At 62.3% G+C, this 55,911-nt stretch carries 55 protein-coding genes (2 of these 55 cut by a window edge); 24 read left to right on the plus strand and 31 right to left on the minus strand.

Annotated features, from left to right (window positions below):
• Positions 1 to 884 carry the 5' portion of an IclR family transcriptional regulator gene (locus FA94_RS34820; protein ID WP_035560473.1) on the minus strand. The gene continues 91 nt to the left of window position 1, outside the view, so only the first 884 of its 975 coding nucleotides appear in the window; it begins with the start codon at positions 882 to 884; its stop codon lies beyond the left edge, outside the window.
• 176 nt (positions 885 to 1,060) lie between these two features.
• Here FA94_RS34820 and FA94_RS34825 point away from each other — a divergent pair, with 176 nt between their 5' ends.
• On the plus strand, positions 1,061 to 1,348 hold the full coding sequence (locus tag FA94_RS34825; protein WP_035560477.1) for a hypothetical protein: 288 nt from the start codon (positions 1,061 to 1,063) through the stop codon (positions 1,346 to 1,348).
• Between the two features lie 102 nt (positions 1,349 to 1,450).
• The gene (locus FA94_RS34830; RefSeq protein ID WP_035560482.1) at positions 1,451 to 3,154 is read left to right on the plus strand and encodes an acid phosphatase; all 1,704 of its coding nucleotides are present in this window, start codon (positions 1,451 to 1,453) and stop codon (positions 3,152 to 3,154) included.
• Between the two features lie 126 nt (positions 3,155 to 3,280).
• Here FA94_RS34830 and FA94_RS34835 read toward each other — a convergent pair whose 3' ends face one another.
• Positions 3,281 to 3,955 carry a DUF4410 domain-containing protein gene (locus FA94_RS34835; protein WP_035560484.1) on the minus strand — a complete coding sequence of 225 codons (675 nt, stop codon included), beginning with the start codon at positions 3,953 to 3,955 and terminating at the stop codon, positions 3,281 to 3,283.
• Positions 3,956 to 4,115: 160 nt separating this feature from the next.
• Between FA94_RS34835 and FA94_RS34840 the strand changes: the two genes are divergently transcribed.
• From FA94_RS34840 to FA94_RS34850, 3 genes are all read left to right on the plus strand, one after another.
• On the plus strand, positions 4,116 to 4,475 hold the full coding sequence (locus FA94_RS34840) for a DUF3564 domain-containing protein (protein ID WP_035560487.1): 360 nt from the start codon (positions 4,116 to 4,118) through the stop codon (positions 4,473 to 4,475).
• A gap of 382 nt (positions 4,476 to 4,857) precedes the next feature.
• The gene (locus FA94_RS34845) at positions 4,858 to 5,607 is read left to right on the plus strand and encodes a DNA/RNA non-specific endonuclease (RefSeq protein ID WP_035560489.1); all 750 of its coding nucleotides are present in this window, start codon (positions 4,858 to 4,860) and stop codon (positions 5,605 to 5,607) included.
• Positions 5,600 to 5,860 (plus strand): hypothetical protein, encoded by a 261-nt coding sequence (locus tag FA94_RS34850; RefSeq protein ID WP_035560492.1) that lies wholly within the window; start codon positions 5,600 to 5,602, stop codon positions 5,858 to 5,860. Before FA94_RS34845 ends, FA94_RS34850 begins: the two co-directional genes overlap by 8 nt.
• Positions 5,861 to 5,875: 15 nt before the next feature.
• Here the strand turns inward: FA94_RS34850 and FA94_RS34855 are convergent, their stop codons facing one another.
• A complete protein-coding gene (locus tag FA94_RS34855) occupies positions 5,876 to 7,099 on the minus strand; it encodes a type II toxin-antitoxin system HipA family toxin (RefSeq protein ID WP_035560494.1) in 1,224 nt (407 codons plus the stop codon).
• A complete protein-coding gene (locus tag FA94_RS34860) occupies positions 7,096 to 7,398 on the minus strand; it encodes a helix-turn-helix domain-containing protein (RefSeq protein WP_035560498.1) in 303 nt (100 codons plus the stop codon). The genes FA94_RS34855 and FA94_RS34860 overlap by 4 nt, the downstream gene beginning before the upstream one ends.
• 523 nt (positions 7,399 to 7,921) lie before the next feature.
• Here FA94_RS34860 and FA94_RS34865 point away from each other — a divergent pair.
• The 3 genes from FA94_RS34865 (at position 7,922) to FA94_RS34875 (ending at position 9,783) form a co-directional block, all read left to right on the plus strand.
• Positions 7,922 to 8,302 (plus strand): hypothetical protein, encoded by a 381-nt coding sequence (locus tag FA94_RS34865; RefSeq protein ID WP_035560501.1) that lies wholly within the window; start codon positions 7,922 to 7,924, stop codon positions 8,300 to 8,302.
• Between the two features lie 249 nt (positions 8,303 to 8,551).
• Complete coding sequence (locus tag FA94_RS34870; protein ID WP_035560503.1) at positions 8,552 to 8,896, plus strand: hypothetical protein; 345 nt, start codon at positions 8,552 to 8,554, stop codon at positions 8,894 to 8,896.
• 2 nt (positions 8,897 to 8,898) lie between these two features.
• The gene (locus FA94_RS34875) at positions 8,899 to 9,783 is read left to right on the plus strand and encodes a 4-hydroxy-tetrahydrodipicolinate synthase family protein (protein WP_035560505.1); all 885 of its coding nucleotides are present in this window, start codon (positions 8,899 to 8,901) and stop codon (positions 9,781 to 9,783) included.
• A gap of 62 nt (positions 9,784 to 9,845) precedes the next feature.
• Here FA94_RS34875 and FA94_RS34880 read toward each other — a convergent pair whose 3' ends face one another.
• Both FA94_RS34880 and FA94_RS34885 read right to left on the minus strand, forming a co-directional pair.
• Positions 9,846 to 10,412 (minus strand): lytic transglycosylase domain-containing protein, encoded by a 567-nt coding sequence (locus FA94_RS34880; protein WP_035563990.1) that lies wholly within the window; start codon positions 10,410 to 10,412, stop codon positions 9,846 to 9,848.
• A 208-nt stretch (positions 10,413 to 10,620) separates the two neighbouring features.
• Positions 10,621 to 11,340, minus strand: a complete 720-nt coding sequence (locus FA94_RS34885; RefSeq protein ID WP_035560508.1) for a Crp/Fnr family transcriptional regulator — start codon at positions 11,338 to 11,340, stop codon at positions 10,621 to 10,623.
• Positions 11,341 to 11,431: 91 nt separating this feature from the next.
• Between FA94_RS34885 and FA94_RS34890 the strand changes: the two genes are divergently transcribed.
• Positions 11,432 to 11,971, plus strand: coding sequence for an Mpo1 family 2-hydroxy fatty acid dioxygenase (locus tag FA94_RS34890; protein WP_035560511.1), 540 nt, complete (start codon positions 11,432 to 11,434; stop codon positions 11,969 to 11,971).
• Positions 11,972 to 12,010: 39 nt separating this feature from the next.
• Here FA94_RS34890 and rarD read toward each other — a convergent pair whose 3' ends face one another.
• The gene (gene rarD / locus FA94_RS34895; RefSeq protein WP_035560513.1) at positions 12,011 to 12,907 is read right to left on the minus strand and encodes an EamA family transporter RarD; all 897 of its coding nucleotides are present in this window, start codon (positions 12,905 to 12,907) and stop codon (positions 12,011 to 12,013) included.
• A 615-nt stretch (positions 12,908 to 13,522) separates the two neighbouring features.
• On the opposite strand from rarD, the gene egtD reads away from it, so the two are divergent.
• A complete protein-coding gene (gene egtD, locus FA94_RS34905; protein ID WP_035560517.1) occupies positions 13,523 to 14,503 on the plus strand; it encodes an L-histidine N(alpha)-methyltransferase in 981 nt (326 codons plus the stop codon).
• Positions 14,504 to 14,633: 130 nt separating this feature from the next.
• On the opposite strand, the gene FA94_RS34910 is transcribed toward egtD, so the two are convergent.
• Positions 14,634 to 14,927 (minus strand): acylphosphatase, encoded by a 294-nt coding sequence (locus FA94_RS34910; protein ID WP_012428825.1) that lies wholly within the window; start codon positions 14,925 to 14,927, stop codon positions 14,634 to 14,636.
• A 169-nt stretch (positions 14,928 to 15,096) separates the two neighbouring features.
• Here FA94_RS34910 and hpnA point away from each other — a divergent pair, with 169 nt between their 5' ends.
• Complete coding sequence (gene hpnA / locus FA94_RS34915; protein WP_035560518.1) at positions 15,097 to 16,119, plus strand: hopanoid-associated sugar epimerase; 1,023 nt, start codon at positions 15,097 to 15,099, stop codon at positions 16,117 to 16,119.
• Positions 16,120 to 16,256: 137 nt separating this feature from the next.
• The gene (locus FA94_RS34920) at positions 16,257 to 16,814 is read left to right on the plus strand and encodes a hypothetical protein (RefSeq protein WP_035560519.1); all 558 of its coding nucleotides are present in this window, start codon (positions 16,257 to 16,259) and stop codon (positions 16,812 to 16,814) included.
• Positions 16,815 to 16,870: 56 nt separating this feature from the next.
• Here FA94_RS34920 and FA94_RS34925 read toward each other — a convergent pair whose 3' ends face one another.
• Complete coding sequence (locus FA94_RS34925) at positions 16,871 to 18,043, minus strand: glycosyltransferase (RefSeq protein WP_035560521.1); 1,173 nt, start codon at positions 18,041 to 18,043, stop codon at positions 16,871 to 16,873.
• On the minus strand, positions 18,043 to 18,909 hold the full coding sequence (gene hpnC / locus FA94_RS34930; RefSeq protein ID WP_035560542.1) for a squalene synthase HpnC: 867 nt from the start codon (positions 18,907 to 18,909) through the stop codon (positions 18,043 to 18,045). Before hpnC ends, FA94_RS34925 begins: the two co-directional genes overlap by 1 nt.
• A gap of 329 nt (positions 18,910 to 19,238) precedes the next feature.
• Here hpnC and ispH point away from each other — a divergent pair, with 329 nt between their 5' ends.
• A complete protein-coding gene (ispH, locus tag FA94_RS34935; RefSeq protein ID WP_035560544.1) occupies positions 19,239 to 20,183 on the plus strand; it encodes a 4-hydroxy-3-methylbut-2-enyl diphosphate reductase in 945 nt (314 codons plus the stop codon).
• A 244-nt stretch (positions 20,184 to 20,427) separates the two neighbouring features.
• On the opposite strand, the gene FA94_RS34940 is transcribed toward ispH, so the two are convergent.
• Entirely contained in the window at positions 20,428 to 21,033 is a 606-nt protein-coding gene (locus FA94_RS34940) for an MlaC/ttg2D family ABC transporter substrate-binding protein (RefSeq protein WP_035560547.1), read from the minus strand.
• A gap of 213 nt (positions 21,034 to 21,246) precedes the next feature.
• Between FA94_RS34940 and hpnN the strand changes: the two genes are divergently transcribed.
• Entirely contained in the window at positions 21,247 to 23,862 is a 2,616-nt protein-coding gene (gene hpnN / locus FA94_RS34945) for a hopanoid transporter HpnN (protein WP_035560550.1), read from the plus strand.
• Between the two features lie 2 nt (positions 23,863 to 23,864).
• Positions 23,865 to 24,857 carry an MlaA family lipoprotein gene (locus FA94_RS34950; RefSeq protein ID WP_035560554.1) on the plus strand — a complete coding sequence of 331 codons (993 nt, stop codon included), beginning with the start codon at positions 23,865 to 23,867 and terminating at the stop codon, positions 24,855 to 24,857.
• A gap of 518 nt (positions 24,858 to 25,375) precedes the next feature.
• Here the strand turns inward: FA94_RS34950 and FA94_RS34960 are convergent.
• The 8 genes from FA94_RS34960 to FA94_RS34995 form a co-directional block, all read right to left on the minus strand.
• Positions 25,376 to 25,840, minus strand: a complete 465-nt coding sequence (locus FA94_RS34960) for an acyl-CoA thioesterase (RefSeq protein WP_035560557.1) — start codon at positions 25,838 to 25,840, stop codon at positions 25,376 to 25,378.
• A 161-nt stretch (positions 25,841 to 26,001) separates the two neighbouring features.
• The gene (locus FA94_RS34965) at positions 26,002 to 26,736 is read right to left on the minus strand and encodes a phosphorylase (protein WP_035560560.1); all 735 of its coding nucleotides are present in this window, start codon (positions 26,734 to 26,736) and stop codon (positions 26,002 to 26,004) included.
• 3 nt (positions 26,737 to 26,739) lie between these two features.
• Complete coding sequence (shc, locus tag FA94_RS34970) at positions 26,740 to 28,785, minus strand: squalene--hopene cyclase (RefSeq protein WP_035560562.1); 2,046 nt, start codon at positions 28,783 to 28,785, stop codon at positions 26,740 to 26,742.
• On the minus strand, positions 28,782 to 30,050 hold the full coding sequence (gene hpnE, locus FA94_RS34975) for a hydroxysqualene dehydroxylase HpnE (RefSeq protein ID WP_035563998.1): 1,269 nt from the start codon (positions 30,048 to 30,050) through the stop codon (positions 28,782 to 28,784). Before hpnE ends, shc begins: the two co-directional genes overlap by 4 nt.
• Positions 30,051 to 30,054: 4 nt before the next feature.
• Positions 30,055 to 30,903, minus strand: a complete 849-nt coding sequence (hpnD, locus tag FA94_RS34980; RefSeq protein WP_035560566.1) for a presqualene diphosphate synthase HpnD — start codon at positions 30,901 to 30,903, stop codon at positions 30,055 to 30,057.
• Positions 30,904 to 31,177: 274 nt separating this feature from the next.
• On the minus strand, positions 31,178 to 32,116 hold the full coding sequence (locus tag FA94_RS34985) for a GGDEF domain-containing protein (RefSeq protein ID WP_035560569.1): 939 nt from the start codon (positions 32,114 to 32,116) through the stop codon (positions 31,178 to 31,180).
• Positions 32,113 to 32,736, minus strand: coding sequence for a chemotaxis protein CheC (locus FA94_RS34990; RefSeq protein ID WP_035560572.1), 624 nt, complete (start codon positions 32,734 to 32,736; stop codon positions 32,113 to 32,115). The genes FA94_RS34985 and FA94_RS34990 overlap by 4 nt, the downstream gene beginning before the upstream one ends.
• Positions 32,729 to 33,097 (minus strand): response regulator, encoded by a 369-nt coding sequence (locus FA94_RS34995; protein ID WP_028195969.1) that lies wholly within the window; start codon positions 33,095 to 33,097, stop codon positions 32,729 to 32,731. The genes FA94_RS34990 and FA94_RS34995 overlap by 8 nt, the downstream gene beginning before the upstream one ends.
• 689 nt (positions 33,098 to 33,786) lie before the next feature.
• Between FA94_RS34995 and FA94_RS35000 the strand changes: the two genes are divergently transcribed.
• The gene (locus FA94_RS35000; protein ID WP_035560576.1) at positions 33,787 to 36,078 is read left to right on the plus strand and encodes a hybrid sensor histidine kinase/response regulator family protein; all 2,292 of its coding nucleotides are present in this window, start codon (positions 33,787 to 33,789) and stop codon (positions 36,076 to 36,078) included.
• 270 nt (positions 36,079 to 36,348) lie between these two features.
• The gene (locus FA94_RS35005) at positions 36,349 to 37,389 is read left to right on the plus strand and encodes a hypothetical protein (protein ID WP_035560580.1); all 1,041 of its coding nucleotides are present in this window, start codon (positions 36,349 to 36,351) and stop codon (positions 37,387 to 37,389) included.
• Positions 37,390 to 37,529: 140 nt separating this feature from the next.
• Here the strand turns inward: FA94_RS35005 and FA94_RS35010 are convergent, their stop codons facing one another.
• The 4 genes from FA94_RS35010 to FA94_RS39835 form a co-directional block, all read right to left on the minus strand.
• Positions 37,530 to 38,081, minus strand: a complete 552-nt coding sequence (locus FA94_RS35010) for an NADPH-dependent FMN reductase (RefSeq protein WP_035560583.1) — start codon at positions 38,079 to 38,081, stop codon at positions 37,530 to 37,532.
• Between the two features lie 377 nt (positions 38,082 to 38,458).
• Positions 38,459 to 38,728, minus strand: coding sequence for a DUF6723 family protein (locus FA94_RS35015; protein ID WP_035560586.1), 270 nt, complete (start codon positions 38,726 to 38,728; stop codon positions 38,459 to 38,461).
• Positions 38,729 to 38,739: 11 nt separating this feature from the next.
• Positions 38,740 to 39,024: a hypothetical protein gene (locus FA94_RS35020; protein WP_035560589.1), complete on the minus strand. Its 285-nt coding sequence runs from the start codon at positions 39,022 to 39,024 to the stop codon at positions 38,740 to 38,742.
• 494 nt (positions 39,025 to 39,518) lie between these two features.
• Positions 39,519 to 39,650 (minus strand): hypothetical protein, encoded by a 132-nt coding sequence (locus FA94_RS39835; protein ID WP_257030615.1) that lies wholly within the window; start codon positions 39,648 to 39,650, stop codon positions 39,519 to 39,521.
• Positions 39,651 to 40,099: 449 nt separating this feature from the next.
• Between FA94_RS39835 and FA94_RS35025 the strand changes: the two genes are divergently transcribed.
• On the plus strand, positions 40,100 to 40,708 hold the full coding sequence (locus tag FA94_RS35025) for an RNA polymerase factor sigma-70 (protein ID WP_035560592.1): 609 nt from the start codon (positions 40,100 to 40,102) through the stop codon (positions 40,706 to 40,708).
• Positions 40,695 to 40,898 carry a zf-HC2 domain-containing protein gene (locus FA94_RS35030; RefSeq protein WP_035560596.1) on the plus strand — a complete coding sequence of 68 codons (204 nt, stop codon included), beginning with the start codon at positions 40,695 to 40,697 and terminating at the stop codon, positions 40,896 to 40,898. Before FA94_RS35025 ends, FA94_RS35030 begins: the two co-directional genes overlap by 14 nt.
• Before the next feature lie 72 nt (positions 40,899 to 40,970).
• Here the strand turns inward: FA94_RS35030 and FA94_RS35035 are convergent, their stop codons facing one another.
• From FA94_RS35035 to FA94_RS39300, 4 genes are all read right to left on the minus strand, one after another.
• Positions 40,971 to 41,261 carry a DUF1272 domain-containing protein gene (locus FA94_RS35035; protein WP_035560599.1) on the minus strand — a complete coding sequence of 97 codons (291 nt, stop codon included), beginning with the start codon at positions 41,259 to 41,261 and terminating at the stop codon, positions 40,971 to 40,973.
• Between the two features lie 131 nt (positions 41,262 to 41,392).
• Positions 41,393 to 42,769, minus strand: coding sequence for a GntT/GntP/DsdX family permease (locus tag FA94_RS35040; RefSeq protein ID WP_081936394.1), 1,377 nt, complete (start codon positions 42,767 to 42,769; stop codon positions 41,393 to 41,395).
• A 503-nt stretch (positions 42,770 to 43,272) separates the two neighbouring features.
• On the minus strand, positions 43,273 to 43,632 hold the full coding sequence (gene arsC, locus FA94_RS35050; RefSeq protein WP_035560605.1) for an arsenate reductase (glutaredoxin): 360 nt from the start codon (positions 43,630 to 43,632) through the stop codon (positions 43,273 to 43,275).
• 793 nt (positions 43,633 to 44,425) lie between these two features.
• Positions 44,426 to 44,731: a hypothetical protein gene (locus tag FA94_RS39300; RefSeq protein ID WP_035560607.1), complete on the minus strand. Its 306-nt coding sequence runs from the start codon at positions 44,729 to 44,731 to the stop codon at positions 44,426 to 44,428.
• Positions 44,732 to 44,953: 222 nt separating this feature from the next.
• Between FA94_RS39300 and parA the strand changes: the two genes are divergently transcribed.
• Both parA and FA94_RS35065 read left to right on the plus strand, forming a co-directional pair.
• Positions 44,954 to 45,616 carry a ParA family partition ATPase gene (gene parA / locus FA94_RS35060; RefSeq protein WP_012428795.1) on the plus strand — a complete coding sequence of 221 codons (663 nt, stop codon included), beginning with the start codon at positions 44,954 to 44,956 and terminating at the stop codon, positions 45,614 to 45,616.
• A gap of 25 nt (positions 45,617 to 45,641) precedes the next feature.
• Positions 45,642 to 46,697, plus strand: coding sequence for a ParB/RepB/Spo0J family partition protein (locus FA94_RS35065; RefSeq protein WP_035560611.1), 1,056 nt, complete (start codon positions 45,642 to 45,644; stop codon positions 46,695 to 46,697).
• Positions 46,698 to 46,800: 103 nt separating this feature from the next.
• On the opposite strand, the gene FA94_RS35070 is transcribed toward FA94_RS35065, so the two are convergent.
• Positions 46,801 to 48,147 (minus strand): replication initiation protein, encoded by a 1,347-nt coding sequence (locus tag FA94_RS35070; protein ID WP_035560614.1) that lies wholly within the window; start codon positions 48,145 to 48,147, stop codon positions 46,801 to 46,803.
• 2,140 nt (positions 48,148 to 50,287) lie between these two features.
• On the opposite strand from FA94_RS35070, the gene FA94_RS35075 reads away from it, so the two are divergent.
• The gene (locus FA94_RS35075; protein WP_035560617.1) at positions 50,288 to 51,493 is read left to right on the plus strand and encodes a DNA-binding protein; all 1,206 of its coding nucleotides are present in this window, start codon (positions 50,288 to 50,290) and stop codon (positions 51,491 to 51,493) included.
• 72 nt (positions 51,494 to 51,565) lie between these two features.
• Here the strand turns inward: FA94_RS35075 and FA94_RS35080 are convergent, their stop codons facing one another.
• From FA94_RS35080 to FA94_RS35090, 3 genes are all read right to left on the minus strand, one after another.
• A complete protein-coding gene (locus FA94_RS35080) occupies positions 51,566 to 52,648 on the minus strand; it encodes a tyrosine-type recombinase/integrase (RefSeq protein WP_035560620.1) in 1,083 nt (360 codons plus the stop codon).
• A gap of 62 nt (positions 52,649 to 52,710) precedes the next feature.
• Positions 52,711 to 53,109 (minus strand): DUF2471 family protein, encoded by a 399-nt coding sequence (locus FA94_RS35085; protein ID WP_035560623.1) that lies wholly within the window; start codon positions 53,107 to 53,109, stop codon positions 52,711 to 52,713.
• A 108-nt stretch (positions 53,110 to 53,217) separates the two neighbouring features.
• Positions 53,218 to 53,865 (minus strand): helix-turn-helix domain-containing protein, encoded by a 648-nt coding sequence (locus tag FA94_RS35090; protein ID WP_035560628.1) that lies wholly within the window; start codon positions 53,863 to 53,865, stop codon positions 53,218 to 53,220.
• Between the two features lie 149 nt (positions 53,866 to 54,014).
• On the opposite strand from FA94_RS35090, the gene FA94_RS35095 reads away from it, so the two are divergent.
• Positions 54,015 to 55,214 (plus strand): glycine C-acetyltransferase, encoded by a 1,200-nt coding sequence (locus FA94_RS35095; protein WP_035560630.1) that lies wholly within the window; start codon positions 54,015 to 54,017, stop codon positions 55,212 to 55,214.
• A 13-nt stretch (positions 55,215 to 55,227) separates the two neighbouring features.
• Positions 55,228 to 55,911 carry the 5' portion of an L-threonine 3-dehydrogenase gene (gene tdh / locus FA94_RS35100; protein WP_035560633.1) on the plus strand. Its footprint extends 348 nt past the window's final position, so only the first 684 of its 1,032 coding nucleotides appear in the window; its start codon is at positions 55,228 to 55,230; its stop codon lies beyond the right edge, outside the window.

Raw genomic sequence — 55,911 nt, forward strand, 5'->3', positions numbered from 1 at the left:
GCCGCCTGGCAGACCGAGATGATGAGCGGCTCGCGCTCCTCGGCCTCGCCGATATCCGAACGCGGAATCGTGACGGTCAATGCGGCGGCGATCTTGCCGCTTTGATCGCGCACCGGCGCGCTCACCACGGAAATACCCCGCTCGAACGACGCTTCGCTCAACGCATAACCCAGCGCCGCACTTTCGCGCACCCGTCCGTACAGTTCTTCAACGGTATTCGGCGTGCGTTCGGTGAAGCGTTCGAGTTGCGGCTCGGGGTACAACTGGCGCAATTCCTCGAAACTCAGATCGCCCATCAGCACCTGGCCATGCACGGTGGCATGCGCCGGCAGACGCGTGCCGACATGCACCTTGACGGAGCTGAACATCGGCTCGTGGGTTTGCGCCTTGGCGACGAACACCACGTCGCGCTGATCGCGAATCAGCAGATGCGTGCTCAGGCCGGTGGCGTCGCGCAAACGTTCGAGAATCGGCGTGCCGACGTCGGTCAGTTCGAGCGAACTCAGATACTCGAAGCCGAGCCGCAACACCGCGACGCTCAGCCGGAAATAACGATCGCCATTCACGCGTTCGAGAAAACCGAGCGCTTCGAGCGTCTGTAACAAGCGGAACGTGGTGGTGCGCGGAATGCCGATGCGTTTCGACAATTCGGGCGCACCGAGTACCGGTTCGCGCGCGCTGAACTCAGCGAGAATCCGCAGCCCGCGTTCGAGGCCCGGCACGAGATAAGTCGATCCGCCGGCGCTCTCTTCGTCGGTGGAATCGTGGGACTCGGCGCCTTCCATCTGGACCGACGACAACGCATCGTCCGGCGAAATCGCGGCCGCCTCGCCACGTGGCTTTGCCTGCTTGCGTCCCACTCCTGTTTGCTCTTGTTTTGCCATCTTGGCTGCCGTTTCTGCGGTTCATCGTAGTCAGATCAGCATCATAGCGCGAAGCACCCGGCGGTCATTTATCGACGCCGCAGCCCATTCGCGCGGTGCTATCCTTTGATGCGGTCCACTGCGCGCCGCCTCACTGCCGCGCTTTCGCTCCGCTCAAGCGTCCGGAGGCCACGCTCATGTCCGATTCCATCCAGATTCAGGTTGCCGACTCGCATCTTTATCCGGGCTGCGCGGTACGCATTCCGCATTTACCCGAGTCGGCCCGCGAGGCGGCCGCCGTCGTCGAATTCGCGGATGGCTCCGGCGCGAAGGCAACCTGTCACCGCCGCGCGCTCGACGAACTCGAATTGGCCGTGGACCGCTATGCGACCCAAAAGCGTCACCCTGTTGATAGTCGACAATGGCTGCTGCTCGCCGTCGATGCAACGCACAATAGTTGGCGCGTCAAGCGCCGATTGCCTTAGGCCGCGTCTTGCGGCTCGCCCGGATCTGCCACCGTTGGCGCACGCGCACGTTCTCACCGTGCGCGGCCCCAGCGCCCGTCACGCCCACTCTGGAAACGACCGATGACCGACCACGACTCCACCCTGCCGCCCAACGCCAACAACGCTGACCACACCGACAACGCCCCCGACGATCCCGAACGCCGCCGCGTTCTCACCGGGCTCGCGGCGGTCGGCCTCGGCATCGCGCTAGCGGGCTGCAAGACCGAGCAAAGCCTGTCGGGCGACGGCGCACCGCGCAGCGCAGCCGACTTGCGCCTCGATGCCGCGCTGCACGATCAGGTCAAGCACATCGTGGTGATCTATGCGGAAAACCGCAGCTTCGCGAATCTGTACGGCAACTTCCCCGGCGTGCAGCATCCGCTCGACGCCGTCAGCGCCGAGCGCTATCTGCAATTCGACCGCGATGGCAAAACGCCGCTGCCGCGTTTGCCGGCCATTTGGGGCGGCCTCGTGCCGCAAGCGCAGGAAGTGGACGGCAAGCGTTACATGATCGCGCAGAAGGACCTCGGCAATCTGCGCAACCAGCCGTTCCATATCACCGACGCGCAAGGCGCGCCGCTGCCCAACGGCGTGATCACACGCGACCTGGTGCACCGTTTCTATCAGAACCAGATGCAGATCAACGCCGGCCGCAACAATCAGTTTGCCGCGTGGGGCGATTCCGGCGGCCTCGTGATGGGGCACTACCGCAATTCCGCCGACACGCTGCGTCTGTGGAATCTGGCGCAGCAATACACGCTGTGCGACAACTTCTTCATGGCGGCTTTCGGCGGTTCGTGGATGAACCACATCTTTCTGATTTCGGCGCAGCCGCCGTTCTATCCGGACATTCACAATAGTCCGGCGAAAAAGCTGGCTTCGGTGGTGGAAGGCGACGATCCGACCGGCACGCGGCTGAAGCTCGCGGCAGACTCGCCCGCGTCCGCGCTCGACGGTCCGCCGAAATTCGTCAACGACGGCGCATTCACCGCCGACGGCTACGCCGTCAACACGATGGCGCCGCCGTATCAGCCAAGCAATGTGCGGCCGGCCGAAGGCGGCAATCCCGCGTTCGCGGATCTGTCGAATCCGCGTGTGCTGCCGCCGCAAAACTACGCGACGATCGGCGACCGGCTGACGGACAAAGGGGTCGACTGGGCGTGGTACAGCGGCGCGTGGCAATACGCGCTGGACCACCAGGATACGGGCGCGGTGCCTGACTTTCAGTATCACCATCAGCCGTTCAACTACTTCGCCAATTACGCGCCGGGCACGGCCGCGCGCCGCCAACATCTGCGCGATGCCGGACTCGGCAACGACGCCACGAGCAATCGTCTGATCGCGGATATCGACGCGGGCCGTTTGCCCGCGGTCACGTTCTACAAGCCGCAAGGCGATCTGAACATGCACGCGGGTTACGCCGACGTCGAATCGGGCGACCGCCACATCGCTGCGGTGATCGACCATATCCAGCGCGGACCGCAGTGGGCGAACACGGTCGTGATCGTCACCGTCGACGAAAACGGCGGCTGGTGGGATCCGGTGTCGCCGCCGAAGGGCGATCGCTGGGGTCCGGGCTCGCGAATTCCGGCGCTGGTGGTGTCGCCGCTCGCGAAGAAGGGCTACGTCGATCACACGGTGTACGACACCAATTCGATTCTTCGGCTGATCACGCGCGTGCATGGGCTGGCGCCGCTGGACGGCGTGATGGCGCGCGACCGCGCGTTCGCGAGTAATGGGCTCGCGCCGTTGGGCGATTTGACGGGGACGTTGGATCTGGCTTGAGCGAGGGGGCGACGCGGTTTTTGGTTTTTTCGCGCGCTGTGCGTTGCCCGCGCTCTGCGTGAACCGTGCGTTGCGCTTGCGGCTAAGTGCCGCCGCTGGCGCTGCGCCTAGCCGCTTTATGTCGCCTTACTGCGCCGCGCCGTGCAGTTTGGCGAGCACCGCGTCCGAGATCTCCTGAGCAGTTTTCTCGATCGTCTTTTTCTCGTCGCCTCTCGACATCACGAACTTTGCGGCAATCACGTAGGGATTCAGCTTGATGACCGCGCCCGGCTTGTTCTTGCTGTCGGCCTCTTCAACGGCCTGATATAGCGGCGGCAGATCGGCCGCCCCCAGGCTATCGCACGACACCGCCACCTGAATAGTGTTCTGGCCGGCGCCGAAGCCGACCATCGCACGGCGCAGGCGATTACCGTCGTCGACGTTCAGAAACACGCCGCGCACTTGCCAGCCCGCTGGCGGCAACGGTTGGCCGGATGCGCTGCGACGCGCATCCACGCCGCCCTTTTTCAAATCGTCGGTCAGCGCGTCCGCCATCTCGTCGACGATGTGTTTCGCGTGGTCCTGCGGATTTTTATCCTGCCCCAACGGGCCCGGCCCGCTCGGCAGCAAACCGCGCAGACGGCGCACGCGCTGCCCTGGGCCACTGTCCGGCGTTACGTTCGCGACATCGAGGTCGAAGTCGGCCACATAGACAATCGGCGCCGGTGCGGCGAACGGCGCGTTGTCCGCCGCGACGCCGGACATCGCTGCCGTAGTCAGGCATCCCGTCACCACCGTGTACCGCAGCAATCGATGCAGCATGGCGCGCCTCCGCGGACGTCATCACGACGCGGCTATCGTACCGCCGCGTGCGTGGCGCGTTCGTTTTTTTCGTGTCGGAACCTGATACTTCTAGACTTGAATAACGCACGTCGCCGCCTAGACTGGTATAGCCAAACTTCGCAATCTGTACGGAACTGCCATGCGCCTAACCATTCTCATCAACGGTTCGGATCCCACCGTCAGCCACGACTACGCCGTGCTATGGCTCGACACCGAAGAACATCGGTGGTCGAGAGAGGCGCACCAAGGGATCGATCTTCCACCATGGGGCGAGCTGCACGACGAGGACGGCGTGACGACCCTCTGTGCGCCCAGCACGGATGCGCCGCTGTGCACGTTGCGTGGCTTGCATGTGGATCGCAAGCAGCGCGTGAGCGCGGCGCAAGGCGCTGCGGCCTGGACGGCTCTGCCGACGCGCGCGCCGACAAGCGGATTCTGGCGGTTGCAGGCGGTGGATCGTCAGACGGTCCGTGCCGAGAATAGCGTGTTCGGTAATTGAGTTCTGGCGCTTTCTTTTGTGTCGGTCGGAATGGCTTTGTGTCAGTGCGAGCGCAGTCTTGCTGAAGAGAAATTCGCACGTGCGTTCGCGTCTTCCTTGCCGAACTTCTCTCGTTGAATTTCGTCGTTTATGCCTTTAAGCCCGTCTTAAGTTTCCATCCGTAGAGTTGGAACTCCACGCATTAGGGTCGCTGCAAAGCGGCCCGTTTTTTTTGGTGCGACGCGATTGCGACCACGCCGCGCACACCACATTCACGTCTCTTCTTCAACGCGGCACACCGTAGCACTCCGCTTTCTTCTTCCGGTTTTTCGCAGTGTTTCGCATCGCTCGAATTGCGCTCGCGACGCTATACTTGCGGCCCCATCCCTCGACCGACCGACACATGAAGAAGTGGTTTGCCTGTCTGTTATTCGCTGTTGCCGCACACGCAAGCGCAGCGCCCTCCTGCACCGAGTTCACTCCAAACGCGCAATGGCCGGTTCTGACCAATCAGAAGATGGCGCCGAAAACGCGCATGCTTTGCTATAGCGATTTCGCGGTGCTGCATTCCGGTCTCACGCACGGTCCGTTGTGGTCCGCTGAGCATCTGACGCCCGACCATATCGAAGCCGCCAAAGACATGGTGCGCACCAACAAGTTCTTCGAAGACGCGCGCTTGCCGGACGGCGAAGGCGCGACGCTCGCGGACTATAAGCGCAGCGGTTTCGATCGCGGTCATATGAGTCCGGCGGGTAATCGCTGGAATCAGGAGGCGATGGCGCAGTCGTTCTCGCTCGCCAATGTCGTGCCGCAGAATCGCGAGAACAATCAGCGGCTGTGGGCGCGTATCGAAACCTCCGTGCGCAAGATCGCGGTGTCGTACGGCGATACGTATGTGGTTACGGGTCCGCTCTTCAACGGTCAGCAGTTGCAGACCATCGGACCGACGCGCGTGTTCGTGCCGACGCAGTTGTTCAAGGTCGTCTACGTGCCGTCGCGCAAACTGGCCTTCGCAGTGATGGTGGACAATGTCTCGACCAACCGTTACGACATCAAGACGATTCACGAACTCGAAGCCGCATCGGGCATCCGTTTTCCGGGCATTCCGGAGAACCTCAAAGATCAGCGACCGGGAGGACTAAAAGGTGTTTAAACCCTATTCGAACGATGACGACGTGCTCAACATTGAGGGCGACGCGTTCACGCTGAGCAACGGCACGACGCGCGTCGTGCTGAACGGCACGCTGGAATTGACGCAGGATCAAGCCGGGCTGAAAGCAGCGCTTGCGCTTAAGGCAGCGGTGGATGCCGTCGTCGCCGCGTTGCAGGCGCAAGCGAATCTGCCTGCGAAGGTGAAAGACGAACCGGATCTGAAACCGGGCGTGGTGCGGAATCCGTTTCAGTGACGTGTCGGTGAGGAATCAGACCATCCGCGACTGATTCTCTTTGACGGCACGCTCCATCACGTCCAGCGTTTCACTCGTGATAGGCAAGCCGTCGGCAAATTCCCGGAACGTTGACGCAAGCGTAGCAATACGTTCGATGGCAAGCGACGCCATGCGCGGTTCGACACCGGTCATGCTTGCAAGCTTCATCAGATGCTCGCGGCCAGGGGCCCTTGCCTCGCCGCAGATGTCCATCTGATGCTCACCGCCGGGGCCACCGTTGAACGTCAGATCGTACGCGGGCGAGAAGCGCCAACGGTCGTCCGATGCCAGCACGAAAGAAAAGTTTTTGGCATGGTCATCGCGATTGTTGAATACGACGTTGAACACGCACCGCTCAAACGCTTGCTGAACTTCGCGCGCGTCGCGCGTCATGAACTGCGTCAACCGCAAAAGCGTGACGTAGTCCATCTGCGGCACACGGAAATCGGCGTGGGCCACGCCTGCTGCCGTGTGCATCGGCACTCGCTTGCCTTCGGTGCGGTCGAACCGCTCTATGCCGAACGCCGATAGCGAGGGCCCAAGGTCAAAGTAGCGAGTAACGGGCATTCGAAGATCACACGCCGCAGCGATCACACCGTACATTGCCTCGACGGCGCAGACCTCCTTGTCGTCGTGCTGCGCCGGGAATTTCACCAGCCACGGTGTCCCGGCACCCTGCTCGGTATTAGACATCCGGTTGGAGTTCGGGTCGAAGTTGACCAGAACTTTCGGGCGGGCGCCGTGCGGCGAGCCACCCATCAAAGCCAGCTCGCGCAGGAGTGGCTCGCTTCCGTCAACCATGACCTGCCGGACGTCTTGAGCAAGCGTGATGAGTTCGACATCCTGAGGATCGAGCGCTTCACCGGCGTTCGGCTCAAAGGCGAGCGCACCCATCGCTTTTTCGCCGATGAACGCAAGGCGGTCGAGCGGAGACAGGCGGCGTGTGTCCCAGCCCTGCTTGCGGAACAGCCGGTCCATCAGGAGCATGCCCCAGCCATCCGGCAACGCGTCGCTCACGAGTCCCGGCAACCCCAGCTGATACGCCGGAAAGTTTCCGTAGGTGGTGGGTGCAAGCGGCATCTTGAACGGAGACAGGCTGAGGCCTCGCTGTAGTGCAGCCGCTGAGTATTCGAACAGAAGATCGGTGCCGTCGTCAGCGAGCTGACCGAGTTCGAAACGCTCGCCCCAGCCCGCGTAAATGACGCTGAGTTTCTTCATGACGATCCCCGGGAAGCACGCTGACGCCTGACGTTGGCAGCCTCCATGGCCTGAATCGATCTCGGCTTCGTATTGAACACGTTGCCCAACTCGCCCGCCAGACCCAGAGCCATGACCGCGCGAAGGAAGTTGTCGAGCGTTGCCTGGCCATTCAGCTCGATATTGCGAAGGGCCCGTTCCGATATGCCCGCGCGGCTCGCGAGCTCTTCCTGCTGAAGGTTTTGGGCAAGGCGATGCTCGCGAAGCCGCTGGCCCAGTTCGCGAGCAACCTCTTGAGAACTTGCAAGCTCAAAGTTCATTTTTGCGCCGGTTAGGTGGCTGAATGACGGTTTATCGGCAATATTCTACCGATTAGCCGACGCACGGTCAAATTTTTATCGAAAATTAACCGGCGTGAATTTGCCGTTTAAAGCCAAAAAATGGCTTTAAACGGCATGTATTTACCGATTAAATACCGATAGCACCTCAATTTTCGAGGCGGAGTTCGCAGCTAACGTTCATGCCCCGATGACGATCCGAATGGCACGGCTTTCCCCCACCTTTTCAACTCCTGAACTTCGCTCTCTCCACTCAGTTCGTCCTCACGCCGTCCGACAATACGAAAGACAAAATACTCGCCGATTTTCGTCCTCACCTTCGCCGAGCTAGCACCATGTTGCCGCACGCAATGCCCCCCTGATTCAGTACCCCGACATGTTTCAGCCGTTACGTTTTGTCACCAGAGCGTCGTCAACTCCTGTCTTCCGGCCAACGTTAAACCGGCAGCGCTGAACACATTCAGCCGCGATACAAGAAACCACCGGTTTAACCAGGAGTAACACCATGAAGACGCTTTTCGCCGCTCTCGCTTCCGCTCTCGTCGTGTCGACCGCATTTGCTCAAACGGCCGCACCGTCCGCCGCGCAACCGACACAACCTGCGCAAACGCAGGCCGCCGGTCAAGCGAACCTAAAGGCCAGCACCGCCGTGCAAACCGGTGCAACGGACGAAGGCGCCGCGACGACGAAAGCGCCGACCAAGGCCGCGAGCAAGTCGCATGTGAAGAAGGTTGCCGCTCACCACACGGCCAAGCCGCATAAGGTCACCAAGAAGGCCGCAGTCGAAACAAGCGCCGCGAAGAGCAAGACGGAGAACGCGAAAGAGGCCAGCAATGCCCCGGCGAAAGTCGACGGCGCAAAGACCGACACGACCAAGACGCAATAACACGTGATCGGTTTCGGCACGCATCGGCCATGCATGGGTAGTTAGTCGAAGCCGCACTGTGCCGTTCAGGGAGGGCGAGTTTACGGACTCGCCTTTTTTTTGCGCGTCTCGTGAGAGAGCATGCGTCCACCGTCAAAAAGTCCGCATGATTTTTTCAATCGGCACGCGAATTTTTGCACTGCGTTTACCCGCGGAAGTCTAATCTCGAACTGTCTTGATCAACCCTGGCGTCGACGAACGCCGGATTAAATGGCACTCACACAAACCATCGATAGCTTCGCTCCGCAACCGCTCAACGCACCGCCGGCCCCGTCACGTAACAACGTTTTTCCCTTCCCCTCGGCGCGCGTGCGCCTGCAAGTCGCTCTGCCGCATCTCCCGCACGACCTTCCCGGCACCCAGTTGCGCGCACTGCTTCACTCGCCGCTCGGCGTGTATGTGGTCAGTACCGAAGCCGATCGTGACGAAGTGCGTGTGCAACTCAACATTGCGCGCGACGATCTCGACTTCACCCTGCACACCCTGATCTCGACCCTCCCCGCCGCGTTGATCAGCCCCGTGAAACGCGGCAGTACGACCGCAAAGGTGCGTTGATCATGTTCTCCGGTATCTGGTTGCCCATCGTTACGCCACTGCGTAACGGCGAAGTCGATATCGACGCGCTGCAGCGTCTCGCCGATTACTATCTGCGCACGGAAATCAGCGGTTTCGTTGCGCTGTCCACGACAGGCGAAGCCGCTTTGTTACAGGAAGCCGAACGTCTCACCGTGCTGCAAGCGCTCACGGAAGTGGTCGGCCAGCGATTGCCGATGCTGATCGGCGTCGGCGGCTCGAACACGCGTGATGTCCTGCACGATATTCAGCGCTACGAGCGCTGGGATTGCGCCGGCTATCTGGTGTCCGCGCCGTCGTATGTGTGTCCGGATCAGGCTGGCGTGCAGTGGCATTTCGACCAGGTGGCGCTCGCCACCGAACGCCCGATCGTGCTGTACAACGTGCCGCACCGAACCGGCGTGACAATCGCGCCGGAGACGGTCGCGCGGCTCGTCGAACACGCGAATATCGTCGCGATCAAGGAGTGCGTGAGGGAACACTTCGAGAAGCTGAGCGCACTGCCCGTCAACGTACTGTGCGGCACCGACGAAGCCTTCGACGACTGCCTGCATCACGGCGGCGCAGGCGGCATTCTCGCCAGCGCACATGTTTGCGCGGATCTGCTGATCGCGGTGCAGGAACTGATCCATGCCGATCGCGCGATGGACGCGCGTACGCTATTCGCCAGTTTGCTGCCGGTGTTGCGTCTGCTGTTCGCGGCGCCGAATCCGTCGGCCATCAAGGCCATGCTCGCCTTCGATCATTCGCTCAGCGACGAGACCCGCATGCCGATTTCGCGTGCGTCGGCGCAACTCGTCGAGCGCTTGAGCACGGCGCGCGACCGCTTGCAGGATCTGCGCGCCGAGTTTGCCGGCGCGACGAACTGAGCGGTTCGCCTTCCACGTCGCCGTACCCATCGCGAACTAAAAACGCGCCGCGAATGGCTTCTTCATTCGCGGCGCAGACTCGCGTCGAAACTTTGCATGCGCAACACAACGCGCCGCGCGTAGCCACGACCGCCGCCGCTATAGCGAAGCAACGCAGCTTCGAGATCGCCGCCGCTCGCGTCGAGGTAGTCGCGCAAAATCGTCGTACCGATACGCACGTTGATCGCCGGATCGGACAGATCGGTCGTCCCGGCGATCAATTGCGGATGTGCCGCGGGCAGCACCTGCATCAAGCCGCGCGCGCCGGCCACACTCACCGCGTGGCGATCGAAGCTCGACTCGACCGACATCACCGCGAGCAGCAATACCGGCGAGATCGCATGGCGGTCCGCTTCGGTCAACACGGCACGTGCGATCTTCATCGATTCCATCGGCGCGACGCGGAATTGCGCGCGTAGCATCGCGGTGATGTCGCTGAGCGATGGGAGCGTGGACCCGGGCGTCGAGTCGCTCATTGAAGCGCTGATCGAATTACCTGCGACCGCAACCGTAGTCGGTATGGCCACCGCCGACTGCGCATCGGCCGCCTGCGCGGCAACGCCGAACGAAATCGCGATCGCCGCGAGCATCGTCGTCAGGCGAGATGCCGGGCAAGTTCGCCCGGCTTGTCGTTGTCTCTGCACACCATCCAGAACGCTATTTCCATGCATGTTTTCGCTTCCTGACCCGGAGTGTCTCGACCTTACCGGGCTTGGTATAGCGAATCGCCAAAGAAACAGGGGCGCGCCGTAAAATGCTTATAAAGATGCCGTGCGATCCGGCGGGGCAGTGCGTGTTTCACTCCGCGGCAGGATCGAGTTCCGCTAGTGCGCCGAGTTTTTTTGCATCGATAATTTCGATCTCGGCGTAGCCGAGCTTCAACGCCCCTTGCGTTTCGAACTGCTTCAGCACCTGGTTGATGGTCTGCCGCGACAACGCCAGCATCATCGCCAGATCTTCCTGCGGCACCTTCAGCACGCGCCGCAGTGCGCCAGGTTCACCATAACCCCCCGCCATGAGCAGTAACCGGCGCGCCACGCGCTGCGCGGCAGGCAGTAACGCGGCTTCTTCGATTGCGTCGAACGCGAGGCGCAGCTTTTGCGTCAGCAGCAAACCGAACACATGCCAATACGCGGGCGACCGTTCGAGCATTGCGGCAAGCACGGCGCGCGTCACATGAAACAGCACCGAATCGCGTTCGGCATACGCGTTATGGGTTCGCGGCCGATTGTCGAACAGCGCGATCTCGCCGAACCAGTTCACCGGTTCGATCACGGCAAGCAAGGCCTCCTTGCCGGCCGAACTGGCCGCGCCAATTCTCACCAGACCGTCGAGCACGCAATAGAGGCCGTCGTCGGGGTCGCCCCGTGTGAAAAGCCGCTGCCCGGCAACGAGGCGCTCCACGCGCCCCGCTTCGATCAACTGCGCCTGCATGTCGGCCGGCGCCGAGCGGAACCACGCGCTGCGCGCCAGCAGCGCGCTCAATTCATTCTCGTTCGATGAAAAACTCGCAGTCATAGGACGGCATCCGTGCCCGATTGTCGGCTACCCGATGGTTTCAAATTCCGTTGCCCGCGATTATGCTGACTTTGACGGACGAGGGGCATCCATGAGAACGCTGACGCAACAACTGACGCAATACGCGGCTTACCATCGCGACCGGCGCAATATCGCCACGCATTTCATCGGCATTCCGATGATCGTGGTGGCGCTTGCGGTTCTGATGAGCCGTCCCGCTTTCGCGGTCGGCGCGTTGCCGTTTATGGTGTCGCCAGCGTGGCTGTTATTCGGCGCGGCGACTGTTTATTACCTCGTGCTCGACGTGCCGCTCGGCGTGATGATGGCGGTCGTGTCGGTCGTGTGTGTCGCGTTCGGGCAGTGGATCGCCGCGCAATCCACGTTGATCTGGATTGCGACCGGCGTTGGTTTGTTTGTGATCGGCTGGGTGTTTCAGTTCATTGGCCATGTGGCTTATGAACATCGCAAGCCGGCTTTCGTCGACGACGTCATCGGACTGATGATCGGCCCGCTGTTCGTTCTCGCGGAAGCGTTGTTCGGCTTCGGCTGGCGTCCCGCGCTGCGCGAGGCGATCGAAGCGCAAGTCGGGCCGACGCGTATCAATGCGGAGCGGGCGGCGGCGCATCACTGAGCCGCATGGCATGGCATAGCGCGACACGTCGTAAGCGCTTCAATTCGGCGCCAATCGAACCAGTCGCACACTATGCAACGCGGTCAACGCGACCGCGATCCAGATCGGGATATACGTGGCCAGTTGCGCGGCGTTCAGCGTTTCGCCGAGCAGCATGATCGAAACCAGCACGAGCAAGACCGGCTCGACATAACCGAGAATGCCGAACAGCGCGATCGGCAACAAGCGACTCGCCTTCAGATACGAAGCGAGCGCGAGCGTGCTCAATGCGCCGAGGCCTGGCAGCAATAAAAACCACATGTCCAGACGGCCGCCAATCGCCGCCAGCGACCCGCCGCTGATCGCGAAGACAATCGCTGCCGGCAGTAGCAACGCCATTTCGACGGTGAACATGGCGAGCGAATCCTGATTGATTTTGCGGCGCAATATGAAATACGGCGGATAGCCGAGCGCAACGAGCAAGGTCGGCCACGAGAAGGCACCGGTCGCCCACAGTTCATGGGCGACGCCTGCCGCGGCGCAGATCACCGCGAGCCACTGCAAGCCGTCGAGATGTTCGTGATAGTAGAAGCGGCCGACCAGCACCATCACCAGCGGCAACAGAAAATAGCCGAGCGAGACTTCAAGCATGCGGCCATGCAGCGGCGCCCACAGAAATACCCATAGTTGCGCGCCCAGCAGAACGGCGCTGACGATCATCGCCACACCGAGTGTCGGCTCGGTCACCATGCGGTAAAGAAGCTGCCGGAGAATCGGCAGGCGCTTACGCAACGCGACCAGCAGAAGCGCGCCGGGCACGGTCCAGATGATCCGCCACGCGAAGATATCGAGGCCACTGAGCGGCGCGAGCAGCGTTGCGTAAGCGGACAGTAATGCAAACAGCGCGGACGCGCCGACAGACAACGCGATGCCGCGCTTTGGGTCATACTGATTCATTGCACGGTCCGCGGCGCGATCGCGGTAATGGGCGATGCAGTTGCAAATCCCGTTGCAAGCGATGTTGTTTGCAGCGCAGCATCCGGCAGCGCGGCGTGGCGGGTCGTCATTAGCGGCGTGTCTCTTAAGCAGGCGGTGCAGTATGGCGAGCTGTTTCCAGGAGCTCACTGCGTTCCAGTTTTTCAGTCGGTTCATCAGGCAGCGCAAGCCGGCATTCTAGACGGGTTGGTCATACACGGCTTTGCGTTTTCCCGTCATCAAGCTGCAAATTATTCCGTGCGCATCACGTATCGATGCACTAGAACTTAACTTCACGCGCGACCAGCCAGGCGCGGGCCTTTCAAACGGCAGCGTCTCTCGCAGCCACCCAAGCCGGCTCAAGCGCGAATCTTGCTACGAAGTCTTGCGACGCTGTACGCCTTGTCGTTCGCAACGCCCCGCTGAAATTTCTCATGGGCGATACAGCTTGTGCAGCATCCCCGAGCCGGGCCGGCACAACACGTCCAACGGACGAGCCCGCCCGACTCTTCCGCGGCATGCCTCGACAGCGTTTCAACATGCCTGTCACCGCACTGCCGGCAACTCCGCTCACCGAATGTGACTACTGGAGCCACCATGACCCAGCCAGCCCTCTCGCACGATGCCTCACCCGACTTCCGCTCCACTTTCGCCGCCGAAGTCCGCGCCGGACTCACGCACACGCCGCAAAAGGAACTGCCGTCGAAGTATCTGTACGACGAAGTCGGCTCCGCGTTGTTCGAAGTCATCACCGTGCTGCCCGAATACGGCGTGACGCGCGCCGAAGAGCGGCTGCTCGCGAAGCATGCGGCGGACATCGTCGCGCATTTGCCGCATGACGTGACCGTCGCCGAACTCGGCAGCGGCAGTGGACGTAAAACGCGGCGCATTCTTGAAGCGCTGTGTAAAAAACGCCCTACTTCTTACTGCCCGATTGAAATTTCGCGCAGCGCGTTGCAGTTGTGCCGGCGCGAACTCGGCGACATCGAGCGGATTTCGATTGTCGGTTACGAACGCGACTATCTCGCCGGTCTGGCCGAAGTCAGCAAGGACCGCGCGGCGGACGACCGGTTGCTCGTGCTGTTTCTCGGCAGCACGATCGGCAATTTCGGCCGGCTCGCGGCCACGCGTTTTCTGCGCGACATCCGCAACATGCTCGCCCCCGGCGACGCGTTGCTGCTCGGCACCGATCTGATCAAGCCGACGCCGGTGCTGATCGCCGCGTATGACGACGCGGTCGGTGTCACGGCGTCGTTCAATCTGAATCTGCTGGCGCGCATCAACCGTGAACTCGACGGCGATTTTCCGCTCGAGGCGTTCGAGCACGTCGCGCGTTTCAATCCGGACGCGCGCAGCATCGAAATGCATCTACGCGCGAAGCGCGATATCACCGCGCACGTCGGCGCCGCGCAGTTGACGGTGTCGCTGAAGGCGGGCGAAACGATCTGGACCGAGAGCAGCCACAAATATCGCGCGGAAGAAATGCCCGCAATCGCCGACGACGCCGGCTTCGTATGCAGTCATCAGTGGGTCGAAGACGAATGGGGTTTTGCGGAAAGTTTGCTGGTAGCGCGCTAAACGCGGACGTGGACGCAGACGCCGGCTGAACGCTCAAGCAAAGCCGATTCACCAGCGCAAATGATTAAGGCGGGCCGCCATCCGTGTGATGGCGGCCCGCCTTTTTTCATTTAGCGCCGTGTCGACTCGCTCAGTGCTGCTCGAAACGCTCGTAACGCTTTTCGGTCGCGCGTTCTTCGCCGGCCACCTCGGTGACGCGCGCCGCCGGCGGTCCATGCCGCAACCACGACAGCATCCGGTCGACCTGATTGGCCGAGCCCTGCAACATGGCTTCGACCGATCCGTCGTCGAGATTCGCCACCCATCCTTTGATACCGAGCGCGTGAGCCTGCCGCACGGTCGCGTGGCGAAAGCCGACGCCCTGCACGGTGCCGCGTACGCGCACGTAATACGTTTCGATCCGCTGATCCAGATCCGGGGCCATGCCGTGTTCTCCCATGCAACTCAACTTTCAAGCCGGCATTCTAGCCGCGTCGCGGCGAGCTTGCTCGGCAATGTCCGTCATCAACCCGCCTGCCCGGCGCACCCGGCGCGACACACGGCGCGCGCGGCACGTACAATCCGTCGACTGTCATGCAGGGAATGGAAACAGAATGAGCGAACAGAATCGCGATCTCGTGCTCGTGACCGGCGCTTCCGGCTTCGTCGGCTCGTCGGTGGCACGCATTGCGCAACAGAAGGGTTTCAAGGTGCGCGTGCTGGTGCGCGCCACCAGTCCGCGTCAAAACGTCGAGGCATTGGATGCGGAAATCGTCGTCGGCGATATGCGCGACGAAGCGTCGATGCGCATCGCGTTGCGAGGCGTGCGCTATCTGCTGCACGTGGCGGCGGATTATCGACTGTGGGCGCCGGACCCGAGCGAAATCGAGCGCTCGAATCTCGAAGGCACCGAGGCGACCATGCGCGCGGCGCTGAAGGAAGGCGTCGAACGCATCGTCTACACGAGCAGCGTGGCGACGCTGAAGGTGACCAGTTCCGGCCAGTCCGCCGACGAAACCTCGCCGCTCAAAGCTGATCAGGCGATCGGCGTGTACAAGCGCAGCAAGGTGCTGGCCGAACGCGCGGTGGAACGCATGATCGCCGAAGACGGCCTGCCGGCGGTGATCGTCAATCCGTCGACGCCAATCGGTCCGCGCGACGTCAAACCGACTCCGACCGGCCGCATCATCGTCGAAGCGGCGCTCGGCAAGATTCCCGCGTTCGTCGACACGGGCCTGAACCTCGTGCATGTGGATGACGTCGCCGCCGGCCATTTTCTGGCACTGGAGCGCGGCAAGATCGGCGAGCGCTACATTCTCGGCGGCGAAAATCTGCCGTTGCAGCAGATGCTCGCGGATATTGCGGCGCTGACCGGTCGCAAGGCGCCGACGCTAAGCCTGCCGCGCTGGCCGTTGTATCCGCTCGCAATGGGCGCCGAAGCGGTTGCGAAGATCACGAAGCGTGAACCGTTCGTCACCGTCGACGGTCTGAAGATGTCGAAGAACAAGATGTACTTCACGTCGGCGAAAGCGGAGCGCGAGCTCGGTTATCGCGCGCGGCCCTACCGCGAAGGTTTGAGCGACGCGCTCGACTGGTTCAGGCAAGCGGGCTATCTGACGCCCGGCTCGAAGCGCTGAAACCGGCTCGAATAAGCGGTCCGCGCCCGGCAAACCGGCGCGGCCGCCAGCATTTTGTTACAACGTCACTGTGTTTGCGGCAGGTAAAAGCCTACGCGCAGCAGGTAAAATCGTAGGTCTTACCAGAGAAACCTCGCATGAATCTTCACGAACAGCTCGGCGCGCTGGAAATGGGCGTCGATCAGCTCATTCAGGCTGTCGTGGCCCCGCCGGCCGACAATACTCCCGAGACACCCGCAGAGACCGTTGCGCCGCAAGCGTCGGCGGATCACGTCGCGCCCGAATCGCACGCGAATAATGTCGCGGCTGAAACCGCCGTGGTTGAGCAAGCGCCGTCGGCGGTGGTCGAAGAACCGGCCGAGCCGGTTCCACCCACGCTCGAAATCAATCGCCCCGGCCAGAACGAAATCACGATGACGATCGGCGGTCAGACCGTCGCGCTGCGTCCGGACCAGATCGGCAAACTGATCGAGGAATTGTCGAACGCGCGCGCGTCGATGACGCCGGAGCCGCCGCCGGGTATTCCGCCGGGCTGGCGCTTCGTGTCGACCAAGAACCCGGTCATGGCGGTACAGAAGCAGTCGAACGGTGACCGTTTGCTGGTCATGCGCCATACGGGGCACGGCTGGGTGCCGTTCACCTTCTCACCCGACATGGTGATTCAGCTCTACATGATGCTTACGCAGAGCAAATAAAAAATGGCGCCTTCCAAGGCGCCATTTTTTTGCTCACTCAACCGGGACAAACCGCATCAGCGTTCCTGCACCGGCGCCTGAACGCGCGCCTTCCACTGCCCGCCCTTGCCGCGCCAGTAACGCACCGCCGACGCAAACGTCGCGCCGACATAGAACAGCGCGATCAGCGGCAGAAACGGCGCCCACAGCGGCGAACGGCGGTAATAACTGAGCATCGGCGCATACGCGCAGCACATGGCCGCCCACGCGAGCCACGCGGGCCAGCCCATCGGCCCCAGCACCAGCGCTGCGACCGGCGGCATCAGATAGATGATCGTCATGCCCAGCAGCGTGCCGGCGAGCAGCAGCGGCGAGTAATGCAACTGTGTAAAGGCCGTACGCGCGATCATGTTCCAGATCTCGCGCCAGCTATCGTACGGACGCAGCGAGACGCTACGCGCCGCCACATCCAGCCGGATCGGATGACGCCCCGTGCCGCGATGCTTGATGCGCGCAGCGAGGCTGCAATCGTCGATCAGTTCGGCGCGGATCGACTCGATACCGCCCGCTTCCTCAAGCGCGCTGCGTCGCACCAGCATGCAGCCACCGGCCGCAGCCGCCGTGCGATTGCGCGGGTTATTCACCCACGCGAACGGGTACAGCTTGGCGAAGAAGAAAACGAACGCCGGGATCAGCGCCTTCTCCCAGAACGAATCGCACCGCAGACGCACCATCAGCGAGACCAGATCGCGCTGTTCCGCGTCCGCCCGAGCGACGAGTTGCGCGACCGCATCCGCGGGATGGCCGATGTCCGCGTCGGTCAGCAGCAGAAAGTCCGCCGGCAGGCCAAGCGTGCGCACCGCCTCGATACCTTGCGACTGCGCCCACACCTTGCCGGACCAACCCGGCGGCAGCGGCTTCGCGCTCAGCACCGTCAAACGGTCGGGGCATTGCAACTGCAATGCAGCGGCGCGTGCGGCGTCGGCGGTACCGTCGTTGCTGTGGTCGTCGACCACGATCACGTGGAAGTCGCCGGGATAGTCCTGCTGAAGCAGACTCGTGACCGCCTCGGCGATCACCTCGACCTCATTGCGCGCCGGCACCACGGCGGCCACCGCCGGCCAGGTTTCGCGCGGCGTGAGCGCCAGCGGCGCCGCAGGCCGCGCGCGCCAGAAACCGCCGCGCGCGAACAGCAGCACGCACCAGATCAACAGGGAGAGACACGAAAGAAGAAACAGAACCACCGCCATTAAGCATTACCCTCGATTGAACGCGCCGCCACACCGACGCGTCGCGATAGCCACATCACCACGGTGCGCGCCGCGACGACGCACCAGTCAAACGCATTGAGTTCCAACCGCTCGCGAAACACGTCGTAACCCGCGCGCTCGATTCGCTCGAGAAAGCGCAGACCGCCGTGCACGGCGCCGCACAGCTCGAACCCGAGCCGCCCCGGAATCCGCAACGCGAGCGGCGCGCCGCGCACCAGCGTGCTCCGGACAAACGACACTTCGTGCGCCATCAGTGCGCGCCAGGCGTCGTCGGCGAGGCCGTTGGCGATCTGCGCCTCGGTCACGCCGAAGCGCTTCAGATCCGCGAGCGGCAGATACAGCCGATCCTTTTTCCAGTCGTCGGTGACTTCGAGCCAGAAGCTGATGAGTTGCGACGCGGTGCAGATCGCGTCGGCGTCAGCGAGATTCTCCGGCGTGGCCGCGCCCACCAGATGCAGCATCAGGTGCCCGACCGGATTCGCCGAGTGGCGGCAATAGTCGAGAAGCGCGGCCCGATCCGCATAACGGCGGGTGTCGATGTCTTGCGCGCACGCCCGCAACAGATCGTAGAACGGCGCGAGCGGCAGTTTATATTGCGCCGCCACGCCGGCCAGCTTGCCGAACAGCAGCGGATGCACCGGCGCCGCGCGCCGCTCCGCGACCGCGTCGAGACCGGCGCGGAAGTCGGCGAGCCGGGCGTGCCGCTCGGCCGCGCTCCAGTCGCCTTCGTCGGCGATGTCGGCCGCCGTGCGGACAACTTGATAGATAATGCCGATGGGCGCGCGCAGCGCCTTAGGCAGCAACACGCTCGCGACCGGAAAATTTTCGGAGTGATCGACTTCCATCCAGCGAGCCTCGAAACCATTCTGTAATGCGGGCGCCCGAGCACGCCGCAGGACCCCGTAGTTTAAGGGTTCCGCCAATCCGGCGCAGCGTGTAATCATTGCCGCATGCCCCCGCGGTGGCGCCGAACCCAGGCCAGTAATGCAGCGCCCGCCCAACACCCGGCGGGGCCGCCAAAGCAAAGCCGGCCTGATAGCGTTAGAATGCGCGTTTGGTTTTGCTGTACCGGCGGTCGCCGGGGCTCAAGACGTCAACTAATTAGATGGTCGCGGCGATAAAGTCAAACTTACCGACTTCTTCGAAACCCGCGTCAGTCGGAGTTCGCCAACTTATGCGAGTCATCCTTGCTCAACCCCGCGGCTTTTGTGCGGGTGTTGTTCGTGCAATCGAGATTGTCGATCGCGCGTTACAGCAACACGGGGCCCCCGTGTACGTCCGTCACGAGATTGTCCACAATCGTCATGTGGTAGACAATCTGCGCCAGAAGGGCGCGCGCTTCGTCGAGGAACTCGATGAAGTGCCGCAAGGCGCCGTTGCCATTTTCAGCGCGCACGGTGTCGCTCAAACCGTCGAACGTGACGCGGAAGCGCGCGGTCTCGACGTGCTCGACGCAACCTGTCCGCTGGTCACCAAAGTGCACGTGCAGGGTCGCCAGTATGTCGGCTCGGGCCGCACGCTGATCCTGATCGGCCACGCCGGGCATCCGGAAGTGGAAGGCACGATCGGTCAGATCCCCGGCAAAGTGATCCTGGTGCAGAGCGAAGCCGAGGTCGCGCATCTGGACCTGCCGCTCGACACGCCGCTCGCTTACGTCACGCAGACCACGCTGTCGGTCGACGACACGCGCGGCATCATCGACGCGTTGCTGCGCCGCTTCACCGACATCGTCGGACCGGACACGCGCGACATCTGTTATGCAACGCAAAACCGCCAGGCGGCGGTGCGCGAATTGAGCAAGCAGGTCGAAGTGCTGCTGGTGGTGGGCGCCACCAATAGCTCGAACTCGAACCGGCTGCGCGAGATCGGCAGCGAAAGCGGTGTGGCGAGCTACCTCGTCGCCGACGGTTCGGAAGTGAAGCCGGAGTGGTTTGCGAATGTGCAGACGGTCGGCATCACGGCCGGCGCTTCGGCACCGGAAGAAATGGTCAGAAACGTGATCGATGCGCTGAGCGCGTTGGGACCCGTCGACGTCACGACGATGTCAGGCCGTGAAGAGAAAGTCGAATTCAAGTTGCCGGCGAAACTGCTGCAACCGCTCGCCGCACGCGAAGTTTAAAGAGAGCGTGTTGTCTATTCCGCTGCAATCTTGGCCGCACAATGTCCGCGGCAAGAACGCGCGGGCAGCGACAGCGGCAGCGGCAGCACACTAGGCGGTACATGGGGCGGCTTCGCACTGCTTCTGACCGATTGTGATGCCGGAGAAATAAAAAAGCGCGGTGGCTTTCGGGCCACCGCGCTTTTTCTTTAGCCGCGCCGCTAAGGGCGCTACGTTTAAACGTAGGCGGCCTTACCCTCAGTCCTTAGCCTGCACTACGCGCGTTGTGCGCGGTCAGGAACTTGATCAGGCCGTCGACGCCACCCTTCGAAATCTGATCCGCAAACTGCGTCTGATAAACCTGGATCAGCCAGGCGCCCATCATGTTGATGTCGTAGACCTTCCAGCCGGACGGGCCCTTGGTCAGGCGGTAGTCGATCGCGTCGTCGCCGCCGTTGCTGATCACGTGCGACTGCACCACGATGTCTTTAGCGCCCGCCGATGCATCGACCGGCAAGAACTTGAACTTCACGTCCTGATCGCGCAATTGCGACAGCGATGCCGCATAAGTGCGAACCAGCAGCAGCGTGAACTGGTCATAGAGCTGTTTCTGCTGATCAGGCGTAGCGGTCGACCAGGCTTTGCCCACGGCGATCCGCGTGGTGCGCTGGAAATCCGTGGCCGGCAGGAAGCGCGTTTCCACGAGTTGCGTGATTTTGTTCATATCGCCGCCACGCGCTTGCGGGTCGGCCTTCATGGCAGCGACCGTGCCCTCGACGGCACCTTTTACCACCGCATCAGGCGCGCTTTGCGCAAAAGCTGCCGTGGAAACCAGGGCCGCAGCCAGAAAAGCAGACAGATAACGTTTCATACGCTCGTCAAAACCTGAAAGAAGTAAGTGCCGACAGCCTTGTCAGCCGCGGCGAAAGCAGGATAGACCAGTATACCGATATTGCGTTCCCACCCCGATGCGCCGCACCGGGCGCTGTACTTGCTACCGAATACGGCCCGGATCCCTCGGGCTCTGTATACTTGTGCACTTTCGTCAAAAACAACGTCCCGTGATAAGGCCAGTTTCGCCTACATGCTGAAGTCATCTATTGTCCGTCTCGTCGCCTACTCGGTGCGATATCCGCTACGGATCGTCGCCGTGTCGCTCGCGCTCGCCGTTCTGAGCGGCATCTACGTGGCCCATAACTTCAAGATCAACACGGACATCAGCCGTCTGATCGACACGGACAAGCAATGGACGTCGCTCGAACACGCGATGGATCAGGCTTTCCCGGATCGCGGCGATACCGTGCTGGTGGTCGTCGAGGCGCGCGCGCCGGAATTCGCCGACGCCGCCGCCGACGCGCTGACCGCCGCGCTGAAAGCCGATCCGAAGGAGTTCGTGCAGGTATCGCAGCCGGCCGGCGGTCCGTTCTTCGATCACAACGGCCTGCTGTTTCCGTCCACCGACGAAGTCCTGTCCACCACGTCGCAACTCGTGCAGTCGCGTCCGCTGGTCAATGCGCTCGCGCACGATCCGAGCCTGACCGGCCTCGCCGGCACGCTCACCACGAGCCTGTTGCTGCCGCTGCAGTTGGGTCAGGTGAAGCTCGCCGACATGAGCCATCTGCTGTCGACCAGCGCGACCACGCTCGATCGCGTGCTGGCCGGACAGCCGGCCGCGTTCTCGTGGCGCGCGCTGGTCGACAAGGGCGTCGCCACCAACCCGGCGCGCGCGTTCGTCGTCGTGCAGCCGGTCGTGAACTACGACGCGCTGGAGCCGGGCGCGAGCGCGTCGAAATCGATCCGCGCGACCGCCGTGGCGCTGCGCCTCGAAGCGCGCTACGGCGCCACCGTCCGCCTGACCGGCGAACAGCCGCTCGCGGATGAAGAGTTCGCGTCGGTCAAGGACGGCGCGGCGCTGAACGGCATCGGCACCTTTATCGTCGTGTTGATCATTCTGTGGCTCGCGCTGCGTTCGGGCCGCATGATCGCCGCCGTGTTCATCACGCTGTTCGTCGGGCTTGCGATCACCGCGGCGCTCGGTCTGATGCTGGTGGGCGCGCTGAACATGATTTCGGTCGCGTTCATGGTGTTGTTCGTCGGGCTCGGGGTCGATTTCGGCGTGCAGTTCGGCGTCAAATATCGCGAAGAGCGCAATCGCGACAACCGTCTTTCCGCCGCGCTCATGCACACGGCACACAGCATCGGCGTGCCGCTGACGCTTGCGGCCGTAGCGGTCGCGTTGAGCTTCTTCTCGTTCCTGCCGACCGCTTATCGCGGCGTTTCGGAGTTGGGTGAGATCGCCGGCGTCGGCATGTTCGTCGCGTACTTCACCAACATGACGCTGCTGCCGGCTCTGTTGAAGCTCTTCAATCCGCCGGGCGAAGCCGCATCGCCGGGTTTCAAGCAGCTCGCACCCGTCGACGATTTTCTCGACCATCACCGCAAGCCGGTGCTGATCGGCACGCTGATCGTCGTGATCGGCGCGTCGCCGCTGCTCACGCATCTGCGCTTCGACTTCAACCCGCTGCATCTGAAGGATCCGCATACGGAGTCGATGGCAACGCTGCTGTCGCTGAAGGATTCGCCGGAAGCCTCGGTCAACAACGTGCATGTGCTGGCGGCGTCGCTCGCCGACGCGGATAAAAAAGCCGCGCATCTGCGCACGTTGCCGGAAGTGGGGCGCGTCACGACGCTCGATACGTTCGTCCCCACCGAGCAGCAGCAAAAAATGATGCTGGTCGCCAGCGCCGCGCAGCAACTGCTGCCCGCGCTGCAGCAGCAACCCGCGCCGGCCGCCACGGACGCCGTGCGCGTGGCCACGCTCAAGCGCGCGTCGAATCAGCTCTCGCTCGCCGCCGAAGATCATCCGGGCCCCGGCGCGGCCGAAGCCCAGCATCTGTCCGCAACACTACAAAAGCTCGCCGCCGCCGACGCCGCCACGCGCGACCGCGCCGAAACCGCGCTGTCCGAGCCGTTGCGCATCGCGCTGAAGCAGCTGGCGGATCTGTTGCAGCCAACTCAAATCACCCGAGAGAATCTGCCGAAGGAAATCTCCAGCGGCTGGGTGTCGAAAGACGGCCGCGCGCTCGTCGACATCGCGCCGAAGATCAAGCCCGGCGCCGATCCGAACGACGACACCGTGCTCGCCAGCTTCGTCCATGCGGTGAAGAAGGCGGAGCCGGACGCGATCGGCGGTCCGATTTCGATCCTGAATTCCGCCGACACGATCATCAAGGCGTTCCTGCAGGCCGCCGGCTGGGCGTTGCTGTCGATCGCGATCCTGCTGTGGATCGCGCTGCGGCGCGTCGGCGACATGCTGCGCACGCTGGTGCCGCTGCTGGTCTCGGCGCTCGTGACCCTGGAGTTGTGCGTGGTGTTCGGCATGCCGCTGAACTTCGCGAATATCATTGCGCTGCCGCTGATGCTCGGCGTCGGCGTAGCATTCAAGATTTACTTCGTGATGGCATGGCGCAACGGCCAGACCGGCCTGTTGCAGTCGAGCCTGACGCACGCCGTGCTGTTCAGCGCGGCGACTACGGCGACAGCGTTCGGCAGCCTCTGGCTGTCGCATCATCCGGGGACGTCCAGCATGGGACGCCTGCTGGCGCTGTCGTTGTTCTGTACGCTGATCGGCGCGGTGGTGTTCCAACCCGTGTTGATGGGCAAGCCGCGTCCACGTCGCTCGAAGCACAAAGGAATATAAGCATGAAGCTGCGTAACACCGTGCTGGCGCTGGCCGCCACCGGTCTGATCTCTGGCTGCGCGACCGGTCCCGACCGCAAGCCCGGCGACCCGTTCGAGCCGGTGAACCGGGTGGTGTTCAAATTCAACGACGGGTTGGACACGTACATCGCGCGGCCCGTCGCGCAGGGTTATCAGAAAGTGACGCCGCAGCCGTTGCGCACGGCCGTCAGCAACTTCTTCTCGAATCTGGGCGACCTGAGCAACGCCGCGAACGCGCTGCTGCAATTGAAGATCACGGACGCAACCGAAGACCTCGTGCGTTTCGCGTTCAACTCGACCTTCGGTTTGGGCGGCCTGCTGGATTGGGCGACGCCGGCGGGGCTGCCGAAGCATCATCAGGATTTCGGGCTGACGCTGGGACACTGGGGCGTGCCGTCGGGTCCGTATCTGGTTCTGCCGCTGTTTGGTCCGAGCACGGTGCGGGACAGCATGGGGCTGGTGGTCGACGTGAAGTTCAACCCGTTGAACTACATGGAGCCGGCGCTGCGCAATCCGCTGTACGTCCTGCAGTTCGTGAGTGTGCGTTCCGACCTGCTGGGCGCGACAGATCTGTTGCAGCAGGCGGCGCTGGACAAGTACTCGTTCGTGCGGGATGCGTACACGCAGCAGCGCAAGGCGCGTCTGCGCGGTACTGGCGACAATGCGGCGCCGTTGCCGAACTATGACGATCAGGGCGATTCCGGTGCCGCAGCTCCCGCGAAGGGCACGGCGGGCGGCTTGCCGAATTATGCGGACCCGGGCGATGCCGCCGAGGCGCCGAATGCGGCGTCAGGGGCGGCTACGGGTGCGCCTGCGGGCGTGCCGAACTACGCGGACCCGGGCAATGCGCCGGCTAGCGGCGCGGCGGGTGTTATGCCGGCTGCGCCGGCGGCGGCTTCGGGCGCGGCAGCGCCGACGCCGCAACCCGCATCGGAAGTGGGTAAGCAGCCGGCGGCGGCGCCTGCCGTTCAATAGAAAGCCTGCTCGGCTTATCGCAGTGACGAAGGCGTCGCCCTAGCTCCTAGGGAAGACGCCTTTTTATTGCATCGTGCTGACGATCAACAGTCGGCATGGACAGACCGTCAAATACCGACATGACACGTAACCGAACTGCTGTCGTTGTTTTGGGCGCGCTCCTGCTACTCCTGCTGGCGCTGGTAATCGCGTTCAACGTACTTAATCTGCAAGAAGCATATGGCGGTGGTCCTCCGCATTACTCCATGACGACCAATATGGATAAGTGGTCAAATCCCCTACCCACACTCGGAATCATTGATGGAATCACCGTACTGATCGTCGCCGCCTATGTCTACGTCCTAAGAACGGCGCAAAGGAAGCACTAAACGCTGGCGTGCCGCGCTGAACGCCGTACAAGGCGGACAAAGAAAAACCCCGCGTAAAGCGGGGCTAGGCTGAAATGGCAAAACGGGCGCGACGCCTTCTGAATGCAATGCCGTGCGGCCAGCACAGCATCGCCGGTCGCGCCTCTAGCCTCAGTGCAGGCTATCCACCTCACCCCGCGCAGCCATCTCTTCTTCAACTACCGCCCCCGGCCGCGAATCCTCGCGATATCTCGCAAACGCCTCTTCCGCGTAACGAATCTGCGTGCGTCCATGAGGCGCCGGTTCGCCGTTCTCGTCCAGATTGACGAACACCATCTTTTCGACGGTCAGGATGCTCTTGCGCGTGATCTTGTTGCGCACTTCACAGCGCAGCGTCAGCGACGTGCGGCCAAAGTGCGTGGCGGTCATGCCGAGTTCAATGATGTCGCCCTGCCGCGCCGAACTGACGAAATTGATTTCGGACATGAACTTGGTCACCACCCGCTGGTTGTCCAGTTGGCAGATCGCGTAGATCGCGGCTTCTTCGTCGATCCAGCGCAGCAGGCTACCGCCGAACAGCGTGCCGTTGGGGTTGAGATCTTCGGGCTTGACCCACTTTCTGGTATGGAAATTCATTTGGTACTCCGTGTTCGAGGCACCTGGCGAGGCTCGCCGCCCCAACCTAGGGTTAACACTGACATTGTACCAAATATAAGGGTTTTCCCTAGTTGTTCAATATCTACTGAATTCTTAGGGAAAATCAATCGGCGGCAGGCCCAGCGGGCGAAACCGCCGACTCAGACCGCCGCGACCATCCGCAAAGCGCCCGCCTCGGTCATCGCGCGTCGCGCCTGAACCAGCGAACCTCGCGCCGCCCGCGCATCCACCGCCACCTGAATCAGCGCGCCGAGCTGCGAAGGCTGACGCAGCAATTCCCGCAGAATCGGTCCGAGCGCCGTGCTGCCGTCGTCGCGCAGACCGGCGGTCGCCGCGGACGGCAGCGTCCGCCAGGCCGGATCGACGATCGCGCGGCACACCGCGAACGGCACGCCATGCGCGGCAGCCGTCGCACCGGCAATGTGCGACTCCATATCCACCGCCAACGCACCGGTCGAGCGATGCAGCACGCTCTTGTCGTCGGCGCTCACCAGCGGGGCGCTCACCGCAGCCACGAGACCGCGCCGCAGACGCGCCTTGAGCGACCCAGCCGTCAGCGCGGCCGCCAGCCTGTCCGCCCACGCCCGATCGGTCTGGAGACGCCCTAACGGCCCTTCCACGGCATCCGCGACGATTATCGAACCCGGCTCCAGATCCGGCGCCAACCCGCCCGCCGTGCCGAAACTCACAATGCCCGCACAACCGCGCGCCACCGCCGCGCTCAACGCGCGCTCCAGCAGATCGGCGCACGCCGCGTACACCACTTCGACGCCCTCGCCGCGCGCGATGCGCGCCTCGAACGCCATGCCCGTCACCACGATCACCGGCAAGCCGGCACGGCCGGCCGCGCCGGACGGCGTTGTCGAAAGCGACATCCGTTACATTCCGACGGCAACGCGCGTGAGCCCGTTGCGCTTCAGATGGCGGAAGCGCGCCAGCGCCCACAGCGGGAAGAACTTGCGATAACCGTGGTAACGCAGATAAAACACGCGCGGGAAGCCGGTCGCGCTGAAACGCGTTTCGTCCCACAAGCCGTGCTCGCGCTGTTCGCGCTGCAAATACGCGACGCCGCGCGCCACGGCTTCGTGATTGACCTCGCCAACGGCCATCAGGCCCATCAGCGCCCACGCGGTTTGGGAAGCCGTGCTCGGCGCCCGTTCGTAACCGCGATAGTCGAGCTTGTAGCTCTCGCCGCCCTCGCCCCAGCCGCCGTCCTCGTTCTGGATCGACAGGAGCCACTGCGCGGCGCGCTTCATGCGCGGGTCGTCGTGCGGAAAACCAGCTGCGTTCAGCGAACACAGCGCGGTCCACGTGCCGTAGATGTAGTTCAGGCCCCAACGGCCGTACCAGCTACCGTCCGATTCCTGTTCCTTCAGCATGTACGCGAACGCGCGCTGCGCCGGTTCGCTGTCCTTCGGCAGTTCGCCGAGCTGCGCGAGCATCGACAGACAGCGGCCCGACACGTCGGCGGTCGGCGGATCGAGCAAGGCGCCGTGATCGGAGAACGGAATGTTGTTCAGGTAGTACTGGGTGTTTTCCGGCTCGAACGCGCCCCAACCGCCGTCGCTGCTCTGCATGCCGACCACCCATTCGCGCGCGCGCGCAATGGCTTCGCGATCCACGTCGGATTGCGTGAGCGAGGCCGAGCGCTGCATCGCCATCACGACCACCGCCGTATCGTCGACGTCCGGATAGTGCGCGTTGTTGTACTGGAACGCCCAACCGCCAGGCCGCACGTTCGGCCGACGCGAGATCCAGTCGCCGCGCACGTCGAGAATCTGCAGCGGGCGCAGCCACGCAAGCCCGCGTTCGGCGGCCTGTTCGGCATGCGCCTCGCCGGTTTCGAGCAGCGCATGCGCAACCAGCGAGGTGTCCCACACCGGCGACAGACACGGTTGGCAATATGCTTCGTCATCCTTGATGACGAGCAGCTTCTCGATCGACTGACGCGCAATCGCGCGATTCGGATGATCGGCCGGATAGCCGAGCACGTCGTACATCATCACCGAATTGGCCATGGCCGGGAAAATCGCGCCGAGGCCGTCTTCGCCGTTCAACCGTTCGTCGACGAACGCCACAGCCGCGCGCACCGCACGGTCGCGCGTCGCTTTCGGAAACAGACCGTCGACGGCGCGCAGCAGCACGTCCACCCCGCTGAAAAAGCGGAACCAGCCGAGGTGCTGATGCGGCGCCCGATCGCGCGGGCCGACGTTGACCGGCGCGCCGCGGAACAACTCGTCGATCCGCACGCGTCGCGGATTGCGCGCCACGGGTCGCTTCGCGTTGAGCACCAACAGCGGCACGATCACGGTCCGCGCCCAGTACGACACCTTCGACAGATGGAACGGGAACCACTCCGGCAACAGCGTGATTTCGACCGGCATCATCGGCACCGCGCGCCACGACACGACGCCGAACAGCGCGAGCAGAATCCGCGTGAAGACGTTCACCGTTTCCGCGCCGCCATGGGCCAGAATCGCGTCGCGAGCGCGGACCATGTGCTCGGCATCGACCGGATCGCCGATCATCTTCAGGGCGAAGTAGGCCTTCACGCTGGCGCTGATGTCGAGCGCGCCGTCGGTGAACAACGGCCAGCCGCCCTCCGCCATCTGGATGCGGCGCAAATAGCGGCCGATTTTCTGCTCCAGTTCCAGATTCGGCGTTTCGCCGAGGTAGTGGACCAGCAGCACGTATTCGGCGGGAATCGTCGCGTCGGCTTCGAGTTCGTAGACCCAGTGGCCGTCCGGTTTCTGCGCGACGAGGATCGCGTCGGTCGCGCGCGTGATCGCGGCGTCGAGCGATGCGTCGGGCGCTTGCGCGGCCGTCGTCGCCGTCACCGGCGCGTCGGGCGTTGCAGGCGCGGCGGCGGCGGCGAATTCGGGCAGGACGGCGTCCAGCGGCTGAGCTTGAGATAAGTCGTTCATCGGCGTTCCATCGGTTCATTCAGCAACGTATCCGCGGCCTTCTGGCCAGAGCGGATCGCGCCTTCAATCGTCGCGGGCAGGCCGGTGGCCGTCCAGTCGCCCGCGAGCATCAAGTTGTTCCAGCGAGTGCGCGTGCCGGGACGCAGGGTTTCCTGATCCGGCAGCGCGGCAAAGGTCGCGCGTTTGTTCATCACGACCTGCCAGGCCGGCATCGGCGTGGCGGGCAGACTGGCCGCCTGGGCAACTTCGGCCCACACGGTCGCCGCGAGCGCTTCGTGCGGCGTGTCGAGCAGGGCTTCAGCGTTGCCGACGGTCACGGCGAGGCGTCCGTCGGACGCGAACAGCCACTCGGCTGTCCCGTTGAGTAGCCCGGTGAGCGGCGGCAAACCGAACGGCGGCTCGACCGCGAAATGCACGCTCGCAGCCGCCGCGAAGCGCGTCGGCGCGCGCATGCCGGGCACCAGCGTCTGCGCGATCTCCGGCGGTACGGCGAGAATCACCGCGTGATTGGCGTCGACGGCAATCTGCTCGTGCGCGAAGTTCAGCGTCTGCACGCGGGGGTTGTCCGCGGCGAAACCGATTTCCTTCAGGCTCGACTCCAGCCGGATGGTCGCGCCGCCATGTTGCAGCAGTCGCAGCGCCGGGTCGACGAAAGCGCTGCCGAGGCCATTGCGCGCCATCAGCGGACGCCACGCGAGGCCACCGGCGAGCACGGTTTCCCGCACCATGGCCGCCGTCAATTCCGCCGATGCCTCACGCGGCTCGACCTGCAGCAACACGTGAAGCAGCGGCCGCAGCAAACGGTCCCACAGCGGGCCATTGGCGCGCATGGTCTGCGCGACGCTGCGTCCGGGCTTGGCGAACAGCAACGGCACGAGCGACAGATAATCGCCCGGCCCGGTGTTCGGCACGCGCGCATTCGGGTCGAAGATCCACCAGGGCAAGCGGCCCGGCGACATGCGCACGGTCCAGCGCGCCCGCGTGGCCAGATCGACGAATGGATAGTCGGGCTGCGCCGGGCCGTCCAGTTCGTCGGCGGCGCCGATCGCCCGCGTGTAGTTCAGCGTCGCGGTATGACCCGACAACACGATGTGGTTGCCGCTGTCCAGCGTTGCGCCTAGTTTGGCGTCGTAATACGAACGGCAACGTCCACCTGCGTAGCCCGCCGCGTCGTGCAGCACGACTTGCGCGCCGCGCCGCTGCAGTTGCACCGCGGCGGCCAGGCCGGCAAGGCCCGCGCCGACCACGTGGACGAGCTTCGGCATCAACTCAGAAGAGCGCGTAACGCGCGACGATCCACAGCATGCGCAGCTTCGGCTTGCTGACCTTCGTGCGCGGAATGTCGAAGCCGCGGTCGAGCGTGCGGTCGAGTAGCAGGCGATAGACGCCCGACATGATGCGCGGCGCCTTCACGTGAACCCGCGATTCGCGGTCCATGATCGCGTCAGACGCGGCGAAGTGTTCCTTGGCGCGCTCGGCGAGCGTGGCGCAGACGCGCGGCAGCGACGGATCGTCGGCGATCTGGGTCGGGCTCGTCACCGCGATGCCTTCGCGCGCCAGCAATTCGTGCGGCAGGTAGCAGCGGTTGATGCCGGCGTCTTCGTCGATATCGCGCAGGATATTGGTCAGTTGCAGTGCGCGGCCCAGATGGTGCGCGAGCAAACGGCCGGGTTCGTCCTGCATCCCGAATATCCTCACCGATAGCCGGCCCGCCGCACTGGCGACGCGGTCGCAGTAGAGGTCGAGCGTGGCTTCGTCGGGCGCGCAGATGTCGGCGGCGGCGTCCATGGCCATGCCGTCGATCATCGCGTGAAAATCTTCGCGCTGCAGATGAAACGTATGAATGTGCCGCGTCAGCGCGCGCAACGAAGCGCGCGGCGCGCCGGCATAGCACGCGTCGATGTCGGCCCGCCAGCGCTCGAGCGCGGCGGCGCGTTCAACGCGCGGCATGTCGCTGTCGGCGATATCGTCGACAGCGCGGCAAAAAGCGTAGACCTGATACATCGCATCGCGCTGTGCAGCCGGCAGGATGCGCATGGCGAGATAAAACGAGCTGCCGGACGTGGCGGCAGCGGCGTCGATTTCTGGTTCGTCCACGACAAGATTGGAAACAGCCAAGACGATCTCCGCTGGAGGCGCCCGCTGAAAGGCGTTCAAGAAGTTTGATACTCACCCGCGAGGCGAGCGGCCCGCGCGCGCGGACACGCGCGAAACATCCGGCAGGGAGGCCGGAAACGGCGAAAAGTATATCAACGTTTGTGAGATGCCGCAGTTTCGCGGGTGAATAAGGGGCCGGAAGGTCAGCCGGTACGACGGCAGTTTATGCCGCGCAATGTGCTGCACGCGCGCTCACGCAATACGCCGAGCCGGTAAAAAAAACCCGCCGCGCCGCTCAGTTAAACGCGATCGAACGGTTGCGTCCCTGCCGTTTCGCGCTATACAGCGCGGCATCGGCTTCGTTGATGAGCACGTCATACGCCGGCACGCCGGTGCGCGCCGCCGCACCGCCGACGCTCGCCGTCACCGGGACGCCCACGCCCTGCACTTCGACCGGCGTGTCGGCGATCGTGCAGCGGATCTTTTCCGCGACGCGCATGGCGTCTTCGAGCGGTGTGCAAGGCAGCAGCAACGCGAACTCTTCGCCGCCGAAGCGCCCGAAGGTATCCTGCGCGCGCACCACGCCGGCCACGCGCTGCGCCATCACGCGCAGCACCGTATCGCCGACGCCGTGGCCGAACTGGTCGTTGATTTTCTTGAAGTGATCGAGATCGAACAGCAGCACGGACATGTCGCCGCCGTAGCGCTGCCAGCGCGTGAATTCGTCGCGCAGACGCGCTTCGAAAAAACGGCGGTTGGCGATTCCCGTCAGACCGTCGCGGTCCGCGTATTCCTGCAGCTTGGCGACCGCCTCTTCGCGTTCGCGCTGCACGATGCTGACGTGCGTGACGTCCGAGATGGTCACGCACACGGCCACCACTTCGCGATCGCGCATCAGCGGCATGAACGTGCAGTCCTGCTGCATGAAATCGACGCCGCCGGTGATCGGCCGGTCGTGATCGAACTTGAACAGATACGGGCGCTGCTCCCACGAACTGAACGCGAAACTGCCGAGCTGAAACACGCTTTCGATCTTGCGCGACAGCCACACGCGCGGCAGTTCGGGGAAATGCGTGTACAGCGACTGGCCGACTGCCTGCTCGGCCGCTATACCGCTGTGGTCCTGCATGAAGCGGTTCCACATGAGGACGTTCATATCGCGATCGAGCACGAAGATGCCGAAACCGACACGTTCGACAACCAGATCGCTCAACGACTCCACAGGCACATTCATAGACTGGACAACAGCTCGTCGAGCGCTCCGTTCATGTGACGGATCGACTCTTCCGCCATCAGCATCACCAGATGGGCGCGGAAGCTCTGGTCTTCCAGCGCGAAATTGACTTCGACCAGCAAGGCGACGCCCCATTGCAGCACGCCCGGCTGGAACACTTCGTCGAGGGTCATCGCTTCGCCGAGCAGGCCGGGCGCCGAGAACACCGGCGTGCGGCCGAGCTGGTCGAGAATGCACGACACGCACGCGCCCGTGAGCACATTGGCAACGTCGAACACCAGCTCGCGCTGGCTGACCGCCTCGTAGGCCGAGCGCGAGTACGGATCGCTGACCAGCGAACACAGTTGATCGACGCTATCGCTGCGGCAAATCACCAGCGCCTCGCCCTTGATATCGGAGCGAAAGCCCTGACGCACCGCGCTGACCTTGTCCTCGATGCCGGTCATCTCGCGCAGCGCCTGCGCCGCCTCGCTCACCGCCACCACCCTCACGCGCGGCACCGACAATTCGATGAACGCATCGAGCAGCCGCGCCAGACGCGTCGCGGCTTGGCCCATCGCCAGATTGGCGACCTCTTGCAGCGCGTCGCGCTGATCTTCGGTGAGGACTGGTTCAGACATACAACCCGTACTCCTTGAGGATAGGAAGTACCGCCTCGGGCGTCACGGGCTTGGCGATGAATGCGGCGGCGCCGAGCGCGCGCACGCGCGACTGGGCCATCGGCTGGACATCGGCGGAGACGACGATCACGAAGGTGTTGAGATCCTCATGCTGCAAAGCTTCGAGCACCTGGTAGCCGGTCATGTCCGGCATCGTCAGATCGAGGAACATCACCGACGCTTTGCCTTCGCGATACAGACCGAGCGCTTCGCGCCCGTTCGTGGCGTAGGACACATCGACATCCCAGTCCGGCGGCAATGCCTTGGTGAGCACCTTGCGGGCAAGCAGCGAATCGTCGGCGATCACAATAGGCAAAGGCATGGGCGGGTCGGAAAGCGAAATTAGCTCTTGCGCGTTAACGGCGTTTACAGGCGAATTCTTTAGCAGACGGTCTGTCGACCAGCGGCTAAGTGCGCTGAAGCGTAGGGGAAAGCAGATGGCGAGCGAGCGGGGAGCACGCGCGGCGCGGTGCGTTTGGCGGAACCCGTGGGCGGGCATGAATGCGTGCTCGCACGGTGAACGACGGCTATGACCGGCATGTTCGAAGCCTACCCCGTAGATGAATCTGCGCGGCCTCGTGGATCGGGCTGGTCCCTTGCCGCGCGCGTGTTTCCGCGAACGCCTTCGGCGTGCGTGGTACGCACGGTCTGGCAGCCCTCGCGGCAGATGCCTCCGAACATGGCGGACGCATTTTTTATCGTGGCATCGATTTTCGAAGCAAATCAACGGAAAGGCAACTCGCCAATTCCACGTTCATTAAAGAGATTTTTCCCATAAGTACTATTTTTAAAAATATTTTGATAGATATGGGAAGCTATCTTTGCTATTTATACTTTTGTGTACGTTTGCGGTTGCCGATTCGTCGCTGTTTCAAAAAGCAGACGAATAACGTGCCGCACCCCACATAGCGACTCGCCAAGGTAACTTCTACCGTGGCTGTGTGTCTATGCTTCTCGTATGACGCCTTCAACGGACCCTTTTCGTTTCGCACGAAGCTGGCCTTAACGACCATGACACCCGACCGGTTCGACCCGCCATCCGCGAACCGCCTTGCTGCCAGCCGGCAGAACGAGGCGATGTTCCCCGCCGTGCCGGAACAGAATTTCCACGTACGGCGCATGACGCTGATTGCGCTGCTGGTCGCCGCGATCGTGCTGCCGTGCGTCTATGTCGCGATCATGGCGTTGAGCGACTGGCGCTCGCGCGTCGCCGACGCCACCGACCTGACACTGCGCACCGTGCGGGTGGCCGACGAACACGCGCTGAAAGTGTTCGACATGAACGAGACGCTCGACGCGCGCGTCGTCGATCTGACCGAAGGTCTCGACGACGACGGCATTCGCGCCCGCGAAGCTTCCATTCACGACAAGCTGCGCACGATGGGCGGCGGTTATCCGCAAGTGGCCGCGGTGTCGATCTTTGGGCGCGACGGCAGTCTGCTGGCCACCAGCCGGTTCTATCCGTCACCGGCTATTTCGATCGGCGAGCGCGACGATTTCGTCGGCATTCGCGGCGGCAAGGATCTCGACCACGTGTCGAAAGTGATGACGGGGCATGTCGCCGGCGAGCAGGTGTTCAACACGGGCGTCGCGCGGCGCGATGCGGACGGCGCGTTTGCCGGCGTCGTATCCGTCGCGTTGCGGCCCAGCTATTTCGACGCGTTCTACCGCGAGCTGCTCGGCGGCAACGACATTACGCCGATCACGATGAGCCTGGTGCGCACGGACGGTGCGATCCTCGCGCGCTATCCACGCAACCCGCGGAACCCGCGCGAGCCGGCCGCGGTGGCGCCGCATTCGCCGTTCGCCGAAGCGTTGGCGCAGGGTCGGCGGGCGGGCGTGGTGACCATGCGTTCCGACCTCGACGGCGACGCCATGATCGTCGCGTTCCGGCGGGTCGGCTCGTATCCGGTGTATGTGTCGTGCGGCTATCGCACCTCGGCGATCTGGGCCGCGTGGTATCGGCATCTGAGCGTGTTGATTCTGTCGATATTCACGCCGTCCATCGCGTTGTGGTGCGTGATCTGGCTGTCGCTACGCCGGCTCGGCGCCGAAGAGGAAGCGTGGGAGCGCTGGCAGGCCGAAGCGTCGATGCGCCGCTCGATCGAATCCGCGTATCGCCAGTCGCGCAAGATGGAGGCGCTCGGCACGCTGGTCGGCAGCGTCGCGCATGATTTCAACAATCTGCTGATGATCCTCTCGTCCAACGTGCAGATCGCGCGACGGCGCGGCACACCCGGCCTCGATCGCGAATTGTCGGCGATGGAACGCGCGCTCAAGAGCGGCCAGTCGCTGACGCGGCAATTGCTCGGGGTGGCGCGCAAACAGCCGTTGCGCAATGAGACGCTGTCGCTCGAGCGCTGGCTGCCGGCCTGCCGCGAACTGTTGCGCGCTTCGCTCGGCGCGAAGGTGTCGCTGGTGATCGATATTGGCGTAGAGGTTTGGCCGATGCACGTCGACGTCGCCGAGCTCGAACTCGCGCTGATCAACGTCGCCATCAACGCGCGCGATGCGATGCCGAACGGCGGCCGTTTCACCGTGCGAGCCGCGAATATCCATTTTCGTCGCGACGACGGCTTTCCGCTGAGCGGCGAGTTCGTGCAACTGTCGCTAGAAGATACCGGCATCGGCATGGCGCCCGACGTGCTCGCGCGGGCCTTCGAACCGCTCTACACGACCAAGTCGCAAGGCATGGGCACGGGCCTCGGGCTGCCGCAGGTTTTTGCGTTCTGCGAACGCTCCGGCGGGCTGGCCGCGATCGACAGCGCGGTCGGCGCAGGTACATCGGTGCGCCTGTATCTGCCGCGCGCGACCGACGAACCTGCCGCCGACGCTCCGCCTGAGACGAGCGTCGACGAGAGCGGCGCGCCGCAGGGGCTGCGCATTCTGCTGGTCGAAGACAACGAGGAAGTGGCGGCCGGCACCGAAGCGCTGCTGCAGATGATGGGCCACCAGATCACCTGCGTATTCAATGCCGATACCGCGCTGCGCCTGTTCGACGACGCCCACGCGCGACGAGCCCGCACGGGTGAACCGCTGCCGTTCGATCTGGTGCTGTCGGACATCCACATGCCGGGGAAGATGAACGGTATCGATCTGGCCGAGGCGGTGCTGGCGTTCGACACGCAATTGCCGGTCATTCTGGTAACCGGCTACGCGGAAGAACTCGACCGTGCGCGACACGTGGACGTGCGGGTGCTTTCCAAACCCTTCGATATCGGCCTGCTGGAGCAACCGCTGCGAGCGATCCAGCACGATTTGACGCAGACGGGGACGGATCCCGCGCCGCAGTCGGCGGATTGAAGCGGGTGGTGGCTTTGAGGCGTGTTTGCGCGTGTTTGAGGCGTGGGTCAAGGTCCACGCCATTTACCGGCGTTGTAAAAGCGCCGCGTCGCTGCCCTGCGGTGCCAGGTGGGCAGGTGTCACCAATTCTTCAGCGCAGGCTGGCCTACACGGACCTAGGGGCTTGGGCACCTCTGCGCCGACTCCGGCACGATCGTTGCGGCATGCATCGGATGGAGGGCCCGCGTATCGCGACGCCCGTCAGTCCATTCAATACGTCGGGAGACAGCCATGCAACATACCGTGATTGGTTTATTCGACACTTATTCTCAAGCGGAAGGCGCCCGCGACACGCTCGTTCAAACCGGCTTTGCACGCGAAACGATCGAGCTGCAGGCCAATCCTGAACCGTCCGTCGGCTCGGCAACCGATGAGGTCGCCAGCACCGGCGTGATCGCGAATATCGAGCGCTTTCTGTCAAGCCTGTTCGCCACCGGCGCACGCGCGCCGGACACGGCGCGCTATGCCGAGGCCGTGCGGCGCGGCGCGGTGCTGGTGTGCGTCAACGCGGTAAGTGAAGCTCACGCGGATTTGGCGCGCGAAACGTTGACGCGGCTCGGCGCGGTCGATATCGGCGAACGGGTGCCGGAGTGGAATGAGGACGCTGCGCCGGGTCGCGAGCATTCGGTGCTCGACGAACTCGGCATTGGGACGGTGAGGTCCGGAACGCCGCGTTCGTCGAGCGTGGCAGCGTCGGGAGTGATGGGGGCTGACGCACCGGCAGCCGGTGTAGCGCCCCCGAGTGCCAGCCCGACGATGGCTGATCCGCTCTACGCCATGCCGCCGGGCAATATCGACGCCGAGCCGTTCGTGCCGCCGCCGCTCAACGAACGTCCGGTGCTGGATCCGGTCAACGAACCGGTGACAGATCCGCTGGTCGGCGATGCGGGGCGTAGTGCGATCGCCGCTGGCTCGATCGGCGGATCTGGCGCGATCATGCAGCCGTCTGAAGTCGTTCCCGAAGCAACGCATCCCACCTCGGGTTTAGGCGCCCAGATTCCGAACGAATACCTCGAATACGAAGAAGATTTCCGCTCGCACTATGACGAGCAATACGCGGCGGAAAATTCGCGTTACGAGGACTATGTGCCGGCGTACCGCTATGGCGCGGAAATCGGTCAGGACGCGCGCTTTCGCGACATGCCTTGGGACGACGTCGAACCGGAAGTACGGCGTCAGTGGGAAACGACCGCGCCGGATAGCGCGTGGGAGCGGTTCAAGCTCGCCGTGCGTCATGGCTGGGAGCGGGTGACGGGGCATCATCACGTGTAGCGTGGTGCGGCGGCACGCCTTGAATCCAGGGCGAGGCCGCCGTGTGCCCGCTCGGTCTTGCGGTGCAGTCCCGGCGATATAGGCCTCACCTTTCTCTAGCGAGGCCTATCGTCGTGAGGCAGCGAAAATTTGATGAGCCGTCAGGCCGTCTGGCGCTTAACCCACGCGACGTAACGGTCGACGAACGTCTGCAGAAACTTGCGCGTGCCGTCGCTCACAATCTCGCCTTTTTCGTTGATCACCGACAGGTCGTGTTTGATAAACACTTCGGGTTGCGCCAGCGTGGCGACATCGAGATAAGCCAGCACGTTACGCAAATGCTGCTGCGCCAACGCCGCGCCGGTCGCCCCGACCGACGTGCCGATCACCGCACCGGGTTTGTTGCCCCACGAATTCGTGCCCCACGGGCGCGACCCCCAGTCGAGCGCATTCTTCAGCACGCCAGGAATCGAGCGGTTGTATTCGGGGGTGACGAACAGCAGGCCGTCGGCCGCCTCGATACGCTGCTTCAACTGCTTGCCGGCTTCGGGATAGTCGGCGTCGTAGTCCTGGCTGTAGAGTGGCAGCGAGCCGATGTCGATGAATTCGAACGTGAAGTCGGAAGGCGCAAGCGAAATCACGGCTTGCGCCAGATGGCGGTTGAACGACTCGCGACGCAAGCTGCCGACGACGACTGCGATGTGATATGCCATGGTTCGTTTCCTCGAATGAGATGCGCGGGACGCGCAAGCGGGTAACGCACGTTCATGCACGTTCATCATAGGCAAAAGCCGCGGCGGGTGCGGCGATGACCGCTGGCGACTTGTCGCCGGTCGCGTGGGCGACCGGGAGGCGCGGCAACCGGTGGATAACTTTATCGCCGGGAAAAGTTATCCACAGATTCACTGAATAACCTTGTGGATAACTGGTACTTTTGCCTTGTCAATCAAGCATGCTTTCGGCCTAGGAAGATTTGAGGCAAATCGCAGCAATCCCACGGGCAGACGTCAGGAAGGCAAGGCGGCGCGAGTACAAATGACCGATATCCGCAAATCTTGCGTGCCGACTTCCCGTCCGCTCGTCGAACGGCTTACTCAGGTACGGCGATATCCCCATCCACCAATTGCCAGCCGTATCGCTCGGCATACGATTGCGCGTCGTCGGCTTCGTCGAAAAAGGGCATGTCGGCGTGCCCCTGGAACGGGTAGATCACCCGATCGTCGCTCAGACGGATGACTTTCAGCGTCGGCACGGTGCCGCTCGACGTACGCCGCGACGACGCCGACACCTGATAATTATCACGGCCGACGAGAGCCGGAGCCTGCTCGCCCTGCGAGCGTTTGGAAACGTGACTTGCCATCGTTGCGCGCGTCAAAGCCCGGCGATCGACTGACCGGCTACCATGCCGTCGATCACCTGTTCGGCGTAGCTGGTCGACGCAATGCGCGCGACGCCGGCGGCGTCGAACGGCGATGCGCTCGGCACCACAAATAGACGGCTGCCGGTGACGATGTGATCGCTGCCGCGCCGGCAAATGCGCACTGCGGCGTCGAAGCCCGCGTCGTAGTGACGGGCGCCGTCGCGATCTCTCGGCTGGTGCGGATAAACCAACGGATAGATCTCGAGTCCTCGATAGTGTCGAATCGTGTTGCTCATGATGGTCGTCTCCAGTGAGGGCTTTCGTGAACGCTACGTTGCGGCGAGTCGCGCGGCCGGCAGAAGACGTCTCACGAAAACACGGTAATGATCGACGATGCGCGTGAGCAACGGCCGCTTTCAAACCGGTCGGCTGACGACATCGCAAAGCAGAGTAGGAGGAACGGGACCCTGTTCGGAGCAGGGCGCGGTGATGCGAAGCGTTTGCGTCGGGGACTGCGCGAGCGCGCAGGAGAACTGCAAGCTGTTGACCCACTGTAACACGTCAGTAGAGCGAGCATTGGACGCATTTCCCTGCCAGGCGCGAGTGTTGCTTTGGAGTCCAGCGTATTGTGTACCGCTCAGTTTGACGCGCTGATGTCCTCCGATCACCTCCCGCTCAAACGAAAAAAGGGCGCCGATAACGGCACCCTTTTGCTTCGAAAAGCTTCCCTGCTGACAGACCGGCGCTGGACAAATGAAGCGTCCAGCGGCGAGCCCGTTCGCTGCTCGGCTTAGTTGCCGAAAAACACGTTGCAATACGATGCCGGGCCGTTGCATTGCGCCGGTGCAGCTGCGTGCGCAGCGCCGGAAGCGGCCGCAAACAGGGCGACGGAAGCGATCAGGGCGGACAGAATGCGTTTCATGGTGCTACTCCTCTTCAGCGTTTAGTTCGCGATCAGGGCGATCGATGGACTGGAGGATAGCGATTCAGTGTCCGCCTAAAAATATCAAAGTCGCAAAGACATCTTTTCGCAAAATGAAACAATCAGAATTGGCATGCGTGGTGGGTCAATTGCGATGATGCGCTTTTGGCGCTGGGCTGTGGGACGGCCAGCGGCAACGCTCGCCCATGAGATTGATTTCAATTTTCGCAATAATGTTTTTTCTGTCATAACCCCCTGCCGTGGCTCGACTAACGTCATCTGTTTATCGTGCGTCGGCGGGGCATATGTTCAATACCGATTCGATTGCGCTGGGGCTTAGAGCACAATGGCGCTCGAATCCCCCTATTGCGCAAAACACCCCCCTCTATGAACCACAACGACGCAAGAGAAAGCGCGCGGCGAACGCGAGCAGGGCGACGGAGCATGCCATGGCGCAAGTAAACGGGCCGGCGCTCGACGATCCCGTTTATCTGACGCAATTGCGGCGCGACCTGGTGCGCTTCGCCCGTTTGCAACTGCGCGACGCGGCCGCCGCCGAAGATGCCGTCCAGGAAGCCCTCGCCGCGGCGTGGACGCAAGCGGATCGCTTCGCGGCGCAGTCGGAGCACAAGACGTGGGTGTTCGGCATCCTGCGGCACAAGCTCATCGACACGCTGCGCGCCCGGCAACGGACGATCAACCTGTCCGCGCTGGAATCCGAACTCGACGGCGAAGCGTTGCTCGATCGCGAACTGTTCAAGGACAACGGCCACTGGTCGCGCGAAACCAAACCGCGTCCATGGCCGACGCCGGAAACCGCGCTGCGTCAGCAGCAGTTCTGGACGCTGTTCGAAATGTGTCTGGACCACCTGCCGGAACAGATCGGGCGCGTGTTCATGATGCGCGAATTTCTCGATCTCGAGACCGACGCGATTTGCACCGAACTGAACATGACCGCCAATCATTGCAGCGTGCTGATTTACCGCGCGCGCTTGCGCCTGCGCACTTGCCTGAGCGAAAAAGGCCTATCCAGCGAGGATGCGAATGGGGAAATGTAAAAACATCACGCGCTTGTTGTCGGATGCGCTGGATCGCCGTTTGACAACGGGGGAATGGGTCGCCATCCGGCTGCATCTGCCGACCTGCAGCGGCTGCCGCAACTACCGCAAGCAGATCCGTTTGCTGCGCGTGGCCGCGCGGTCGATGAGCGGGATCGCAACGCCGGGCGCGACGAGCGGGGACGACTGACGCGCGGTGTAGGGCAGTGGCGGCGCGGCGGGCGAACGCGATGCCGGCATGCATTGGCATCGCATTCACCATTCACCGCTCGGTCGGCGGTGTGTTCCGATAACGCTCGAAATAACCTGCGTGCGCCGCCTCGTCGATCGAGATGGGAAACGGTTCGATACGCGCAGGATGTTTCTGGAGCTGCGCACGCGTGCGTATCGGCCGATGCTGGAAATTGCCGCCGCAATTCGGACACACGTTACGCAGCGTGCTGAGCGCGCAAACCTCGCAGAACGTGCATTCGTAAGTGCAGATCATCGCGTCGGGCGCGTTCGGCGGCAGTGACTTGCCGCAGCCTTCGCAGGAAGGTCTCAATTCAAGCATGGTGGCTCCGCGTCGAGAGGGGAGCGAGGTGCGCCGCACCTCGCCTGACCACGCAGTGTAAGCGGCCTTCTCACGCAGAAATTGACAGCGCAGTCGCAATTCCTGCCAATCCGGCGGCGCCTAGTGCAGCGTCACGTCAGGACGCCCCACAGCACGAGCGTGAGTGCAAGGCCAACCACGGAGACGATCGTTTGCAGGACCGACCAGACGAGCACCGTCTGCTTCAATTGCAAGCCAAAATACTCGCGCACCATCCAGAAGCCGGCGTCGTTCACGTGGCAGAAGAACACTGAGCCTGCGCCGATCGCGAGCGCCATCAGCGAATTGTGCGTCGCGCTGAGACCCGCGACGACCGGTGCGACGATCCCCGCAGTCGTCGTGGTGGCGACGGTTGCCGAACCCGTCGCCTGGCGCAGCGCCACCGCGATGAGCCACGCCAGCAGAATCAGCGGCATGTGCGCGCCGACCGCGATCTTGCCGATCGTCGTGCTGATGCCGGCGACGACGAGCGCCTGCTTGAGTCCGCCGCCCGCGCCGATGGTCAGCAGCAGCGCGGCGATCGGCGGCAAGCTTTTGCGCAGAATGCCGCCGACGCGATCGCGCGCCATGCCACGCGACCAGCCCAATGCGACCACCGCGAACAGCACGGTGAGGCCGAGCGCGATCAACGGCTCGCCCAGGAAATTCAGCGCGTCGAACAGGAAGGTTTCGGGGTGAAGCAGCAGCTTCGCGACCGTGCGTCCCAACATCAATACGACGGGCAACAGAATCGTGATCAGCGAGATCGCGAAACCCGGCGGCTCGGTGGTGTCTTGTTGCGCGGTGAACAGCTTGCCCATTTCTTCGGGCTCGGCGACATGCATCCGCTTCGACAGCCAGATACCGTAAAGCGGACCCGCGAGAATCACTGCCGGAATCGCGACGATCAGGCCGAGGCCGAGCGTCAGACCGAGATCGGCATGCAGCGCGCTGACCGCGATCAACGGACCCGGGTGCGGCGGCAGCAATGCGTGCAGCGTGGTCATGCCGGCCAGCGCAGGAATCGCGATACGCAAGATGGGTTGTTGCGAGCGGCGCGCCATCACGAAGATGATCGGCACCATCATCACGAGGCCGACTTCGAAGAAGAGCGGCAAGCCGATGATCAGCGCGACGAGCGCCATCATCCATGGCAGCGTGCGCGGCGTCGAATGTTTGAGGATGGTCGAGACGAGCCGGTCGGCCGCGCCCGATTCGGCCATCAGCGCACCGAGCATGGCCCCCAGCGCGATGATGATGCCGACGTCGCCGAGCAACGCACCCGCGCCTTTGCTGAAAGCACTGGCGACGGCCTCGAGCGGCAGTCCCGCGGCAAAACCGGCGGCGAACGTGCCGACCAGAATCGACAGGAACGGCGCAAGCTTCAGCACGCTGATGAAAATGATAATGAGTGCGAGCCCGAGCACGCACGACAGAATCAGTTGGGTGTCGTGGGATGACCACGGCGCGAGTGTTGTCGTCAGATGCACGGTGTCCCTTTTAATCGATTGACGCATCCACGGCCGCCCGCGGATGACGGATTGTAGCGGGGCGCGACGGCTCGTCGTTGTGAGGGCGACAGATTGGTGAGAGGGGTGTGGGCTTTGCGCGCCGCCGTGATTTTTTTATTTGAATTTGTCGGATTGGACGGGGTAGCGGACAAGTTATTGCCGGCGTCGATGGGTTTGGTTTGTGATCGTTATTTTTGTGAGCGGTTTTTGTGTGAGGCAGCGGTGGGTCGTTTGGCGTGCGTTGCTTGGCGATGTGGACGCTTTGTTGGACGCTGCGTCCCAATCCGTTTTCGCCGCCGATGCGCCTCACGTCAAAGAATTTCGTATCGGCGATCTTCGCGAAGATCGTGACGATGGATGCGGCGTTGGTGACGACGACTGAAGTTGTGGCCAGGACACGCCGCTTGAACGACGTGTTTTGCTGGCGTGGCAGCTGCGCAGGTTAGGTGATGCGTTTTCCGGTGATGCGCTTTCGTAGTCGATCAGGCGAAGAGCGACGCGATGTTTTCTGGCGGACGGCCGATCACCGCGCGGCCATCTCGCACGACAATCGGCCGTTGCAGCAGGATGGGATGCTTGGCCATTGCTTCGTATAACTCGTTGTCATTTAGCGCGACGTCGGAGAGTTGGAGTTCTTTATATTCGGCTTCCGTGTCTCGAATCATCTCGCGAACCGGGCAGCCTAGCTGGGCGTTCAACTGCTTGAGTTGAGCGACGGTGAGCGGTTGCTTCAGATACTCGACAATTTCCGTCGGTTCGTTTGCGACGTTGTAGGTACTGGTGAGCAACTCGCACGCAGTACGCGATTTTGAGCAACGGGGATTGTGGTAGATGATGATCATGGTTGGGTAGTTTGTTGCGGTTGGTGTTCTGCTGGCATGGCGCTTTTTTGTGGTGGATTTTAGCGGGTTGATGGGTGTTCGCGCGTCGGTGGGTGGGGCGGCGGTTTGCGTCGGTAGTTTCTTTTTCGGCGTCGGCGCAGGCGGTTCACACCAGACAAGGGATGGGTCGCGTTTGGCGGTTAGGCGGATTCTGGGCTCGACGACGCGAGCTAGTTTTTCTCGTGTTTCTTCCAAAATTTATTAGCCGGTTTTTTCCGCACGATGCTCCGTGTCCCAGCGAGGGATATAAAGACAAGCTGCGTTTGATGATCGACGTGACGCGAAGCAGGCGTCCGGCCACGCAGCGAAATTCTGATCGACGCTGCCAATTCGGTCGGCTTGTGCTTAGCCAGCCCGTCTGCAAAAGTAGGCGCGGGCTGCAGTATTTCCTCATGCGCGGGTGCTCGCAACGAGAGGGGAGGAGGAAGGTCGGGCACATATCGTCGATTCGCTCCAACGGCACCGTTTTCGGTTTATGCGCATAAAGCCACCCGAAGATGGTCGGCCGTGGCTTCGAACCGACACGAACTTGTGTCACGTGTCGCACGCTCGGATAGGTCCCACACACATCCCCGCCGTCACCACACGGTGGCGTCTCGCGATGCCGAATGCTCCCACGCCCGTTGAGAACTGCGCCAAGTCGCGGGGGACTTTATGCGCATAAAGCGCGTGACCGGGCGTCTGCCAGCTTTGCCTTCCCCGCTGATGCCACTGTCGCGCATGACAATGCCGCGCCCCCTGATATTCGATCGCGCTAGCGCCCTCGTTCATCTAAGCGGCGGAGCTGAAAGCTCCAGGCGAGGGTCGGCGCCAACGCCAACGCCAGCGACTCCGACTCCGACTCCGACTCCGACTCCGACTCCGACTCCGACTCCGACTCCGACTCCGACTCCGACTCCGACTCCGACTCCGACTCCGACTCCGACTCCGACTCCGACTCCGACTCCGACTCCGACTCCGACTCCGACTCCGACTCCGACTCCGACTCCGACTCCGACTCCGACTCCGACTCCGACTCCGACTCCGACTCCGACTCCGACTCCGACTCCGTCACATGCATCGACAGCGCAGACTTGCATCCAGTCGTACCTCTTCACCGCATCGCTAACCACACCCGGGACCACCGATCACAGCCTCGCGATTGCGCTCTCGTCGGCCACACGTCCTTTATGCGCATAAACCTATCCCGAATGGCTAACGCGTCTATTGTTTTACCAAAAACGATTGAATTACGAATTCATCCAGGTAGAATCCATTTGCGTCTAAAAAGAGGAGGTGAAGATTGGCAGCAGAAATCATCGCGGTAACTCAGCAGAAGGGTGGGGTCGGGAAGAGCACAATCGCGATGCACCTCGGCGCTGCGTTTCATGAGAAAGGCAAACGCGTCCTCGTCGTAGACGCAGATGGTCAAAACACCCTCATCCACTGGGCCAGCGCATCATCGGACGGCGACACCGGCATCCCATTCCCGGTCGTCAACCTGTCCGAAGCCGGTAGCCAGATCCATCGCGAGATCAAGAAATTCGTCTCTGACTACGACATCATCGTGGTCGACTGCCCGCCCTCCATCACAGAGAAAGTGTCCGGCGTCGTGCTGTTGGCAGCGAGTGTCGCGGTGATTCCCACCTCGTCATCGCCGGCGGACTACTGGTCGAGCATCGGCTTGGTGAAACTCGTTCAGCAGGCTCAAGTCATGAACGAAGACCTGCGCGCCGTCTTTCTGCTCAATAAGACCGAAGAGAAACGGATGCTCACGCGCGAACTGAAGCGCGCGCTGGAAGAACTCGGATTCCCGCTGTTGAAGACCCAGATCCCGACGCGCGAAGCCTACAAGCAGGCCATGGCGTTGGGACAGACAGTCCTTCAGATGAACGATCGCGGCGCCAAGCTCGCCGCCATCGAGGTACGGGCGTGCGCCAACGAGATCGCCGCCCTGCTCCCGTGAAATTTATGCGCATAAAGGACCCTGAATGAAACCCTCCCAATTCGCCAAAGGCTTTCAAGCACGTCCTGATACGACCAGCAGCGAGAAGCGAACCGCGCTCGATCGTCTGAATGCCATCGACGGTCTGGTCAAGAACGGCCCGAAGGGCAGTGAAGTACCGAGCCGTCCGATGTCATCCGTCATGCCGCAAAGCGTCGTGGAAGTCGACACGGTCGACTCCGCCGATGAATCGGCGGCCTACCGCACGTGGCGGCTCGAGCATGGTTATCGGCCGGGCCAGGTGATCGACCTCGCGCTCAAGACGATCAAACCGAGCCCGTTCAATCCGCGGCACTTCTATCTGAAGTCGTCGATTGCCGAGCTCGCCGTGAATCTGGCGAAGCAGGGACAGCAGCAAGCGATCCACGTCATTCCCGATTACGACAATCCCGGTACCTACTTCGTCAGTGACGGTGGCCGGCGCGTACGTGCGCTGAAAGAAGCGAACAAGGAATCGGTGAAGGCGATCGTCATCGATCTGCCGATCGGTATTCAGAGCTACAAGCTCGGCTACGACCTCAACGTCCAACGCGATTCACAAACGGTGTTCGACAACGCCGTTGTCTGGAAACGCTTTCTCGACGACCGGCATTTTCAAAGCCAGAAGGAGCTTGCCGAACATCTTGGTCTGGACGAATCGACCGTCGCGGTCGCCCTGTCGGTCGCCAAGTTGCCGGAGGTCGTCATGCATGAGATGGTCGCGCGCCCGGACCGCTTCGGCTCGAACATGGCGTATCAGGTCGGCCGATACCATACGGCCCGCGGCGCCGATGCGACGCTGCGCCTGATCAACAAAATCCTCTCCGACGATCTGAGCACGCGGCAAGTTGCGGATATCGTCAAAGGTCGGGCAAGCGCGCAGGAAAGCACCAAGCCGGCTGGCCGGCAGCGCTACGCGCAGCGCCTCGAGATCAAACTCGAAGGTGTCTCGGTCGGCGATCTCAAATCGTACGGGGATGATCGAATCGAACTGCGCCTGAAAGGGCTCACGCGTGAAAAACGTGACGACATCCTTCGGCAGATTGAGAAGATGTTGAAGTAACGGATCGGGAAGTCACTGCGGGGAAGACGACCAGAGTCAGCGCTAAGGCGCCAATTCTGGTCGACGGGCGGCAATCAGATCCAGCCGCCGTCCCGCTAAATGATTACGCCGCGCGCGATTGGCTCAGCGTGAAGGCAAGCAGGTCACCATCGGTCGGCTCACCCCAGGTCTTGCGAGCCAGCCAATCGAAGAATGCCGTCTCGACAATCTTCGAATCCAGCCCGCGACGACGCCAGTCGTCGCGCATGTGAGTGCCCAGGCCCGGCAATTCGTCTTCTTCAAACGACTGCCGCGCGATATCCCGTTCCGACTCACCTTGCTCGTTGTACAACTCGTACGCTTCCTTGCGACGATGCGCCGAATATTCGCCGAGCAGACGGGCCTTGAGATCGTCGGCCGGTGCCACTGCCGCCTTGCCACCGGAACCGGAAGGCAGCGCTTCGACCGGCGGCGCATAACCCTTCTTCAACGCGTCTTTGAACAGCGCCGGCGCACTGCGCACGGCCGGCAACGACGTGCTGCGCATGCGTTGCTCCGTCATTTGCAACGCGGCGCGAATCCGGTTTTCCTCGCTGTCGGCATACAACGTCTGCGCTTCTTTCAGCGGAATGCCGATCTTCACCATCCGGTCGACCAAGGTGCTGTCGAACACGTTCGGATGTTCGTCGAGCGCAAGCATGGGCTGCTTGCGTTCAGTCACGCGGAACTGGATTTCGGCAACGCGTCGTCCTTCCCGGTGTTCGATCAATTCGACGAAGATGTTCGTGACGGCGTTGACCTCGGCGATCGCCGGGCGCAGGTAATCGCGCTTGAAATACTTGTACTCGCGCTTCGCCTCATCACCCGCTTCCGTATCCGGCGTACCGGAGAGGATAGGGCGCCACCATTCCCAAGTCTCGCGCATGGTCAGATGACTCGGGTTGGTCAGATAGCGCACGCAAATTTCATAGAGCGCCAAGCCCGCGCTACTGCGCAACTGGCTCTGGAACTGCAGGCTCAGCCGGGCGTACTGAACTGGATCCAGCAGCTTTTTCTTGATCTTCGGCGCGAACGAAAACTCAACCCAAACGCGGCGTGTGGTGGGATCTTCGAGAATTTCCGCGTCGGCGATCAGCGTGGAGATACCCCACTTGCGCCCCGGCTTCTGGCTGGAGGTGCCAGTGCTCCACTCAACCTGCACCGACACCATGCGCCGCAGATGCTCTTTGACGAGTGCCGTGTCGTTGGAATCGAATGCCGAATTGGCGACGATGTCGGACAGCAAGGCCCGATACGTGTCGCCCGACTCGTCCGCTTGCTGAGCGACGGCGAGCAGCACGTTGAACAGCTTACGGGTCAGGAGGGTGATTTTGCCGCTTTTGGGCTGAATCGCGATCGCCTCGACGGCTTTGCGCAATTCGGCCGAGCTCGGGCTGACTACATCGGTCTTCTTCGCGCGCTTCGTGGCCATGCGTCAGGTCGAGGAGGGATTTGGCGAGAGCATACCGACTGCGGTGATACGCGTCTATAGCGTGCGTCTCACCGTTCGGGGTGAAGTGAGTTTACGGCGCACGACTCACCTCGAGCGTCTCCCGAAAATCCTCACCTCAGCCGTCTGGCGCCAGGTTGGGGCTCTCCTTGCAGGTCGCGGTCCTGGCAAATTCAGACCTTTTCCCTCACCGGCGAGAACAGTGGTGACTCGATCCCGAATCTCCTCACCTTAAAAAATTTCCGGAATTTTGACTGCTCGCACGGCGGACCGAACCAGGCGCACCGATGGCGATCCACTTGGCGAAAGCACAGTCCCCCGGAGAGACCAGCCGCTTCGGCAGGGGAGGGGTGACCGCATACCCCAAAACCACATCAATGGGGGGATCCGACACCGCGATCAATGCGAAGGACACCCCGAATGCACCGACAGCAAGGTTATCCGTGAGTCGAAACCGGCTGCGAACCCGCAATCACGCGCTCCAGAGCCCTCAGCACCCGCCACAGTCCACGCGCGGGCAACCGCTCACCGGTAACCGCACAGCACGCTCAAATTGAGTCAGCGACGGCGCCACCGGTGATCATCGGCGTGCAATTAGCCCGTGGGCCAATACGCCACCGCAGCAAAGCGGACGTTTTTTATCACGCGACGTCGACCGAAAACACCGCTGCGCAGCGGTCGTCAAAAGCGGCCGCCAGCGCCATCTCTCACTCTTGCGCCAGCGCCGAACCAAAAGCTGCCCCCGAAAAGTCTCACCTTAACCACGTCGCAACACTCGGAACGGCGCGGCCTCCAGCGTGGCCGAGCGTAAGAATCGCGAGAAAACTCTCCTGAAAACCCTCACCTTTGAGCCTTCACGGCAGCCAAATGCGCCTCAAAAAAAGCCTCCCGAAAAACCTCACCTTTGCAAAATATTCTAGAAATAATCCATAAATTCAATACGTTAGGAAATCGCCTCGACAAGGTTCTTCCTCGTGAACTCCCGTAAAACCTCACCTCAACCGCCTTTTGCAGCGAAACCGCGCACTTCGAATCCCCGCCACAAAGGTCCCGAAAATCCTCACCTTTAAAATTCAGCACACGAAATACCCAGCGCAATTTCTCTACGCGTGTAGGGCATTTCCGAGCCATTCCGGCCGTTTTGATCCTGTATTTCCTCACCTCAGCGATCCAGAACGGCTCAAAACACTCCCGAAAAACCTCACCTTTGGCAAAAACCGGGGAATTTGAAGTCTTGCCAATCGTCCCGATTCGAACCTCCCGAATTTCCTCACCTTTGCAGCACTCGGCTCCGATCATCTAGTCGAGCTTGCCGCCGGAAAACAGCCACAACAACCGCCGGGCTCCTGCAAACCCTCACCTTAAGCCTCGCAATGCACAAAAATTTGGCAAAAATGGCACCTCGGCCCCGTAAAATCTCACCTTCGGTTCGCGTTTCCTCCCGTCTTAACTCACCAAAGGGGTTTACGCCCCCTGAATACCGCCAAAAATCGGCCGGCAAGGTGGTCCTGAAAGCGCTCACCTTTAGGCTGTCCGGCCTTCGAGGGCACGATCGAGCGCTGCCGGGCGATCCGAGACGAGCAGGTCCCGCAAAACCTCACCTTTGACCAAACCCAGCTTTTGGGGTGTCTCCCGAACCCGCTCACGTTCTATCCCGGACCTGCTCACCAAGGCCCCCGAACTCCATCACTCAACCCTCCCGCAAGATCTCACCACCTCTCCCGCAAAGCTTCACCTTCGTGCTCTGAAACCCTTACCAGGTATAGGTTTGCTGTGGCGTTAACGTTTTTAACATGGGTTCAAAGGTGTTTACTTTTATTACTCTCTAGAATCTTCCCCCGTGCGTCCTTCGGACAAAGTCTCCCAACCGCCTCGCCGTCATCACACAGTCGTGAAACAGTGCGCGATCGCTGAGAAACCCGCAAAACTTCTTTCTTTACAAAGACTTGTTGGCTATTCTTCGTTTTGTTTCACGGAAAAACTGCTTGCATGATGTTTCAGTGACGTACCTCAGGCGGTAAACCACACCAATTCGGCACAGTCAGCTCAACAGCCACAAATTCGTAGCAAACGTTACGTAAATTGTTATGATTCATGCAATTCGAGCGGCGTCGAGGTATACATGAATCTGGATCAGGTACGGCAAACCATTCGCGACGAGCTCGACTCCATGCGAATCACCGGCGCTCGCCGGCAAGAGCTTTCGCTTCACGCCTGCAAGCGATTGTTTTTTGATCTGGGAATCCGTCCGTCCATGGCCGCTGTTCGCGACCTGACGCAAACCGGCAGCGCCAGCGATATCCCGAAAGACATCGACCACTTCTGGGAACGCATCCGAAACGTGTCGCGTGTCAAAGTTGGCGCCGGCGCCATCCCGAAAGCGTTGGAAGATCGCGCCGGTGAACTGCTAGGCGCTCTTTTTGAGGAAGCGGTCGTTCACGCCAGAACTGCGCTAGATGACGAACGCGCCGAAATTCGCACCCAGATCGCGGATGCCGAGCAGCGTGCTCGAGACGCCGAGATTCGGTTGGATGCCTCCGAAGACGCGATCAAGCGCAGCGAATTACGAGCCGAAGCAGCATGGGAAAAGGTTCGCGAACTCGAAACCCAGCTATCCAGTGCGACTACGCACGGCAATGCTCACCAGGAAGGCCTGCAGGCAACGGCTCGACGGCTCGAACAGGAAAACGGGACGCTTCGTCAGCGACTCGACAATGAATTTGCGACCAACGCGACGCTTCGCGACCGGATCGACGCCTTGCACGTCGAATTACGGCAAAGCACCGAGCACTATGCGCAACAGATCAAAGACGCTATCGCCGAAGCCGAGCGACGCGTGAAGCCCATGCTGGTTGAGCTGGACTCCCTTCGCACCATGGCAGCGACCTATCAGTCCGGCGTACGCGACGCCAGTCGCAAGGAATTCGAGTTTATTCAGCAAATCGCCGCAGCCAAGGCGCGCGGCGATCGGCTCGACGCGCAACTGCGCGAGCAATCCGATGACGTCGATGCGTTGACAAAAGAAGTCGCCGTGCTGCGCGGTCAGCAAGGGATCGATCCGGCAATCGCCGGTCTGCTTTGTTCGTTGGTCGAGGCCGGGCGGCTTAGCAGCGAAGAGTTGCGGACGATCGGAACTGCAGCGGACGGTCACGTCGCACTGCCGTTACGATGCCCAAAATGTGAGGACGGTGAGCCGGAGCTGTCGCAGGTCGATCACCGCTTCGAACTGCAATGTCCGGAATGCGATCACTCGTCCGGCCTCGGCGAATCAAGGCTGGAGGCGGTTAGCCGATTTTTGTCGGATGACCCGATCACCGCCTCGGCGTGAGAGCCCGACGTCCTGCAATAACGGATAAACGGTGAAAGGTGAGGAAATTCGGGACCCGAGAGGTGAGGATTTTCAGGGCTCGTTTCCTCCCCTTCTCCTTGTTAAACGCCCGTCACGCCTAGGTTCAGGCAAGGGGTGCGCCACCGGATCCGGTTCATCGACTGCAACTGAATCTTGCTGATCCGCCCACGTTTGCCATGCCCGATACAACCGGTTCGCCGACACGGCTTGCACGAAGCCGAGCCATTGGCCGACCAGTTCCGCCTCCACGCCGCTCTCAAACAGATCCGCAGCAAAAGTGTTCCGCAAGGTTTGCGGACTGGCCCGTGAAGCACGCGACGCCGCGATGCCCGCTGCGTCGATCAACGCGTCGACCGCGCGCAGCATGGTGGCCTTGTGCATCGGCCGTCCGGAAGGCGACGCGGGAAAAACCAGGTTGCCGGCCAATTCCGACAGACGTCGCTCGGCGAGCCACGCGTCGAGGATGGCTGTGGCGAAGGGCGCAAGCCGCGTGCGCCGCATCAACATGGGATTCGCGGACTCGATCGTGACCCAGGGCGAACCGACATTCACGCAACTAACCGAAAGTGCACCTGCTTCGCCGGTCTTCAATCCACCGCCGAGAAACACGGCGATCAATGCGCGATCGCGCCGTTCTCGCCAGCGCTGCGCCGCGGACAAATCCGGCAACGGCGAAAACAGATGCGCAATCAGCGCGGTACGTTCAGCGTGGTTGAGAAACCCGGTGGGTTCATTGTCGCGCGCGTTTCGCCAGGCCGCTTCGCCATCCTGAGCGATGAAGCGAGCGGGGTTGGTCGACGCGGATTCGATTTCGCGTACATGATCCAGTACCCGTTCGATCAAGCGTAAATACCGGATACGTTGGGGTTTTCGAATCTCAAGGCCACCAACAAATTCAGCGATGGTGTGCGTATCGACCGTAACGAGACTCTTCTGGCGTGCGGCCAGCCATTCGAGAAAGAGTCCCCATTGCGCCTGGTAGACTTCAGCGGACGAGCGCCGGAAATGTTGATTGGCGAGCCATGCGTCGAATGCGATTTGCGGATCGCGGCGCCAGTCTTCGCGCTGCTGGTCGAATAAATCGGACGAGGGCGCGGGCCGTGGCACCGGGTCGGACAGATGAGGAGGTGACATGAGCTATCCTTCCGTTAGTTGCACATATTGTAGGTGGCAACTGCCGAAAAATCAGCCCTGAGTCAGTCGCCCCAAGCTCGCGCGCGCTTCAGCGGAGCATCTTGCGCAACCGGTTGCGCAACGCGGCGTGCTGCTTCCTCATAGGCGCAGACGGCGAACGCGAACACCGCGGGCAATGCGGTGGACGTACCGAAGTCCACGCCTTCGTCAGTCTCGGGATAAGGCAGATCGGACGGGCGCTGAAACAGCCCGAGCATGATTGCGTCGTGTCGGCTGGCGAACCCGAGGTCGGCCAGCGCCTCTGCCTCGACGGCATGCAGCAGCCGCCACGTGAGCGGCACCTCTTGCACGATGTAGCGCGCGGCGATATTGCGCACAATGCGTTCGAGATCGCGCGCCGCGGTTTGATAGCGCAGCGCGGCCAGAGCGTGGTCGGCATGGTCGGTTGTCAGGTCGTTCATTGTCGGCTCCAGTCGATAGCCAATACTGTACAAACATACAGTGTTTGGCGCAACCTCATCCGACGAACAGCCTGATCCGTCACGCGCGACTAACGGTGAGCGGGCGCGTCAGCCGTGAATCACCACCAACAAGGCTTTCGCCTCACCCTTGCCGGCATTGCGGATGGCGTGCGGTTCGTCGGCGACATAACGCGCGGTGTCCGCGGTCTTGAGCCGTTTCGTCGTACCGGCGGCCTCTATTTCAATCGATCCATGCAGCACGGTCAGGTGTTCGCGCGTGCCGGGTTCGTGCGCGTTCGACACCAACGCCCCGCCCGCTTGCAGCGTCAACTCGTACCACTCGAACTTGCCGGCCAACTCGATCGGCCCCCACACCCGCAGCTGATACTTGGCTTCGTGCCCGCTCAGCGTGGGAATGTCGTGGGGACCGGAGACGGCGATCGCCTCCGGCGCCTTTTGCGGCGCGAATAGCGAATCGAGACTGACACCGAGCGCATTGGTCAGCCGCCAGGCGACCGCGATAGTCGGATTCGCCTTGTCGCGCTCGATCTCAGATAGCATGGACTTCGACACGCCGGCCGCGCGCGACAGATCGTCGAGCGTCATGCGCCGTTCGGCGCGCAGACGCTGAATGTGTTCGCCGACACGCGGCGGCGCCGCAATCGCGGCCACCGGACCCGCGCCCGCAGCGCTCGCAGCAGGCGCTGCAGCGGCCGCGGCGCGTCGAATACCCGAACTTGCCATTTCCTGACCCATCGTTTAGAGTTGTTCGATATATCGGATTTTAGTTCGGAAAAACGAAAATATCCGCTAAAACTGACAGCCGACTATAACAGGCCGCCTCGTGGTCGCACATGCCGAACACGCTGACACGGGCGCTCTCACCCATTTCAGGAGTCTGGTTCATGCGTGACCAATATCTCGCCCATCTGCGCGGCACTCTGGAGCAGATCCGCGCCGACGGCTTTTACAAGAACGAACGCGTGATCGCCAGCCCGCAGTCAGCCGACATTCGTCTCGCCAACGGCGCGGACGTGTTGAATTTCTGCGCGAACAACTATCTGGGACTGGCGGACGACGCGCGTCTGATCGAAGCCGCCAAGCAAGGCCTGGATCACGATGGTTTCGGCATGGCGTCGGTGCGTTTCATTTGCGGCACGCAAAGCGTGCACAAGGAACTCGAGTCGGCGCTTGCCGCGTTCCTGCAAACCGACGACTGTATTCTCTACTCCAGTTGTTTCGACGCAAATGGCGGCCTGTTCGAAACGCTGCTCGACGACAACGACGCGATCATTAGCGACGAATTGAATCACGCGAGCATTATCGACGGCGTGCGGCTTTCGAAAGCGAAGCGCTTTCGCTACAAGAACAACGACCTCGCCGATCTCGAAGCGCGGCTGAAAGAAGCCGACGCCGCCGGCGCGCGCTTCAAACTGATCGCGACCGACGGCGTGTTCTCGATGGACGGCATCATCGCCGACCTCGCCGGCATCTGCGACCTCGCCGATCGTTACGGCGCATTGGTCATGGTCGACGATTCGCACGCGGTGGGTTTCGTCGGCGAACACGGTCGCGGCACGCCGGAACATTGCGGGGTGCTGTCGCGCGTCGACATCATCACGGGGACGTTGGGTAAAGCGCTGGGTGGTGCATCGGGTGGCTACGTCGCGGCGCGCAAGGAAATCATCGAGTTGTTGCGCCAGCGTTCGCGTCCCTATCTGTTCTCAAACACGTTGACGCCAAGCATTGCCGCCGCGTCGCTGAAAGTGCTCGAACTGCTCGCGAGCGACGAAGGCGCGCAACTGCGCGCACGCGTGCGCGAAAACGGCGCGCACTTCCGCGGCAAGATGAGCGCGCTTGGTTTCGCGCTCGTGCCCGGCGAACATCCCATCATTCCGGTCATGCTCGGCGACGCGCAACTCGCGTCGAAGATGGCGGATGCGTTGTTGAAGGAAGGCGTCTACGTGATCGGCTTTTCGTTCCCGGTGGTGCCGAAGGGGCGCGCTCGCATTCGCACGCAGATGAGCGCCGCGCACACCACGGAGCAGATCGATCGCGCCGTAGATGCGTTCGCGCGCGTTGGCCGTGAACTTGGCGTGATCTGATCGGGAGGCGTACATGAAAGCATTGGCAAAACTCGAACGCGCACCGGGCCTCACGCTCACGGACGTCGCGAAACCTGAAGTCGGCCACAACGACGTGATGATCCGCATCACGCGCACCGCGATTTGCGGCACCGACATTCATATCTGGAAGTGGGACGACTGGGCGCAAAAAACGATTCCGGTGCCGATGCATGTCGGTCACGAATACGTCGGCGAAATCGTCGAGATGGGCCAGGAAGTGCGCGGCTTTGCGATCGGCGATCGCGTGTCGGGCGAAGGGCATATCACGTGCGGTTTTTGTCGCAACTGCCGCGCCGGTCGCCGGCATCTGTGCCGCAATACGGTGGGCGTCGGCGTGAATCGCGAAGGCGCGTTCGCCGAGTTTCTGGTGATTCCGGCCTTCAACGCATTCAAGATTCCGCCGGAGATTTCCGACGACCTCGCCGCGATTTTCGATCCGTTCGGCAACGCCACGCATACGGCGCTATCGTTCAATCTGGTCGGTGAAGACGTGCTGATCACCGGCGCGGGACCGATCGGTATCATGGCGGTGGCGATCGCGAAACACGTCGGCGCGCGTAATGTGGTGATTACCGACGTCAACGATTACCGGCTCGAACTCGCGCGCAAGATGGGCGCAACGCGCGCGGTGAATGTCTCGCGCGAATCGCTGCGCGATGTGATGGCGGATCTGCAC

This window comes from Burkholderia sp. 9120 (assembly GCF_000745015.1).
Classification (GTDB): Bacteria; Pseudomonadota; Gammaproteobacteria; order Burkholderiales; family Burkholderiaceae; genus Paraburkholderia.

What these genes read in the sequence shown, in the direction of transcription:
- FA94_RS34880 (WP_035563990.1), bottom strand. Translation starts at nt 10,412, where the DNA reads ATGCTCGCGGCGATCGCGATTTCGTTCGGCGTTGCCGCGCAGGCGGCC.
- FA94_RS34985 (WP_035560569.1), bottom strand. Translation starts at nt 32,116, where the DNA reads ATGAATGTGCCTGTGGAGTCGTTGAGCGATCTGGTTGTCGAACGTGTC.
- FA94_RS35025 (WP_035560592.1), top strand. Translation starts at nt 40,100, where the DNA reads ATGGCGCAAGTAAACGGGCCGGCGCTCGACGATCCCGTTTATCTGACG.
- FA94_RS34995 (WP_028195969.1), bottom strand. Translation starts at nt 33,097, where the DNA reads ATGCCTTTGCCTATTGTGATCGCCGACGATTCGCTGCTTGCCCGCAAG.
- FA94_RS34885 (WP_035560508.1), bottom strand. Translation starts at nt 11,340, where the DNA reads ATGACTGCGAGTTTTTCATCGAACGAGAATGAATTGAGCGCGCTGCTG.
- FA94_RS34825 (WP_035560477.1), top strand. Translation starts at nt 1,061, where the DNA reads ATGTCCGATTCCATCCAGATTCAGGTTGCCGACTCGCATCTTTATCCG.
- FA94_RS34865 (WP_035560501.1), top strand. Translation starts at nt 7,922, where the DNA reads ATGAAGACGCTTTTCGCCGCTCTCGCTTCCGCTCTCGTCGTGTCGACC.
- FA94_RS39835 (WP_257030615.1), bottom strand. Translation starts at nt 39,650, where the DNA reads ATGAAACGCATTCTGTCCGCCCTGATCGCTTCCGTCGCCCTGTTTGCG.
- FA94_RS35000 (WP_035560576.1), top strand. Translation starts at nt 33,787, where the DNA reads ATGACACCCGACCGGTTCGACCCGCCATCCGCGAACCGCCTTGCTGCC.
- FA94_RS35085 (WP_035560623.1), bottom strand. Translation starts at nt 53,109, where the DNA reads ATGAACGACCTGACAACCGACCATGCCGACCACGCTCTGGCCGCGCTG.
- FA94_RS35030 (WP_035560596.1), top strand. Translation starts at nt 40,695, where the DNA reads ATGGGGAAATGTAAAAACATCACGCGCTTGTTGTCGGATGCGCTGGAT.
- FA94_RS34940 (WP_035560547.1), bottom strand. Translation starts at nt 21,033, where the DNA reads ATGAAACGTTATCTGTCTGCTTTTCTGGCTGCGGCCCTGGTTTCCACG.
- FA94_RS34860 (WP_035560498.1), bottom strand. Translation starts at nt 7,398, where the DNA reads ATGAACTTTGAGCTTGCAAGTTCTCAAGAGGTTGCTCGCGAACTGGGC.
- FA94_RS35015 (WP_035560586.1), bottom strand. Translation starts at nt 38,728, where the DNA reads ATGGCAAGTCACGTTTCCAAACGCTCGCAGGGCGAGCAGGCTCCGGCT.
- FA94_RS35010 (WP_035560583.1), bottom strand. Translation starts at nt 38,081, where the DNA reads ATGGCATATCACATCGCAGTCGTCGTCGGCAGCTTGCGTCGCGAGTCG.
- FA94_RS34910 (WP_012428825.1), bottom strand. Translation starts at nt 14,927, where the DNA reads ATGGCCCCGGATCTGGATCAGCGGATCGAAACGTATTACGTGCGCGTA.
- hpnN (WP_035560550.1), top strand. Translation starts at nt 21,247, where the DNA reads ATGCTGAAGTCATCTATTGTCCGTCTCGTCGCCTACTCGGTGCGATAT.
- ispH (WP_035560544.1), top strand. Translation starts at nt 19,239, where the DNA reads ATGCGAGTCATCCTTGCTCAACCCCGCGGCTTTTGTGCGGGTGTTGTT.
- FA94_RS35065 (WP_035560611.1), top strand. Translation starts at nt 45,642, where the DNA reads ATGAAACCCTCCCAATTCGCCAAAGGCTTTCAAGCACGTCCTGATACG.
- FA94_RS34835 (WP_035560484.1), bottom strand. Translation starts at nt 3,955, where the DNA reads ATGCTGCATCGATTGCTGCGGTACACGGTGGTGACGGGATGCCTGACT.
- FA94_RS34950 (WP_035560554.1), top strand. Translation starts at nt 23,865, where the DNA reads ATGAAGCTGCGTAACACCGTGCTGGCGCTGGCCGCCACCGGTCTGATC.
- FA94_RS39300 (WP_035560607.1), bottom strand. Translation starts at nt 44,731, where the DNA reads ATGCATGTGACGGAGTCGGAGTCGGAGTCGGAGTCGGAGTCGGAGTCG.
- shc (WP_035560562.1), bottom strand. Translation starts at nt 28,785, where the DNA reads ATGAACGACTTATCTCAAGCTCAGCCGCTGGACGCCGTCCTGCCCGAA.
- rarD (WP_035560513.1), bottom strand. Translation starts at nt 12,907, where the DNA reads ATGAATCAGTATGACCCAAAGCGCGGCATCGCGTTGTCTGTCGGCGCG.
- egtD (WP_035560517.1), top strand. Translation starts at nt 13,523, where the DNA reads ATGACCCAGCCAGCCCTCTCGCACGATGCCTCACCCGACTTCCGCTCC.
- hpnE (WP_035563998.1), bottom strand. Translation starts at nt 30,050, where the DNA reads ATGCCGAAGCTCGTCCACGTGGTCGGCGCGGGCCTTGCCGGCCTGGCC.
- FA94_RS34875 (WP_035560505.1), top strand. Translation starts at nt 8,899, where the DNA reads ATGTTCTCCGGTATCTGGTTGCCCATCGTTACGCCACTGCGTAACGGC.
- FA94_RS35035 (WP_035560599.1), bottom strand. Translation starts at nt 41,261, where the DNA reads ATGCTTGAATTGAGACCTTCCTGCGAAGGCTGCGGCAAGTCACTGCCG.
- FA94_RS35020 (WP_035560589.1), bottom strand. Translation starts at nt 39,024, where the DNA reads ATGAGCAACACGATTCGACACTATCGAGGACTCGAGATCTATCCGTTG.
- hpnA (WP_035560518.1), top strand. Translation starts at nt 15,097, where the DNA reads ATGAGCGAACAGAATCGCGATCTCGTGCTCGTGACCGGCGCTTCCGGC.
- FA94_RS34965 (WP_035560560.1), bottom strand. Translation starts at nt 26,736, where the DNA reads ATGTCGCTTTCGACAACGCCGTCCGGCGCGGCCGGCCGTGCCGGCTTG.
- FA94_RS34890 (WP_035560511.1), top strand. Translation starts at nt 11,432, where the DNA reads ATGAGAACGCTGACGCAACAACTGACGCAATACGCGGCTTACCATCGC.
- FA94_RS34960 (WP_035560557.1), bottom strand. Translation starts at nt 25,840, where the DNA reads ATGAATTTCCATACCAGAAAGTGGGTCAAGCCCGAAGATCTCAACCCC.
- FA94_RS35080 (WP_035560620.1), bottom strand. Translation starts at nt 52,648, where the DNA reads ATGTCACCTCCTCATCTGTCCGACCCGGTGCCACGGCCCGCGCCCTCG.
- arsC (WP_035560605.1), bottom strand. Translation starts at nt 43,632, where the DNA reads ATGATCATCATCTACCACAATCCCCGTTGCTCAAAATCGCGTACTGCG.
- FA94_RS34855 (WP_035560494.1), bottom strand. Translation starts at nt 7,099, where the DNA reads ATGAAGAAACTCAGCGTCATTTACGCGGGCTGGGGCGAGCGTTTCGAA.
- FA94_RS35005 (WP_035560580.1), top strand. Translation starts at nt 36,349, where the DNA reads ATGCAACATACCGTGATTGGTTTATTCGACACTTATTCTCAAGCGGAA.
- hpnC (WP_035560542.1), bottom strand. Translation starts at nt 18,909, where the DNA reads ATGGAAGTCGATCACTCCGAAAATTTTCCGGTCGCGAGCGTGTTGCTG.
- FA94_RS34840 (WP_035560487.1), top strand. Translation starts at nt 4,116, where the DNA reads ATGCGCCTAACCATTCTCATCAACGGTTCGGATCCCACCGTCAGCCAC.
- FA94_RS34920 (WP_035560519.1), top strand. Translation starts at nt 16,257, where the DNA reads ATGAATCTTCACGAACAGCTCGGCGCGCTGGAAATGGGCGTCGATCAG.
- FA94_RS35090 (WP_035560628.1), bottom strand. Translation starts at nt 53,865, where the DNA reads ATGGGTCAGGAAATGGCAAGTTCGGGTATTCGACGCGCCGCGGCCGCT.
- FA94_RS35070 (WP_035560614.1), bottom strand. Translation starts at nt 48,147, where the DNA reads ATGGCCACGAAGCGCGCGAAGAAGACCGATGTAGTCAGCCCGAGCTCG.
- FA94_RS35075 (WP_035560617.1), top strand. Translation starts at nt 50,288, where the DNA reads ATGAATCTGGATCAGGTACGGCAAACCATTCGCGACGAGCTCGACTCC.
- FA94_RS34845 (WP_035560489.1), top strand. Translation starts at nt 4,858, where the DNA reads ATGAAGAAGTGGTTTGCCTGTCTGTTATTCGCTGTTGCCGCACACGCA.
- FA94_RS34830 (WP_035560482.1), top strand. Translation starts at nt 1,451, where the DNA reads ATGACCGACCACGACTCCACCCTGCCGCCCAACGCCAACAACGCTGAC.
- FA94_RS35095 (WP_035560630.1), top strand. Translation starts at nt 54,015, where the DNA reads ATGCGTGACCAATATCTCGCCCATCTGCGCGGCACTCTGGAGCAGATC.
- FA94_RS34870 (WP_035560503.1), top strand. Translation starts at nt 8,552, where the DNA reads ATGGCACTCACACAAACCATCGATAGCTTCGCTCCGCAACCGCTCAAC.
- FA94_RS34925 (WP_035560521.1), bottom strand. Translation starts at nt 18,043, where the DNA reads ATGGCGGTGGTTCTGTTTCTTCTTTCGTGTCTCTCCCTGTTGATCTGG.
- FA94_RS34990 (WP_035560572.1), bottom strand. Translation starts at nt 32,736, where the DNA reads ATGTCTGAACCAGTCCTCACCGAAGATCAGCGCGACGCGCTGCAAGAG.